45 protein-coding genes (2 of these 45 cut by a window edge) are annotated in these 57,671 nt (G+C 36.6%); 26 read left to right on the plus strand and 19 right to left on the minus strand.

Going from position 1 to position 57,671, the window contains the following annotated elements:
* Nucleotides 1–709: the 5' portion of a class I SAM-dependent methyltransferase gene (locus AC07N0_RS00390; protein WP_494587691.1), read on the minus strand. 473 nt of this gene lie to the left of the window's left edge; the window shows 709 of its 1,182 coding nt (coding positions 1–709); the start codon lies at nucleotides 707–709; the stop codon falls past the left edge of the window.
* 12 nt (nucleotides 710–721) lie between these two features.
* Entirely contained in the window at nucleotides 722–1,282 is a 561-nt protein-coding gene (locus AC07N0_RS00395; RefSeq protein WP_492800252.1) for a hypothetical protein, read from the minus strand.
* A gap of 112 nt (nucleotides 1,283–1,394) precedes the next feature.
* Here AC07N0_RS00395 and AC07N0_RS00400 point away from each other — a divergent pair, with 112 nt between their 5' ends.
* A complete protein-coding gene (locus AC07N0_RS00400; RefSeq protein WP_494587692.1) occupies nucleotides 1,395–2,093 on the plus strand; it encodes a fatty acid desaturase in 699 nt (232 codons plus the stop codon).
* Nucleotides 2,094–2,311: 218 nt separating this feature from the next.
* On the opposite strand, the gene AC07N0_RS00405 is transcribed toward AC07N0_RS00400, so the two are convergent.
* From AC07N0_RS00405 to AC07N0_RS00415, 3 genes are all read right to left on the minus strand, one after another.
* Nucleotides 2,312–2,773, minus strand: coding sequence for a DinB family protein (locus AC07N0_RS00405; RefSeq protein WP_494587693.1), 462 nt, complete (start codon nucleotides 2,771–2,773; stop codon nucleotides 2,312–2,314).
* Between the two features lies 1 nt (nucleotide 2,774).
* Entirely contained in the window at nucleotides 2,775–3,251 is a 477-nt protein-coding gene (locus tag AC07N0_RS00410; RefSeq protein ID WP_494587694.1) for a nuclear transport factor 2 family protein, read from the minus strand.
* A 151-nt stretch (nucleotides 3,252–3,402) separates the two neighbouring features.
* Nucleotides 3,403–4,491: a Gfo/Idh/MocA family protein gene (locus tag AC07N0_RS00415; protein WP_492800256.1), complete on the minus strand. Its 1,089-nt coding sequence runs from the start codon at nucleotides 4,489–4,491 to the stop codon at nucleotides 3,403–3,405.
* A gap of 137 nt (nucleotides 4,492–4,628) precedes the next feature.
* Here AC07N0_RS00415 and AC07N0_RS00420 point away from each other — a divergent pair, with 137 nt between their 5' ends.
* The 3 genes from AC07N0_RS00420 (at nucleotide 4,629) to AC07N0_RS00430 (ending at nucleotide 6,884) form a co-directional block, all read left to right on the plus strand.
* Nucleotides 4,629–5,507, plus strand: a complete 879-nt coding sequence (locus tag AC07N0_RS00420) for a ChaN family lipoprotein (protein ID WP_494587695.1) — start codon at nucleotides 4,629–4,631, stop codon at nucleotides 5,505–5,507.
* Nucleotides 5,508–5,731: 224 nt separating this feature from the next.
* Complete coding sequence (locus tag AC07N0_RS00425) at nucleotides 5,732–6,301, plus strand: hypothetical protein (RefSeq protein ID WP_492800258.1); 570 nt, start codon at nucleotides 5,732–5,734, stop codon at nucleotides 6,299–6,301.
* Nucleotides 6,302–6,320: 19 nt separating this feature from the next.
* A complete protein-coding gene (locus AC07N0_RS00430; RefSeq protein ID WP_492800259.1) occupies nucleotides 6,321–6,884 on the plus strand; it encodes a GNAT family N-acetyltransferase in 564 nt (187 codons plus the stop codon).
* Nucleotides 6,885–7,159: 275 nt separating this feature from the next.
* Here the strand turns inward: AC07N0_RS00430 and AC07N0_RS00435 are convergent, their stop codons facing one another.
* Entirely contained in the window at nucleotides 7,160–7,681 is a 522-nt protein-coding gene (locus tag AC07N0_RS00435; RefSeq protein ID WP_494587696.1) for a MepB family protein, read from the minus strand.
* Nucleotides 7,681–8,136, minus strand: coding sequence for a hypothetical protein (locus AC07N0_RS00440; protein ID WP_494587697.1), 456 nt, complete (start codon nucleotides 8,134–8,136; stop codon nucleotides 7,681–7,683). The genes AC07N0_RS00435 and AC07N0_RS00440 overlap by 1 nt, the downstream gene beginning before the upstream one ends.
* A gap of 582 nt (nucleotides 8,137–8,718) precedes the next feature.
* Here AC07N0_RS00440 and AC07N0_RS00445 point away from each other — a divergent pair.
* The 9 genes from AC07N0_RS00445 (at nucleotide 8,719) to AC07N0_RS00485 (ending at nucleotide 21,598) form a co-directional block, all read left to right on the plus strand.
* Nucleotides 8,719–11,166, plus strand: coding sequence for a TonB-dependent receptor (locus AC07N0_RS00445; RefSeq protein WP_494587698.1), 2,448 nt, complete (start codon nucleotides 8,719–8,721; stop codon nucleotides 11,164–11,166).
* 748 nt (nucleotides 11,167–11,914) lie between these two features.
* Nucleotides 11,915–13,249: a rhamnogalacturonan acetylesterase gene (locus AC07N0_RS00450; RefSeq protein ID WP_494587699.1), complete on the plus strand. Its 1,335-nt coding sequence runs from the start codon at nucleotides 11,915–11,917 to the stop codon at nucleotides 13,247–13,249.
* A gap of 21 nt (nucleotides 13,250–13,270) precedes the next feature.
* Nucleotides 13,271–15,103: a rhamnogalacturonan lyase gene (locus AC07N0_RS00455; protein ID WP_494587700.1), complete on the plus strand. Its 1,833-nt coding sequence runs from the start codon at nucleotides 13,271–13,273 to the stop codon at nucleotides 15,101–15,103.
* Nucleotides 15,104–15,313: 210 nt separating this feature from the next.
* Nucleotides 15,314–16,444: a glycoside hydrolase family 88/105 protein gene (locus AC07N0_RS00460; protein WP_492800265.1), complete on the plus strand. Its 1,131-nt coding sequence runs from the start codon at nucleotides 15,314–15,316 to the stop codon at nucleotides 16,442–16,444.
* 210 nt (nucleotides 16,445–16,654) lie between these two features.
* A complete protein-coding gene (locus tag AC07N0_RS00465; protein WP_492800266.1) occupies nucleotides 16,655–17,419 on the plus strand; it encodes a rhamnogalacturonan acetylesterase in 765 nt (254 codons plus the stop codon).
* Nucleotides 17,420–17,686: 267 nt separating this feature from the next.
* Nucleotides 17,687–18,379, plus strand: coding sequence for a carbohydrate-binding protein (locus AC07N0_RS00470; RefSeq protein ID WP_494587701.1), 693 nt, complete (start codon nucleotides 17,687–17,689; stop codon nucleotides 18,377–18,379).
* Nucleotides 18,380–18,534: 155 nt separating this feature from the next.
* Nucleotides 18,535–20,643, plus strand: a complete 2,109-nt coding sequence (locus tag AC07N0_RS00475) for a beta-galactosidase (RefSeq protein WP_494587702.1) — start codon at nucleotides 18,535–18,537, stop codon at nucleotides 20,641–20,643.
* A gap of 124 nt (nucleotides 20,644–20,767) precedes the next feature.
* A complete protein-coding gene (locus AC07N0_RS00480) occupies nucleotides 20,768–21,343 on the plus strand; it encodes a hypothetical protein (protein WP_492800269.1) in 576 nt (191 codons plus the stop codon).
* Between the two features lie 57 nt (nucleotides 21,344–21,400).
* Entirely contained in the window at nucleotides 21,401–21,598 is a 198-nt protein-coding gene (locus AC07N0_RS00485; RefSeq protein WP_494587703.1) for a YqaE/Pmp3 family membrane protein, read from the plus strand.
* Between the two features lie 151 nt (nucleotides 21,599–21,749).
* On the opposite strand, the gene AC07N0_RS00490 is transcribed toward AC07N0_RS00485, so the two are convergent.
* Together AC07N0_RS00490 and AC07N0_RS00495 are read right to left on the minus strand one after the other, a co-directional pair.
* The gene (locus AC07N0_RS00490; protein WP_494587704.1) at nucleotides 21,750–22,235 is read right to left on the minus strand and encodes a PH domain-containing protein; all 486 of its coding nucleotides are present in this window, start codon (nucleotides 22,233–22,235) and stop codon (nucleotides 21,750–21,752) included.
* A 47-nt stretch (nucleotides 22,236–22,282) separates the two neighbouring features.
* The gene (locus AC07N0_RS00495; RefSeq protein WP_494587705.1) at nucleotides 22,283–24,100 is read right to left on the minus strand and encodes a tetratricopeptide repeat-containing sensor histidine kinase; all 1,818 of its coding nucleotides are present in this window, start codon (nucleotides 24,098–24,100) and stop codon (nucleotides 22,283–22,285) included.
* Nucleotides 24,101–24,575: 475 nt separating this feature from the next.
* Here AC07N0_RS00495 and AC07N0_RS00500 point away from each other — a divergent pair, with 475 nt between their 5' ends.
* Together AC07N0_RS00500 and AC07N0_RS00505 are read left to right on the plus strand one after the other, a co-directional pair.
* Entirely contained in the window at nucleotides 24,576–25,628 is a 1,053-nt protein-coding gene (locus tag AC07N0_RS00500) for a PAS domain-containing sensor histidine kinase (RefSeq protein WP_494587706.1), read from the plus strand.
* A 7-nt stretch (nucleotides 25,629–25,635) separates the two neighbouring features.
* Complete coding sequence (locus AC07N0_RS00505) at nucleotides 25,636–26,007, plus strand: VOC family protein (RefSeq protein ID WP_494587708.1); 372 nt, start codon at nucleotides 25,636–25,638, stop codon at nucleotides 26,005–26,007.
* Between the two features lie 76 nt (nucleotides 26,008–26,083).
* Here AC07N0_RS00505 and AC07N0_RS00510 read toward each other — a convergent pair whose 3' ends face one another.
* The 3 genes from AC07N0_RS00510 to AC07N0_RS00520 all read right to left on the minus strand — a co-directional run bounded on the left by AC07N0_RS00510 (nucleotide 26,084) and on the right by AC07N0_RS00520 (nucleotide 27,846).
* On the minus strand, nucleotides 26,084–26,677 hold the full coding sequence (locus AC07N0_RS00510) for a YceI family protein (protein ID WP_494587709.1): 594 nt from the start codon (nucleotides 26,675–26,677) through the stop codon (nucleotides 26,084–26,086).
* Nucleotides 26,678–26,719: 42 nt separating this feature from the next.
* Complete coding sequence (locus tag AC07N0_RS00515) at nucleotides 26,720–27,118, minus strand: hypothetical protein (RefSeq protein WP_494587710.1); 399 nt, start codon at nucleotides 27,116–27,118, stop codon at nucleotides 26,720–26,722.
* A gap of 326 nt (nucleotides 27,119–27,444) precedes the next feature.
* Nucleotides 27,445–27,846 (minus strand): hypothetical protein, encoded by a 402-nt coding sequence (locus AC07N0_RS00520; RefSeq protein WP_494587711.1) that lies wholly within the window; start codon nucleotides 27,844–27,846, stop codon nucleotides 27,445–27,447.
* 142 nt (nucleotides 27,847–27,988) lie between these two features.
* Here AC07N0_RS00520 and AC07N0_RS00525 point away from each other — a divergent pair, with 142 nt between their 5' ends.
* The gene (locus tag AC07N0_RS00525; protein WP_494587712.1) at nucleotides 27,989–28,855 is read left to right on the plus strand and encodes a helix-turn-helix domain-containing protein; all 867 of its coding nucleotides are present in this window, start codon (nucleotides 27,989–27,991) and stop codon (nucleotides 28,853–28,855) included.
* Nucleotides 28,856–28,987: 132 nt separating this feature from the next.
* Here the strand turns inward: AC07N0_RS00525 and AC07N0_RS00530 are convergent, their stop codons facing one another.
* Nucleotides 28,988–31,876, minus strand: coding sequence for an exo-beta-1,4-galactosidase (locus AC07N0_RS00530; protein WP_494587713.1), 2,889 nt, complete (start codon nucleotides 31,874–31,876; stop codon nucleotides 28,988–28,990).
* A gap of 849 nt (nucleotides 31,877–32,725) precedes the next feature.
* On the opposite strand from AC07N0_RS00530, the gene AC07N0_RS00535 reads away from it, so the two are divergent.
* The 8 genes from AC07N0_RS00535 to AC07N0_RS00570 all read left to right on the plus strand — a co-directional run bounded on the left by AC07N0_RS00535 (nucleotide 32,726) and on the right by AC07N0_RS00570 (nucleotide 43,304).
* Nucleotides 32,726–35,566 (plus strand): glycosyl hydrolase, encoded by a 2,841-nt coding sequence (locus AC07N0_RS00535; RefSeq protein ID WP_494587714.1) that lies wholly within the window; start codon nucleotides 32,726–32,728, stop codon nucleotides 35,564–35,566.
* Between the two features lie 67 nt (nucleotides 35,567–35,633).
* Nucleotides 35,634–36,410, plus strand: coding sequence for an NIPSNAP family protein (locus AC07N0_RS00540; protein WP_494587715.1), 777 nt, complete (start codon nucleotides 35,634–35,636; stop codon nucleotides 36,408–36,410).
* A gap of 111 nt (nucleotides 36,411–36,521) precedes the next feature.
* Nucleotides 36,522–36,836 carry an L-rhamnose mutarotase gene (gene rhaM / locus AC07N0_RS00545; RefSeq protein WP_492800282.1) on the plus strand — a complete coding sequence of 105 codons (315 nt, stop codon included), beginning with the start codon at nucleotides 36,522–36,524 and terminating at the stop codon, nucleotides 36,834–36,836.
* Between the two features lie 282 nt (nucleotides 36,837–37,118).
* Nucleotides 37,119–39,257, plus strand: a complete 2,139-nt coding sequence (locus AC07N0_RS00550) for a hypothetical protein (protein ID WP_494587716.1) — start codon at nucleotides 37,119–37,121, stop codon at nucleotides 39,255–39,257.
* A gap of 219 nt (nucleotides 39,258–39,476) precedes the next feature.
* Nucleotides 39,477–41,927, plus strand: a complete 2,451-nt coding sequence (locus AC07N0_RS00555) for a glycoside hydrolase family 95 protein (RefSeq protein WP_494587717.1) — start codon at nucleotides 39,477–39,479, stop codon at nucleotides 41,925–41,927.
* Between the two features lie 150 nt (nucleotides 41,928–42,077).
* On the plus strand, nucleotides 42,078–42,305 hold the full coding sequence (locus AC07N0_RS00560) for a hypothetical protein (protein WP_494587718.1): 228 nt from the start codon (nucleotides 42,078–42,080) through the stop codon (nucleotides 42,303–42,305).
* On the plus strand, nucleotides 42,302–42,724 hold the full coding sequence (locus tag AC07N0_RS00565; protein ID WP_494587719.1) for a PIN domain-containing protein: 423 nt from the start codon (nucleotides 42,302–42,304) through the stop codon (nucleotides 42,722–42,724). Before AC07N0_RS00560 ends, AC07N0_RS00565 begins: the two co-directional genes overlap by 4 nt.
* A 94-nt stretch (nucleotides 42,725–42,818) precedes the next feature.
* Nucleotides 42,819–43,304, plus strand: coding sequence for a DinB family protein (locus AC07N0_RS00570; protein ID WP_494587720.1), 486 nt, complete (start codon nucleotides 42,819–42,821; stop codon nucleotides 43,302–43,304).
* Nucleotides 43,305–43,453: 149 nt separating this feature from the next.
* Here the strand turns inward: AC07N0_RS00570 and AC07N0_RS00575 are convergent, their stop codons facing one another.
* The 6 genes from AC07N0_RS00575 to carB form a co-directional block, all read right to left on the minus strand.
* On the minus strand, nucleotides 43,454–44,962 hold the full coding sequence (locus AC07N0_RS00575) for a hypothetical protein (RefSeq protein ID WP_494587721.1): 1,509 nt from the start codon (nucleotides 44,960–44,962) through the stop codon (nucleotides 43,454–43,456).
* Nucleotides 44,949–45,500: an RNA polymerase sigma factor gene (locus AC07N0_RS00580; RefSeq protein WP_492800288.1), complete on the minus strand. Its 552-nt coding sequence runs from the start codon at nucleotides 45,498–45,500 to the stop codon at nucleotides 44,949–44,951. The genes AC07N0_RS00575 and AC07N0_RS00580 overlap by 14 nt, the downstream gene beginning before the upstream one ends.
* A gap of 88 nt (nucleotides 45,501–45,588) precedes the next feature.
* Nucleotides 45,589–46,842, minus strand: coding sequence for a hypothetical protein (locus tag AC07N0_RS00585; RefSeq protein WP_494587723.1), 1,254 nt, complete (start codon nucleotides 46,840–46,842; stop codon nucleotides 45,589–45,591).
* Nucleotides 46,843–46,900: 58 nt separating this feature from the next.
* Nucleotides 46,901–48,088 (minus strand): PepSY-like domain-containing protein, encoded by a 1,188-nt coding sequence (locus AC07N0_RS00590; protein ID WP_494587724.1) that lies wholly within the window; start codon nucleotides 48,086–48,088, stop codon nucleotides 46,901–46,903.
* 183 nt (nucleotides 48,089–48,271) lie between these two features.
* Complete coding sequence (locus AC07N0_RS00595; RefSeq protein ID WP_494587725.1) at nucleotides 48,272–50,893, minus strand: CHAT domain-containing protein; 2,622 nt, start codon at nucleotides 50,891–50,893, stop codon at nucleotides 48,272–48,274.
* A 388-nt stretch (nucleotides 50,894–51,281) separates the two neighbouring features.
* On the minus strand, nucleotides 51,282–54,122 hold the full coding sequence (carB, locus tag AC07N0_RS00600) for a carbamoyl-phosphate synthase large subunit (protein ID WP_494587726.1): 2,841 nt from the start codon (nucleotides 54,120–54,122) through the stop codon (nucleotides 51,282–51,284).
* A 445-nt stretch (nucleotides 54,123–54,567) separates the two neighbouring features.
* On the opposite strand from carB, the gene AC07N0_RS00605 reads away from it, so the two are divergent.
* Both AC07N0_RS00605 and gcvP read left to right on the plus strand, forming a co-directional pair.
* The gene (locus tag AC07N0_RS00605) at nucleotides 54,568–55,644 is read left to right on the plus strand and encodes a DUF5694 domain-containing protein (RefSeq protein ID WP_494587727.1); all 1,077 of its coding nucleotides are present in this window, start codon (nucleotides 54,568–54,570) and stop codon (nucleotides 55,642–55,644) included.
* A gap of 276 nt (nucleotides 55,645–55,920) precedes the next feature.
* On the plus strand, nucleotides 55,921–57,671 hold the 5' portion of the coding sequence (gene gcvP / locus AC07N0_RS00610; RefSeq protein ID WP_494587728.1) for an aminomethyl-transferring glycine dehydrogenase. It continues 1,138 nt past the right edge of the window; the window shows 1,751 of its 2,889 coding nt (coding positions 1–1,751); its start codon is at nucleotides 55,921–55,923; the stop codon falls past the right edge of the window.

Consider the following 57,671-nt stretch of genomic DNA (forward strand, 5'->3'; position numbering starts at 1 on the left):
TCTCAAAACCCGTATTTTGGGCAATACGATTACATAATTGCACCATATCGGGTCTAAACTCTACGCCTGTTACCTCCGCTTCTAGTTTTAATACATTCGTCAGGTAGTCGTATAACGCAAAGGTTAAATATCCTTTTCCCGAACCCATATCTGCTACTTTCAAAAGGTTTTGTGTAGGAATATCTTTGATTAACGTGCTTAGTATTTCTACATAATGGTTTATCTGTCGATATTTATCTTGTGCATTTTTATAGACATTCCCCTCTTCATCCGTAATCTTCAATTCATGCAAATAAGGCTTTTCCTGTGGTTTTATTAAGCGATTTTTAGCCTTGTCGTGTTCTAAAGAAGTAGCATTTGGATTGGTAGAAGCATTTTTTCGAAGTACTGTTTTCTGATTGATTTTTTCTATCATCAAATCAAACTGTGTGCTAAAAAGCGTAGCAATATTAAAGCCTTCTTGTAAAGCTTTTTCTATTAAATCGATGCCTTCTGCTACACCAAAGTTTTTTACAATGTCTCGGGTTTTATAGCGATACGTAAAACTAAGTTTCTCTTCTTTTTTAATTAAAACCCTTTTGATATAAATATTCTTGAGTTGTTCTTCAGCACCTTTATAATTGCCTAATGATATTTTAACGAAAGAATTATCTAGCAGACTTTCATGGATAGTCTGGATAAATGTCGCTAAGTGTTCTGGTTGGTTCATGGTATGTGGATATTACTCAGCGATTTCAAATATTTTTGGCAAGCCCATTTCTCTAGCATAATGCGCTGTGCCGTGCTTGTGAACGAATCCTAACAAAGTGTTAGTATCAGCATGAAAGTCAAACTGAATATCTGGATGAAGCTTTACGAGTTTTTTCAATAAAAAATCTACTCGTTTTACGATATAAAGGGCTAATGTATCCGACTTTGAATTGTACTTTTCTATCCATTTGAGTTGTTTCTCAAAACAATCTTTCAGGAGCTTCAACGTCAATTCTACTTCACCATACTTATCTTTCGTCACTTTTACATGGCGAGTAATCTGAGCATTGGTAAAACGCATATCCATCATTAAATAACCCGATGAGAAAACAGGCGTATCATATAAGGTATCAATGATGATTTTGATATCTTCTCGTCTCGACTCAACCGTTAGCCCTTCTTCTACCAAAGTAAAGGTTAATTGTTGAATCAATACCTCATCTTTGCCAATAAGCCTTAATAATAATTTATCTTTATCTTTCTGAGGCATCGAAACAATTGCCTGTTGTAGTTCTTTTTCTAATTTTGCCATTCCTAATACAAAAAGTGAAGCAATGATTTGTTGTTATCTTCATAACAAAGTTACGGATAAATGAGTTTTTAACGTATTAAACTGAAATTACTTGCTCGGGTACATCTTTTCCATGAGACATAAAGGACTATTCTTTGCCATCAGCATTATTTCGCTTTGGGCATTGTCGCTATTATATTTACTGAATTACCCAATCGATTTTTCTAATCCTTTGGTGTATGTTTTTGTGTTAATACAAATGCAGTTGTACACGGGTATTTTTATTACTGCTCACGATGCGATTCATGGAGTAGTGACCCCTGACAACAAACGATTGAATAATGCCATTGGCTTTGTCTGTGCTACGCTTTTTGCCTTTAATAATTATTATAAATTATCAAAGAAGCATCATCTACACCATAAAAATGTAGTGACCGACGAAGACCCAGATTATTATGCAGGAGGATTTTTTAGATGGTATTTAAAGTTTGCCTTAGAGTATGTAACCTTCTGGCAAATTTTATTAATGGCTATTACTTATAATTTATTGAAGCTGGTCTATCCAATGGAAAATCTCATTGTTTTTTGGGAAATTCCTGCTATTCTGAGTACGCTACAGCTTTTTTATTTTGGCACATACCTCCCCCACCGTGGCGAACATGAAGCTCACGACCTCCACAAAGCTCGTAGCCAAAAACTAAACCATGTTGTGGCGTTTATTTCTTGCTATTTTTTTGGTTATCATCACGAACACCATGCTTACCCCTATTTACCTTGGTGGAAACTGGCGGAGGCTAAAGAACAAGAGGAATTGATAAATAATAAAGCATAAAAGGGAAATGTAAATCCCGAAGGGATGTCAGGATTATAGCAATGATTGCATTGTTGTTTACAGAACCCTGAAAGGGTGAAAGAAAGGTTGTAAAGAATTCCTGTATCACCCCTTCGGGGTTTTAGCTTATTTGCTATTTTCTTGTCTACAATCCTGATATCCCTTCGGGATTGGCTTTATTCAGCTTTCTAAATTCACTCCACATTCAAAACTCAAAACTAAGAAAGTCCTAATTGTTTCAAATGATGGTCAAGGTGTCGGACATAATCATTTGCCACAAATTCAAGGGTTACTAACTCTTGTCCCAACATTGGGGTCGTTGCATTTCCCCAATTTGTGATAGTGTCATAGTTCTCTTTGGGTAAATTAAGCAACACCCTACAAAAATGCTTGTTTAACAATACCCACAATTGAAGTAAATCTTTGCTATCATAATGCTGATAATCAGCGGCTTTTACCCATTCGTTTTGTCGATAAATGATGTGCGCATTTTCTTGGTACTGCCCCACTACCATTCTGCGAATATTACTTTGGGCAGAATCTACCAGATGTCCTAATACTTCTTTCTTAGACCACTTCTCTGGACTTTCTTTGGTTGCTAGTTCAGCTTCTGAGCATTGCGAAATATAGTTTTCTACTGCTGTAATTCTATCTTGAAGGGTGGCGACTACTGTTTCCATGCTATTGATATTCGGGATGTTTGGCGATAAATTTACGAAGATTTCCCATAGCTCGCTCTCTTACTTGTTTTTTCAAGAAGGGTGTCCAGCCTAAGAGCTTTCCTATCATTCCTAACGACTGTGACGACCAGCGATAAAAACTAAATTTATCACGATGCGTAAGAATCTTACCATCTTTAAAAATAAAACTAGCCTCTATGATATTATGTACTTTGTTGCCAGATTGCGAAAAAGTGTACCATGCCTCCCAGTGTGCCTGACCTGTATTGTCGTCTGCTTTTACATCAGAATATTCTATGATGGTGCTTGCTCCTACTCCGCAAAGCATTCGCCACATAGCAGGAATTTCCTTGCCTTTCAAGTCAAAGGCTTCGTCTTTAAATGTAGCTTCTGGATGATAACAATCGCCCATTGTCTTGAAGTCTTTTACCTTAAAAGCTTCATAGAATGTCTGTATTAGTGTTTCGTTGGGAGTCATATTTTTTTATTTTCGGTACTCAGCTATCGGTCGTCGGCTTTCGGATATCAGTTGTCAGTCTTCCACTTTTAGTTTTCAGCAATCTAAAACTGTAAGCAGACAATTGAAAGCCTAAGACCGATATCCGACGACCGATACCCGAAAGCTAAAATTATACTTTCACTTCCTTCCCCGTCTTAGCCGCTTTAAAAATAGCTTCAATCAGTTTCATATCTCTTAAACCTTCTTCTCCAGGGGTGATATTAGGTTTGTTATTGATAATACAGTCGCAAATACCATCCAGTTCAAGTACTTGATGATAAACGATTGGCAATTTCATTTCTCCTTTTGATGTTTTCCCTTTCAATGGTCCATAATCATAGGCAGGCGACATCTCTAAATTCCCATTTTCATAACCTACATACAAGCGTTGCAAACCGCTGTTATAAGTAGTAGTATGGTTTGAAACTGCCCCGCTCGGAAATTTCATTTGCCAGAAAAGCGTTTCTTCTACGCCTGGTAAGTATATATCTGGTCGTGTTTTCACGGTTTGTGCTGTCACTGAAATTGGTTCTTCGCCAGTGGCATACCTAGCCGCATTTAAGGCATAAATACCTACATCCATCATTGGCCCTCCGCCCGACAGTTTCGGGTTCAATCGCCACGCTTTTAAGTCACGTAACGGAAATCCAAAACTTGCTTCTACAAAAGTAACCTTGCCAAAATCTTTGTCTTTTGCCAAACGCATTACTTCGTTGGTAAATGGTTCGTAATGCAAACGATAACCAATAGCCAACTGAACATTGGCAGCTTTGCAGGCAGCAATCATTTCTTCGGCTTCTTTTACCGAAACGGACATCGGTTTTTCGCAAATCACGTGCTTGCCAGCTTTGGCAGCACGAAGCGTAAACTCGTGGTGCATTGAATTGGGCAATACCACATACACCACATCAATGTCTGGATTGTTGGCAATTTGGTCAAAATTTTGATAATTGTAGATATTTTTGTCTGGAATATTATACTTTTTCTTCCAAGTTTCTGCCTTTTCAGGCGTACCTGTCACGATACCAACTAGTCGGCAATTAGTCGTTTTTTCGAGTGCTGGGGCTAATTGATAGGTAGCATAATAACCCAAACCGACCAAGGCAACGCCTAATTTTTTCTCAGGAAAAGCGGCTTCGGCTTGTAAAGCTGAAAGCATAGGAACAGTAAGCGACGTAGCCGCAAAGGTTTTTAGGAAATCTCTCCGTGTGTTTTTCATAGTTAATGAGGAATATAAAATGGGGTTTATCGTTATTCAGTCTTGTATAGTTAACAGTATTTCAATTGATTTTCTTAATTTTAACGAATACATTTTTAAACTATTCGTCATCGACATTCACTCAATAAAATACCTTTATGAAAACTTATTTATATGCCATTGCCTTCCTCTTATTTACTTGTTCACTATCAGCAGACAAACCTGCCTATATACTTTATAACAAGCAATTGAAAGAAACTTCTTACCAAAAGATGATGAAAGAATTGGCAACAGCTGATATTGTTTTCTTTGGTGAATTACATGATAATTCTTTAAATCATTGGCTTGAATTACAGGTTACTAAGGATTTATTTGCGCTCAAAAAAGAAAAACTGGTACTCGGTGCCGAAATGTTTGAGGCAGACAACCAAACTGTATTGACAGAATACCTCAAAGGTTTTATTACTGCCAAACAATTGGAAACCGAAGCAAAAGTATGGCAAAATTATCAAACTGATTATAAGCCTTTGTTAGATTTTGCCTTGAAAAATAAATTAAACTTTGTAGCCTCTAATATTCCTCGTAGATATGCCAGTATGGTATCAAAAGGTGGATTAGAAGCCCTCAATCAACTATCAGACGATGCCAAAAAGAATATTGCTCCCCTACCCATCCAAGTAGATTTAACCTTGCCTGCCTATGCCGAAATGATGAAGATGGGCGGTATGCACGGCAGTGGTGGCACAAGTATTTCAGCAGAAAATATTACCAAAGCACAAATTATTAAGGATGCAACGATGGCAAACTTTATTTTAAAGAATTGGCAACAAGAACAGTGTTTTTTACATTATAATGGAAGTTATCATTCAAATAACTTTGAAGGGATAGTTTGGCATTTAAAAAGAAAGAATCCAGCGTTGAAAATCGTAACGATTAGCACGATTGAAGAAAGTGACATCGAACATCCATCAGACAAGGCAAAAAACTCAGCAGACTTTATCATCGCTATCCCTGATGATATGACGAAAAGCTACTGAGGGGGATTTTATTGAGGACTTTAGGGCTAAAGGACTTTAGACGCTAGATATTAGACTTTAGGATGTTGGGAATTAGAGAAAAAGAAGGAAATATTAAATCACTAATTAAAAAACAATCACCAACTCATAATTCACTAACTCACTAATTAAAAACAATCACTAACTCACAATTCACTCAATCACTAACTCACAACTCACTCAATCACTAACTCACAATTAAAAAAATGCAAGACATAGAACCATTTTATAATTGGGAAAACCTTTATGTAGCTTCCAAAGATCCACGCTCACCTTTTTATGAGCGGCTTTATAACACGTCCTATTATGAACACGATATTTATGGCTACTTTATTCATCCTTTTTGGGATGAATTTGAGTCGGAAACACTATATTGTAAGATATTATTTTGTGATTACGACCTCCGTTTTGTCATCATCGAAATGTTTGGTGAATGGAATGATACCCTTCACAATGATATTATGTGGTTTAAACGAAATGTGATAGACCACCTCATTAATCAAGGTATCAATCAATTTATCTTGGTAGGCGAAAACGTACTGAATTTCCACGGTAGCCACGAGGACGATTATTATGCTGAATGGTTTGAAGAAGTAGAGGACGGCTGGATAGCGGCCTGTAATTTCAGAGAGTTCATTCAACAGGAATGGACAAAATTTCGACTAGACTATTACTTAAACTTTGGCGGAACACTAGATGTAGTAAATTGGCGAGTATTAGCTCCCCGACAATTTTATGAAGTAATCAAAGCATTAATGACACGACGATTAAACTAATATTTTCCTTACAAAAACAATGAGCGTAATTTTCACCACTATTACTAAAGACGAAGAAATCTGGCAGTTATTGGATTTACAACAGAAAAACTTAACCCGAAATATTTCAGAGAATGTAGCCAATGACCAAGGCTTTGTAACGGTTGTTCATAATTTCAAATTGCTTGCTCGCATGAATGATGCCTATCCGCAAATCATTGCCAAAGATGGCGACCAAGTGGTGGGCTATGCATTGGTAATGCCCGAAAGTTTTAGAAATGATATCCCCGTGCTTACTGCCATGTTTACGATGCTCGATGAACTGGAATATAAAGGCAAATTGGTGAAAGATTACCGCTATTATGCGATGGGGCAAATTTGTGTGGCGGAGGGCTATCGTGGGCAAGGACTTTTTGATGGACTATACGCCAAACATAAAACTGAATTGTCAGATAAATTTGAGCTATGCGTTACCGAAATTGCCAAACGTAATACTCGTTCTTTGGCAGCCCACAAAAGAGTAGGCTTTGAAATTATTCACGAATATTTTGATACAACATATCCTGAGCTTTGGGAAGTGGTAGTGTGGGATTTGAGGGAATAGTAGTTCATAATTAATAACTTCCTCTTAGCGAGCGACTTAAGTCGCTCGCTAAGAGGAAGTTATTAATCCGTATTCTGTATGCCTAACCCGTGTTCTGTGGCACACAGAACACAACATTTGACTATTTTGGCTTATAAAAACATTGATATGAAAATTTAGCTTTGTGCTCTGTGTGCCACAGACCACGGGTATAATTTTTAGACACAAGCCTATAAGTATTTCAAAATCAATAACTTATCACTAGCGAGGGACTTAAGTCCCTCGCTAGTGATAAGTTAGAAATTACCAAACAATCGTTTTGCCAAAACTAAATCTACCAATCCATCCTCTGGAATTTCTAAGAAATACGCTAATTGCCATTGTTGGGTCTTCAAAGCTTGTTTGCTATTGGCAATATCCCAAGGAGGATATACTCTAAGGGCTCTTTTCCCTTCTTTATGATTACCTGACAATATCCCTTTTTGGAGTAAAACAGCTTTAGGAAAAACAAACTGCCCAAAATGTTTTTCACTTCTGGTGCTTATCACTACTAAATCTATCTCATCATCAATGTCGTAAGGTTCAATAATTCCTTCGTTATTTCTTTTCCATAAGGTAACAAATTGCCCCGTTTTAGTAGGTGTAATTTTAGCGATGCGATACTTGATATTTAGGGCATCTATCTTAAAATCACAAGCACCATATTCTGCACTTTCAGCTTCTGGAGTAGGTGTAGTACAATTGACACTACATTGATTATATACTAATGCTTTGGCAAGGAGAAAATCATTCGTATATAATTCGTTTTTTGATTTCATTACTTATTTTTTACTCTTATATATTTCTCCACAATTACGCGGTCTACGCCTAGTTTTTCTAGCTTCTCTATGCCTTTTTGAATTAAAGTATCGTTCTGGATTTTCACGACAAAAGTGAATTTATTATTCTCCCAATTTTTGTCGATAAAATACTCTAAGTTTTCAGTGTAAACACTATCTACCAACGTATATTCACCTCCACCTGCTGTAAAGGCAATGGCTGAATCTTGTTTAGCAATTGGGTGGCTTAAAAAAGCAAAATGACTTGGGTTGATAATTTTAATCATTTTTACTTTAGTGTTAAAGGTTGAAAAGGAAGTGTCTTTTTCAATGGTTTCTGCCGAAACCAATTCCCACGTGCCGATGATAGGAAGGCTCTCTTTTTCTTTAACTTTACAAGCAAACATGGTAGAACATAGCAGTCCCCCTAAAATAATTCTAGTTGTTAGTTTCATAGTTTTTAGTTTTTCACAAAAATCAAATTATTCCCTTGAATTTATAGCTTGTACTGTACAGATAGATAAAACAAAGACACGCCTTTGATGAAGCGTGTCATGGTATTATTATCACGCGTGTTCTAACCTGTGGTCTGTGGCATACAGAACACAAAACTAAATTTTCATATTCATGGCTTTACCAACCAAAATAGTCAACTATTGTGTTCTGTGTGCCACAGACCACGGTTGAAGAATATTTTTGGGTTTCAATCTTTATTTTTAGCGAAGGACTTAAGTCCTACTGATTACCCACATCTTTTAAAAAGTTGAAATGGAAATGTTATTATTGATTAAATTAGCTTAAATGTACATAAATAGTCTTTAAAACCAAGCTTTGAAACCCTCATCTCTAGCGAGGGACTTAAGTCCCTCGCTAAAAATAAATTATCATGAACCTACCTTCCCCTCTTTAAACTTTTTAGCCCCTGAAAAATCTAAGACCAGTACAAGGATTATTATCAACTTCAGATTCCTTACAGAATCCTTCCTTAACTTTGTTTCATCAAAATCAATAATACATCAGCATTTATATAAAATCGTATGAATAAATTACTAATTGTAGTGTTACTTGTCATGAGTAACTTTTTTGTCTTTGCTCAAACTAAACCAAGTAACAGTCTATCTGGTAAATTGATTGATGGTACTACTAAAGAGCCTCTCCCTTTTGCTTCTGTTATTGTATTAAGATCGCTTGAAACTGGAAAAGATTCTTTGCTCAAAGGCGTTAATACTAACGAAGCTGGAATGTTTCAACTCACTAATTTGCCTGCTGAAAAACTTAAAGTCAGGGTATCTTTTATAGGCTATCAAAATTATGAACAAGTTGTAACCTTAACCAATCAGGAGACTGTCTTGGATGACATCGCATTGTTGCCAGAACCTAAAATGTTGAAGGAAGTAACGGTAACGGCCACCAAAAGTACTACCTCAATGGGGATGGACAAGAGGGTTTTTAATGTAGAACGAAACCTCACTACAGTAGGTGGTACGGCTGAGAATCTACTGCGTAATTTGCCTTCGTTAACTATTAATGCAGATGGCTCTGCTAATTTAAGGAATATGGGGGCTACGATTTATATCAACGGTAAACCCACACAATTGAGTTTAGCACAAATTCCAGCAGGACAGATTGAATCGGTTGAAGTAATTTCAAATCCTTCCGCTAAGTATGAAGCAGCGGCTTCGGGGGGAATTGTCAACTTGATTTTGAAGAAAAATCGTGAGGCTGGTTATAATGGTACTGCAAGCATAGGTATTGGCAATAATTCACGGTATGATGGCATGGTAAACCTGAACGTAAACCAAGGAAAATGGAATTTTTCAACCATCTATAACTTTAATGCGACCAAAAACCCGCTGAATGGTTATGCTTATCGTACTAATTTTACTAATACGGGGGCTGTTGCGAGCTATTATAATCAAAATACGGATGTTTCCTTGAACAACCTTTTTCATAATATACGTTTGGCAACAGATTATAACCTAGATAAAGCTAATACGCTTTCGTTGGCGGGTAGTTATGTGACGGGTGAATATAATTCAGAAACCAACCAACAGTACCAGAATTTAGATGCTAGTAAGACATTAGTAAGTTATGGTGGCAGAACTACGAAACCGCACAACACTTTTAATAACGTGGGTCTTGAATTCGACTGGAAGCATAATTTTGCTCAGAAAGGCAGAACTTTGAGTTTTGTGAGTTCTTTTACCCGTAATAATTTATCGAATGCGGCTAATTGGTTTACTACGGCTTTGAATGCCGATGGGAACAGCCAAGCAGGGTTTCCTGAAACGGATATTATTGCAGGAAATACCGTGGGAAGCCAGATACTTGCTCAATTGGATTATGTAAAGCCTATCAACGATTCTACTAAGTTTGAGATGGGTGTAAGAAGCTATACCTATATACGTGACCAACAATATCTTTTTTCAAAACTAGATGAAGCAAGTAATACCTTGATTCTTCAGAAGGATTTTTCACAGGATGCTAACATTACTGAAACCATCAATGCTGTTTATGTGATGTATGCTACCAAATGGAAAAGGAATATTAGTTTTGAAGCTGGCTTACGCTTTGAACAGTCGAGCCTGACGGGCATTTCAAATCTTGATGCTAAATCTAGTTTCGGGTACAAATTTCCCTCAAGCGACGGCTCAAACTTAATAAAAGCGTTGTTCCCTTCGCTATCTATCAGTAAAAAGCTCAATGCCGACTCGGAGGTTGGTATTAATTTTAGCAGAAAAGTTGGTCGTCCTAATTTCAGACAATTGTTTGTCGGAATTCAGGCTAATGATAAACAGAATATTACGATTGGTAACCCACAAATTCAACCTGAGTTTGTCAATACTGCTGAGTTGAACTATAATACTTCATTAGGCAAAGTGAACTGGCTGTCGAGCTTCTATTACGTGTATGAAGACAACACTATTAAGCAAATTGTACAAGCGTCGCCAACAGACCCATCTGTTTATGTAACTACTTTCATCAATGCACAGGCTGATATTCAAACGGGTTTTGACAATACGTTGACTTTTGCGATAGGTAAACGCTTTAATTTCTTAGCCAATTTGAATGTATTCAACATGGTATTGAAATCGGCAGATTATGAAAAAACGTTGTGGCGTTTTAATAGCAAGTTGAATATTACTTATAAGGTAAGCAATAGCATTTCGGCTCAATTGAATTCAAATTATGACAGCAAATCGGCACAACTACAAGGCTATCGTCAAGGGATAAAAGCAATGGATTTTGCCCTTAGAAAAAGCTTTATGAATAACAAGGCTAGCGTATTGTTTACGATTAATGATATTTTTAATTCAAGAAAACCTATTACGATTTACGACCAGCCAACGTCATACCAAGAGTCGATGAACCGAAGGGAAGTAAGGTTTTATAAAATCACCTTGCAATTGCCAATAGGTAACAGCACTGCTGCCAAGAAGAAGGAGCAAAAAATTACGCGTCCTGATGTTGATTTTAATAATTAGATTGATTACTGATGGCATGACTTGAAGTCATGCCATCAATGAAACCCTTCTTATTTTTTAAAATTACCCATCAACGTATATTATGAGCGTTATAAAATATAAGCAACTATTTCCATTCCTTGAATGACTAATACTACATAGTCTTGTAGTGAAATGCCTATCTTTTGCTTTGGTAAAAAATACCACAGCACTGCAGAAGCAAAGCAGAAGCAAATACCATAGCACTGTAGAAGCAAAGCAGGAGCAACTACCACAGCACTGCAGAAGCAAAGCTAGTATAATAAAACTATTAAAACTTAAGAAAACTATATAAACCATTAAAAACAATAACAACAACAATGATAAAAAAAGTATTGTTGTTAAGATGAATAACAATGCTTTATTTTTTTGCCTTTGATTGCTATGACAAAATCAAGGGCAAAAATCATGTAGAAAGGTTTTGTTTTTAAAAGAAAAATCGCTATATTTATATAAAGTTTTACAGCCTGTTATCTTCCGTGTTTTTGTTAAAATCAAAAAATCTTGCGCAGTTTTTTTTATGGATGGGAATATTTATTGTTTCCTGATTAAGCTATTTTTTATCTCCAAAACCCTACTATACCTACCCCGTGAGACCACAGGAGAGTTTTAGAGCGTTGTAACCCTTAATTTGTATTATCATTTAAAAAAGATAAGATAGTCTTATTTTAATACAACGATTTCTTTTTTTATAGGACTTTATACATAATTCAACGCTATCACATTCAAGATGAATAAATTTAAGGGATTATTATTGGGTATTATTTCCACATTTTCTTCTTTGTACACTTTTGCTCAATCGCCAACTAGCTTCAAATTTGACTTTGGTGCTGGAAAAGTTGCTAAAGGATATACACAGGTCTTGCCTGAATCCGTTTACACCAAAGAAAAGGGATTTGGCTTTTTGCCAAATGCACCCATCGTTTCAGAAACCAGAAAAGGTAAAGATGCGTTGACCTCAGATTTCTGTACCAGTAAACAGTCTTTCTATTTTACGGTAGATATTCCAGAAGGGAATTATAATGTAAAGTTATACCTAGGAGATACAAAAGGCACTTCAACCACCACCGTGAAAGTGGAAAACCGCAGGTTGATGTTAGAGAAAGTAATTACACCAACAGGCAAAGTTGAAACCAAAGAATTTACGGTAAATGTAAGAACTCCTCGTATCAATGATACTGAAAGTGTAAAACTTAAACCGAGGGAATTTGAATACTTGCATTGGGATAATCAGTTGACATTTGAATTCGCTGATGTGAATCCTAAAATTTGTGGCTTAGAAATCACCAAAGCAGATGATTCAGTTATAACTGCTTTTTTAGCGGGCAATTCAACCGTGGTAGACCAAATCCAAGAACCTTATGCGGCTTGGGGACAAATGATTCCTAGGTTCTTTAAAGCCAAGGAGGTAGTTTTTGCCAATTATGCTGAATCAGGAGAGACTATCAAAAGTTTTGCAGGTGCCAAACGTTTGGATAAAGTAATGAGCCTAATGAAAGCTGGCGATTATTTCTTTATAGAATTTGCCCATAACGACCAAAAGGCGGGCTCTGGCGTTGAAGCAAATACGACGTACAAGGAATTTCTAAGATCATACATTCAGAAAACAAAAGAAAAAGGTGGCATTCCCGTGTTGGTAACTTCTATGCTTAGAAGAAATTTTGATGATAATGGTAAAATCATCAACACACTAGGCGACTTTCCCGATGCGATGCGTCAGGTAGCGAAAGACGAAAATGTAGCTTTGATAGATTTGAATGCCATGAGCAAAGTGCTTTTTGAAACGATGGGGCCCGACAAATCAATGAAAGCCTTTGTGCATTACGAAGCCAATACTTTTCCTGAGCAAACAAAGGCTATCCACGACAACACGCACTTTAGCAATTATGGTGCTTATGAAATAGCCAAATGTATCATTGAGGGCATTAAGCAAGCAAAATTAGGCATTGCTACTTCATTAATCAGTGATTTACCAAGTTTCGACCCTGCTCATCCAGACGACGAAGCTAGCTTTAATTTTCCCCACAGTCCACTAGTACATGTTGTTAAACCTGATGGTAATTAAGACGCTCTAATTCAACTAACAATGAAATTAACTATTTTAAAAAGTATCATTATCCTTTGTGCAGTATCGTTCCAAACGTCGGCACAACGTTTAATGGAAAACCTTAACAGGGGTATCATCGCCATCAACCAAGGCGGTGGGAAAGTATTTGTAAGCTGGCGTTTATTGGGTACGGAAGCACCTGATACAAAATTCAACCTTTACAAAACAACAGGCAATGCCAAAGCTGTTAAGCTCAATAAAGAGCCTTTGACAAAAGGCACCAACTTCGTAGATGAAAAGGTAGATTCTGCTAAAGTAAATACCTATTTCGTGAAAACCATTACGGGTAAAACAGAAGGAAATGCGAGTGAGTCTTTTGTACTAGCAGCTAATTCCCCTGCACAAAACTATCTTTCTATTCCTTTACAAACACCTGATAGATATACACCGAACGATGCGTCGGTAGGTGATTTAGATGGCGATGGTGTGTATGAAATCATCCTTCATCAAGCGGGTATCGCTAAAGATAATTCTCAGAAAGGGGTTACTGATGAGCCTATTTTTGAAGCATATAAGCTAGATGGCACATTACTGTGGAGAATTAATTTAGGTAAAAACATTCGTGATGGGGCACATTACACGCAGTTTATGGTGTATGACCTTGACGGTGACGGAAAGGCTGAATTTGCTTGTAAAACGGCTGATGCGACAATCGATGGCAAAGGCAAAGTAATAGGCGATGCTAAGGCTGATTATAGAAATGCAGATGGAAAGATTTTAGATGGCCCAGAGTTCTTTACCATTTTTGATGGATTAACGGGTGCGGCTTTAGCGACTACCGATTATATCCCTGCCAGAGGTGACCTTGGCGGATGGGGTGGCAAAGGTGGAAACGGTGGCAATGACAAATCGGGTAACCGTAGCGACCGTTTCTTGGCTTGCGTGGCTTATTTAGATGGTAAATTACCGAGTGTGATTATGTGTAGAGGATATTACGGAAGAACCGTTTTAGCTGCTTGGGACTGGCGTGGTGGTAAGCTAACCTCTCGTTGGGTGTTTGATTCTAAAGATGGCAGTAACCCTTTTTCAGGACAGGGTTATCATAACTTAACGGTAGCGGATGTGGATGCTGACGGCAAAGATGAGATTGTCTATGGCTCAATGGTCGTTGATGATAACGGGCAGGGGTTGTTTACGACTGGCTTGCGTCATGGTGATGCACTGCACGTTACAGATTTAGACCCTTCTCGCCCTGGCTTAGAAGTATTTGGTGTACATGAAATTGAAGAAAAAACCGAAGGTCCAGGTGCTGCTTTGTATGATGCTAAAACGGGTGAAATCATCTGGCGTAAAAATGAAGGACAAGATGCAGGCAGAGGCGTAGCCGAAGACATTGACCCTAGTAACGAAGGTGCTGAAATGTGGTGGTCGGGCTCAGGCGGACTGTTTAATGCAAAAGGTGATGAAATTGGTGATAATCCGAGTTCAACCAACTTTGTAATTTGGTGGGATGGTGATTTATCGCGCGAATTATTGGACGGCAACCACATCGACAAATACAAAGTGGGCAGGTTGTTTACTGCTGAAAACTGTTCTTCAAACAATGGTACAAAATCAACTCCAGCATTGAGTGCCGATTTATTTGGCGACTGGCGTGAGGAGGTGATTTTTAAAACGAATGATAAAAAGGAATTGCGTATTTTTTCAACAACTATTCCTACCGAACACCGTTTACCGACGTTGATGCACGACCCGCAATACCGACTAAGCATCGCTTGGCAAAATGTAGGCTATAACCAACCGCCACATACAAGCTACTTTTTAGGAACAGGCATGAAAACTCCACCGAAGGCGAATATAAAAGTGAAGTAAGGGTAGAGAGTTGTGAGTTAGTGAATTGTGAGTTAGTGATTGAGTGAGTTGTGATTGTTTTAGTGGAGAATGAATTATAGATGTGCTATAACATTCATAATTCACTAACTCACAATTCACTCAATCACTAATTCACTAACTCACAATTCACTAACTCACAATTCACTAACTCACTAACTCACTAACTAACAACTAACTCAAACAAAAGATATGAAAAAAAACATCACAACGCTCTGTCTTCTTGCACTGATAAGTATCTGTCAGCTACAGGCACAGAAACTTCCTAAAAAACAGGAAATGTTAAAGGCTTTAACAGTAGCCAACGATTACTTTATGACAAAATGGGCTGATGTTTCTGCCCCGATTGTGCGTCCTGATAAAACTCGTCCAAGTAATATTTGGACACGGGGGGTATATTATGAAGGGTTGATGGCCTTGTATAGTGTCGACAAACAAAAACGTTATTACGACTATGCCGTGGCATGGGGAGAAGCCCATAAATGGGGTTTGCGTAATGGTATCAAAACCCGTAATGGTGATGACCAATGTTGTGGACAAACCTATTTGGATTTGTATTTGATTGACCAAAAACCTGAAAGAATCCGTGATATCAAAGCGTCTATCGATAGCATGGTGAACAGTACTAAAAAAGACGATTGGTCGTGGGTAGATGCTTTGCAAATGGCAATGCCTGTGTTTGCTCGTTTAGGACAGATTTACAAAGATGACCGTTATTACGAAAAGATGTATGAGATGTACATGCATACCAAGACGATTCATGGAGACAAAGGATTATACAACCCTGCCGAGGGACTTTGGTGGAGAGATAAAGATTTTGACCCTCCTTATAAAACGCCTGCTGGAAAAAACTGTTACTGGTCACGTGGAGATGGCTGGGTCGTGGCTGCGTTAGTAAGAGTTTTAGAAATTATGCCTAAAAACGCCCCCCATCGTGAAGAATACCAAAAGACTTATTTAGAAATGATGAAAGCCTTGCCTCCACTTCAACGTGCTGATGGCTTCTGGAATGTAAGCTTAACTGATGAAACTGACTTTGGTGGTAAAGAATTAACAGGTACGGCTTTGTTTACTTATGGGATGGCGTGGGGTATCAACCATGGGCTATTGAGCAAAAAACAATATTTGCCTATCATTGCCAAAGCAAGCAATGCGATGTTGAAAGACTGTGTGCAACCTAATGGATTTTTGGGTTATGTACAAGGCACAGGAAAAGAACCGAAAGACGGACAGCCTTTGAGCGTTGACAAACAACCAGATTTTGAAGATTTCGGACTAGGCTGTTTTTTATTGGCAGGTTCAGAGGTTTTGAAAATGAAATAGGCTGTTAAGCGTTAATCCTTCCTATTAGTGGGTGACTTAAGTACTACCGATTACTCACAAGTTAATCAATATTTGACAATCAAGACATAACAACCTCACCCCCAGCCCCTCTCCTTCAGAGAGGGGAGATTTAAATCCCAAGGTCTGCTCCCCTTCTCTGAAGGAGAAGGGGCTGGGGGATGAGGTTAAAATTTTCATAAAAACAACAACATGAAACGCATTTTAATTCTATCAAGTATTATTTTTCTTTCTTTTACCTTCTTTAAAAAAGAAAAACCTACGCTGTATATCATAGGAGATTCTACCGTGAGAAATGGCTCAGGTAAAGGTTCTGACGGACAATGGGGTTGGGGAAGTGTAATTCAAGATTATTTTGACACGACTAAAATCCATATCGAAAACCATGCAATTGGTGGCAGAAGTAGCCGTACATTCTTGACAGAAGGACGTTGGGATAAAATCATGGCTAATCTTAAAAAAGGAGATTATGTGATGATACAGTTTGGTCATAACGACGGCGGAGCATTGAATGATAGTACACGTGCCAGAGGAAGCATCAAAGGAATCGGCGAAGAGACCGAAGAGATTGATAATATGATGACTAAAAAACATGAAACCGTACACACTTACGGCTGGTACATGCGTAAATACATCAATGAAACCAAAGAAAAAGGTGCGCAAGCCATCGTTTTCTCGCCTGTGCCACGCAATGTGTGGAAAGGTGGAAAAATTCCTAGAGATACTTATGGAAAATGGGCAGCTGAAACAGCTAAAACTACGGGGGCTTTCTTTGTAGATTTAAACGAACTGGTTGCCGTAAAATACGAGCAGTCGGATGAGGCTACTTTAAAGAAAAACTACTTCCCTATCGACCATACACATACTAATTACGAAGGAGCAAAAGTGAATGCTCAGACAGTAGTAGAAGGCTTGAAAGGAGTGAAAAAATGTAAATTGAATAAATATCTAAAGTAATCATACTGATTGCCAATCTCAAAAAATACTGATGGTATAACTTAGAGTCATACCATCAATGCTCTTATCACTAGAGAGGAACTTAAGTCCCTCTCTAGTGATTAACTATTTAATTAGCAACAACTTAATAATCTATAAAACTTAAGTCTCTCTCTAGGGATAAGGGTTCTCTACTCTCCACAGAACCATACAAACCAACTTGTACATTTCGACTTATACACTTAACTTGGAAGACTATGAAAAGTTAACGCGTAAATAATTCCTCCAATGTCCAAACATACCTTGTTGCTGTTATGCTGTGTAATAATTTGTTCTTTAAAGTCAGTCAGTGCTCAAAAACAGGCTTCCCTTTATAAAGGCACTCCCTATCAAGATGCTTTGTATAAAAAGGGCGCACAGAAAATCCCAGGAAAACTGCAATGTGAATACTATGATTTGGGAGGTGAAGGTATTGCTTATCATGATGCTGATAGCATTAACTCAGGAAGCGGTCGCCTCAATAAAGTGGATGGCAGTTATTTACATTCTTTCCGTATCAACGAATCCGTTGATATTTCATACACCAAATTTCAAGACCCAGCCATCGACAATTCAAGCTATAATTTGGCACCCACCAAACCAAATCAATTATATGTGGGCTGGACGATGCCAGGGGAATGGATAAAATACACGATTGATGTTCAACAAGCAGGTACTTATCAATTAGGCATCATGTTTACTGCCAATAAAGATGGAGTAATTTCCTTTTCGGTAAATGATGTCCCTAAAACTGGTCGGATTACCATCCCTTCAACCTTTGCAGCCGCAGATACCATCGCTTGGCGTCAGTGGCATCACTGGAATTATCTTGATAATATAGCAACAATTAAACTTCAAAAAGGCATTCAAACTTTTACGATTCATACTGTTGATGTAGGTAATATGAATTATGATTATATTAATTTTAGGAAGATAGATTAAGTGTTTTTAAGTTTTGTAATCGCTTACAACATAAGTACAAAAAAGAATTTCTCTTATTGTATCATTTTGATACATTTTTGTATTATTTTTGAAATGAAAGGTTAATTTTCAATCAAAAACAATCAATAGTATCATATTTGTATTCCTCCTCGATTATGAAAAATCCCAGATTATTCACCAAAATCATGGCTCAGTGTCTGTTGATGACTTGGCTGCTATTAGGTAATGCTTTGTATTCCTCCGCACAAAGTCCCAACAATAAATTACTTTTCGGGGTAGCTTATTACGACGAATACATGCCTTACGAACGTTTGGATAAAGATGTTGCCATGATGAAAGAGGCAGGTATTAACGTGGTTAGGATTGCAGAATCAACATGGAGTACCGTTGAACCACAAGATAATGTCTATGATTTTTCGCATATCGACCGTGTTCTGAATGCCATGCACAAAGGAGGAATCCATGTGATTATCGGGACGCCTACTTATGCCGTACCGACTTGGTTGGTCAAAAAATATCCTTCGGTATTGGCTACTACTGCTCAGGGACAAAACCGATATGGCGTTCGTCAGAACATGGATATTACAAATGAACATTTTAGGTTTCATGCCGAAAGGGTGATTCGTAAAATAATGGAACACGTAAAAGACCACCCTGCCATCATTGGTTATCAGGTAGATAACGAAACTAAACACTACAACACCGCAGGCGATAATGTTCAAAAAGCATTTGTAGCCTATATGAAAGCAAAATACAAAACCTTAGAGGCTATCAACAAAGCTTTTGGGTTAGACTATTGGAGTAATAGAATTAACAATTGGGATGATTTTCCATCGACAGTGGGTTCTATCAACGCCAGTTTAAGTGCCGAGTTTTCTAAATTTCAAAGACAATTAGTGACTGACTACTTGGCGTGGCAAGTGGCCTTAGTAAAAGAATATAGCAAGCCGAACCAGTTTGTCACCCAAAACTTTGATTTCGACTGGCGAGGGATTTCTTATGGTATTCAAACCGATGTAAACCATTTTGATGCTGCCAAAGCAATGGATTATGCGGGTGTTGATATTTATCACCCAACACAGGATTTTTTGACAGGTATCGAAATTTCTTTTGGTGGTGATTTAGGTCGTTCGATGAAGAATGGTAAAAACTATTTGGTGATTGAAACAGAGGCACAGGGTTTTCCGCAGTGGGTTCCCTACCCTAACCAATTGCGTTTACAAGCCTTTAGTCATATCGCCTCTGGGGCAAATATGCTAGAATACTGGCATTGGCATTCCATCCATAACTCGGCAGAAACCTATTGGAAAGGCTTATTAAGCCATGATTTTGAACCAAATCCTACTTATAACGAAGCAAAAACGATTGGTAAAGACTTTGAAAAGTTAAGTTCTAAGTTAATCAATCTTAAAAAGCAAAATGATGTAGCCATCCTATTTAGCAATGAAGCCCAAACGGCCTTCAATGCTTTTAGTTTTGGTTGGGGCGCTAGAGAGCGTTATAATGATATTCTTCGTCCGCTTTACGACGCCCTTTATCGGATGAACGTCGGCACCGACTTTATCGACCCAAGTACTCCTAATTTTGAAAAGTATAAACTGATTGTAGTACCTGCTCTTTATGCGGCATCTGACGAACTATTGAACCGACTAAATACTTTTACCAAGAACGGTGGTCATGTAATATATACTTTTAAAAGTGGGTTCTCGGACGAAAACGTAAAAGTAAGAGCTACTATTCAACCAGGTATTGTCAGCGAGGCGTGCGGTATTTCATACAGCCAGTTTACTATTCCCAATAATGTTTCGTTGAAAGGTGACCCTTATCAGGTAGGAACAGCCAACAACAAAGTAAACACGTGGATGGAGCTTATCACGCCAACGACTGCCAAAGTATTGGCTTATTATGAACACCCAGCTTGGGGCAAATACGCAGCCATTACTCAAAACGAATATGGCAAAGGCGTAGCAACCTATATCGGCTGTATGACGACTGAGAAAATCACAGAAGGTGTATTGAAAGAAGCACTAAAGAAAGCTAATCTTTGGGGAACGAATCAAAACTTATACTTCCCTCTCATCACCAAAGAAGGCACGAATATGGCAGGCAAAAAAATCCATTATTATTTTAACTATTCTGCCGAAAGTAAAAGCTTAAAATATCCTTTTAAATCAGGAAAGGAACTGATTTCAAACACTGGTATTCAGCTAAATCAAAATATTGATTTAGAACCTTGGGGATTTAAGATTGTTGAGGAGGAATAGGGTTATTTGCTTCCCTTCTCCGTGGTCTGTGGCACACAGACCACAGTGGAGTAAGTGTTCTGTGTGCCACAGACCACGGAGAAGGGAAGCAGATAATGACGACAATATTTTTACAACAACTATAATGACAGATATAGACCAAAAACTTGAAACACTCTACGATTTGTTAATTGATAATTCTGAGCTACTTGAAGCTGAGTTAAAAGACTTAATTGCTAATCCAAACAAAATTAAAGATACTAACAAATTTGCATCATTATTAAGTGAACTACACAATTCAGCTTTTATCAATCCGCTATTGTCAACAATTAGTCTATCTGATAAAGATGATATTTGGTTAAGCGATTTTTTATATGCTGTAGTAAATTTATTGGAAGAGAGTTCAGAAAATGATGCCTTTGATGTGCCAGAAAACCTTGTTGACAATTTAAGCATTTGGATTCTTGAAAACAAAGGTGAACTATCTTGGAAAGCAGTCATCTTATTAAAATTCTACCAGTCTGAGGTGGCAGAGGAGATATTTTTGAAAAAATTAGAAGAACGGGATGATTTCTTTTTAACTTATATAGAATGTGTTTCAGGTCTTTTAAAGTATGATAAAGACAAATATTTCCCATTATTGGTACAAATTGCCAATGATGAAACAAGAGATATTCATCTAAGAGAATTTTGTACTGAAAATATACTAAAATACAGTTAATCTGTTTTTGCATCTGTATAAAAAACATCAACCTAATATCTTAATTTTGTATACTCTATGACATTAATTGCAATATTCTTCCCTTTTCTTTCATTCCTTCTGCGTGGAAGAATACTCACTGGGATTATCTGTTTGCTTTTACAGATAACATTAATTGGTTGGATACCTGCGGCAATATGGGCTGTTATATCATTACAAAATGCTAGAGCAGAACGACGTAATGACAAATTGATTAAAGCTATTAAACATAGATAAATGGCTAATGATTTTTATATTTATTCCCTATTCCCGTGGTCTGTGGCACACAGAACACCATGAGGAAAGTGTTCTGTGTGCCACAGACCACGGTGAGAGATTTTTGATATTCTTACTATCTTCACAAACAACAGTCGATAATCAAACCTTATCATCCATAATAATCAGCCACAAAAGCTAGCGGGTCATCAGGTGTTAGGATGATTTTTTCGTCTTCGGTTGTTCTTACCAAAACGGTATTGTCTTTTCTGGTGGCATACCATGTCATACTTCCCATTTTGGTATTGGCAAATTTCCCGAAATATCCATAGTATCCTCCTACGCCAAAGGTCCTGAGTGAATAAGCTAAGTTTTCAGGATTTAATACCTCCACACTTACAATTTTATACCGCTCTATCTCTAAATCTTTGATGGGTCTGTGGATAATAAGGCTACTATCGTTGATGGTATAACTCATAGGTCGATAAGCATAAGCTAGTCCGAAGACTAATAGCAAGAATATTCCTGTTATCAATTTAAACTCTAACCCAACTTCTTTCATTACTGTAAAGAAACTGATGATTGAAACGGCGAATAAGATATTAATCGCAACCGTCGTTACTTTTACGAATTTATCTAAGGAAGCTGTATGTGTCATAATCTGTTAGCTAAAAGGGTTCATAGAAATCAATGGCAAAGTAATCACTAAACCGATAACTTAAATTCAACGACAAACGTTGTTCCTTCATTTACTTGACTAACAACTGATATAGTAGCATTGTTCAGCTCAACAAATCTCTTAACCAACATTAAGCCAATACCAATGCCTTTTTCTTTTTTAGTGCCATAGGTAGAGATACTTTTCCCCGACTCATGAAATATTTGTTTTAGCTTTTCTTCCGACATCCCCAATCCGTTGTCTTTTACTAAAACTTTAATGCTATCAGCAGTCTGCTCATAGCTTATCATAATTTTACCAGTGGGTTTGGTAAACTTAATAGCATTGGCAATGAGGTTCTGAAAAATGATGCGAACCTGATCAGCATCTGCTTGTATGATGGTTAATGCTTGTTTTTCATGAATAATTTCTATCTTTTTTTCATTGGCCACAGCCACAAAAACACCTAATATTTCATCAATTACCCCTGTTAATGACAAATCTATCATTTCAGTTTTCAGACCATCTCGCTGACTATTTGCCCATGTCAACAGGTGTTCAAGCATGGCTGATGTTACCGTCATTTGCTCAAATACTTTGTCGAGCATCATCTGTTTTTCATCCTCCTCTAACTCTTCCGATTTAAATAGTTCTAATGTACCCAACATCGCTGCGAAGGGACTTCTCAGGTCGTGCCCTATGATAGAAAACAGCCTATCTTTCGTTTGGTTAGAATTATTTAGTTCATCATTTTTCTGTTCAATCAATTGATTTTGGGTATTGATGTAATCAGATTTCTTCTGTAAATCGTCGTATAATTTCTTCGTTCTAGAGGCAGTCCTAAAAGCCATTACCGCAATCACCATCAAGAATAAAGCGACGAGGATAATAAACACAATAAGCATCCTATCGGCAAGCTGTTTTTCTTGTGCTATTTGATTCTCTTTGGTCAATACTTCATTTTCAGCCTGTTTTTGTTTCAGATAGAGGGCGTTTATTTCTTTATCCTTCGATTCATTAAATAGGCTATCGCTATATTGTTTATCCATCAAAAGGTACTGATAAGCCTTGCCTGAATCTCCGACGGCACTATAAGATTGATGCAATATCTTTAAGGCTTGCTCTATATCCCACTTAGTATTTGTCTTTTGAGCTAACACAAGTCCTTTCCGACTACAGAATACAGCTGCCTTATATTTGCCCAGTTTGTAATAACATTTCGCCAGACCTGTATAGGCAAAACTATTCTCCCAATCGTTCTGATAACTAGTATTTTTAATGACAGATGAATAGTAGAAAATGGCTTTATTTAATTGTTCTTTCTGTAGATAATAATCTCCAAGCCTGTTGTCGGCCATCGCCAGCAAATGCTCTTCATTGATTTGTTTGCTTACTGATTTAGACAGCAAAAGGTAATAAATAGTGCTATCAGATTTATTCTCCAGATAACACAAACCTATATTGAAGTAGTTGGCCGAAAGTCTATTTAATTTATTGAGGCTTTTATTGATGGCTGCTGCTTTTAAAAATTCTTTTAACGCTAAATTAATTTTGTTCTGAGCCAAATAAATAAGTCCGACGATATTTGAAGCATTAGCCACCCCCAATTTATCATTATTTTGATTACTAATCGTTAAAGCTATCAGGCTATTGTTTAATGAAAGGTCATAATTTCCTTTCATATAATGCATCTTGCCAAGCATGGCATAAGCCCTTGCACGACCTTTATTATAATTTATTTGCTCTGCTAATGCTAATGCTTTGTTAGAGTAAATAAAGGCACTATCAGATACCGTTTCCATATATTCAGAGGAAATGGCATTTAATAAATTAATCGTTGCAGTATCAGGTTTTGTCTGATTCACTACCGTAAGTTTATTCCATTTAGAGAGTAATTGCTCTAGCTTTTTTTGTTGAGAAAAAACGATGAAAGGAAATAAAAGAAGAAAGATTATTAACCTAAAAACTTTAAAAAACATAATCTTAAAAGGATAATATGGTAAAAATACTGCTTGGGCATTCATTCAGTAAGTTATCACAACTTAGCTTACTATAAATATAGTATAAAGAAATTTGATTCTTGAATACATATCAGATAATTTTAAATGGAAAGTTTTGTTTACCCCTTTGCTTATTTATGAAATATAAACAAGCGAGCAATATATTTAAAGCTTATCCTTTTGTTAGCACAAATCATATCTTATGATAATTACTAAAAATTAATATCGCTTATTTCTATAGATTAATTAACTAAAAATGATACCTTAAATTAGAAATATCGGAAACAAAAGAATCAGACTTTAATTCAGACTCCTCTTTAATACTAAAACACTTAAAATTATGAAACCTTCAAATGAAATTCAATCTCTTCGTTCTGCTTTTTTTGATAATGCTGAGCTACATTTTTTACTATTTGATAGTGACTTACACGTATTGGATGTTAATGAATCTTTGCTTAAACATTACCATTTAGACAGAGAAGTATTAATTGGGAAACATATATTCGAGATTTCTCCGAATGCTAAAGAGAGAGGCTTGCATGAAAAATATATGGAAGTAATACGTACTGGTAAGCCTATCATTATAGAAGAAAGCGTTACTCATCCCATCCATGGCAATCAAAGCAATCGATTAAAAGCCTTTAAGGTGGGTAATGGCGTTGGGGTAACTGCCTCCAATATTACTGAATATAAAAATGCCATCGAATCATTAGAAGTGTTTACCTATAGGCTCTCCCACGATATTAAAAGCCCTATCTCAAGTATTTTAGCACTAACAGCGCTTACTCTTGATGAAGAAGAACCGATTGATTATACTACCTTAAAGACTTATTGTGGATTAATCCATGAAAGTGCAAGTAGATTATTAGAAACCGTAAAACAAGTAAATCAATCTTTGAAAATTCAAAAACAGGCTCCCTACTTTGAATTGATAGATTTTTATACTGTAGTAGATGAAGTAAAAAAATCCTTGGCTAGTATGGAAGGTTACAATCATATTGACTTTGTAGAAAACATAGCATATCCTTTTGATTTTTATTGTGACAAAACCATCATAGTCTCATTATTTCAAAATATTATTGATAATGCCATTAAGTATAGAAATATTAATAAAGAAGATTCTTTTCTAAAAATAGAAATTTCAGGGGATAATAGTTTAATAAAGATTGTTTTCTATGACAACGGTATTGGTATTAAAAAAGAACTCCAGAAAAACATCTTCAAGTTATTTTACCGTGCTACGAAACAATCTGAAGGTACAGGGCTTGGACTTTATACCTTAAGATATCTAATAGAAAAGCTAGGAGGTTTGATAGCGTTTGAAAGTACAGAAGGAATTGGCACTATTTTCAGAATTACTTTACCTAATAAAACTAATAGTATTGCATTATAACAAACATATGAAATTTAATAATCTTAGACCCATACTGTGGACGAATCAATTAATTGAAACAATTGATTTTTATACCAAAATATTAGGTTTTGCTGTAGCTGAACAAAATGAAACATGGGGATGGGCTTCTCTGTACAAAGATGGAGTAGAAATTATGCTGGCTAAACCCAACGAGCATATCCCTTTTGATAAGCCTGTTTTTACGGGTAGTTTTTACATCAATACGGACAAAGTGGATGAACTTTGGGATGAATTAAAAGATAAAGTTGAGATATGCTATGACATTGAAGAGTTTGAGTGGCAAATGCGGGAGTTTGCTATTTATGATAATAATGGGTATTTAATTCAGTTTGGGCAAGATATAAGTGAGAAGAGGTAGATTGATTATTAAAAGATTTTTCTTATTACATTTAGCCGGCGACTTAAGTCGCCGGCTAAATGTAAAGAGTACAATCCTATATTTTTCTAAATACCAAATCTAACTTAATAGGTATCTCATCAGCGATTAAATCGTCTTTAATTGTTGAAATAAAATTGGGTGTTTTATAAGTAATTCCCCATCTGGAACGATAGATACTCAAATCCCCTTTGGCAACAACATTATCTTTACTAACATTAATAAACGCAGTAAAGACAATTTGGTTGGAGATGCTCTTCATAATAAAATTCCCCGTTACCGAATATTTATTAGGTTGAGCCGTTGGTTGGACTTTAGTGATGATAAAATTCGCTTGTGGATACTTGCTGACTGCAAAAAAATCCTCTGCTTTTAAATGTTCCTCTAAATTCCGTTGTCCTTTTAAATCTTTTTGGTCGGTATTTTTGATGCTGTTCATATCAATGACAAAAGTACCTCCTTGTATCTTTCCATCATTTGAAACAATAATATTTCCAGACGAAAATTTTAAAGTACCTTCATGTCCACCATAACCAAATGCAGGCGTACCTTTCCAAAAAATCTGACTTTCGGTAACTGACAAATTGAATTTTTGTTGAGCATAACCTGATAAATAACCAAACAACAAGAATAAGGTGATAAGTTTTTTCATAGTAAACAGGATTTAGATAAGGATTAGCTATGGGTCAATTGCTTATTCAACCGAAATTTCATTATGGGGTAAGGCATACTGATCAGAACTGGTTAATAAAACTATCGTATCGCCTTTTTTGCATTTTGTCAACACGTTTTGAATATCAATATTGGGAAACACTTCTTTAAAAGAAAGCTTTATCGTTCCTGTTTTTTGGTCTTTGATAGCGATACTAAAAGGTATATTATTAATAGCCTTTGCCTTATCCTGTGATAGTTCAACAGTACTGACTGCCAAAGAACCTTTGGCATTTAATGAAACCTTACATTTTGATAAATTATCATATTTCTCAACAATCATTTTGCTGTTTAAAAAGGCAGCGGTACAGTCAGTAAATGTACTTTGTGCTAGCAAAGAATGAGAAAAAATAAGTAACGAAAAGATGAGTAATTTTTTCATGATGATTACATAAGTTTTAGAATATATTTATCGATTATTATTAGGGTGCGGCTTAAGTCCTACTGATTACCCACATCTTTTAAAAAGTAAATAAAGATGGATTATTGATAAAATTGATTGAAATGGGCTTAAATCGTCCTTCAAACCGAGCGTTAGTCGCCTCTTGTCATAGCCATTTCTTATCCCTAGCGAGGGACTTAAGTCCCTCGCTAGGGATAAGAGTCTTGATTATCAGTCATTTATATACTTGTGGTAATCATTAGGGCTTAAGTCGCACCCTAATAGTAAGATTTGAATAATCGTTTTTACACTTCAAACCTTTTTCCTTATTCACTTACTTTATTAGCATCAACTTGTTTGTCAGTACTAGCTAAAGCTAATAAAACTGATGCGTCCTTCTTTTTGCAGGTAACAGGAACATTGTTAATATTAATTTTCGGGAAGACTTCATTAAAAGAAAGCATCTTTTGTACTAAATTTTGGTCTTTGATAGCAACACGGTAAGGGAAAGTAGAAGTAATTGCTTTCGTTTCTTTTTTTGATGATTCAATAATAACCGTTTTTACAACTGCTTTGGCTTTTGATGATGGCTTACAACATTTCTTTGCATTAAACTTTTTAACCATTGTTTTACTATTAAACAATACGTCCGAATAATTTTTAGCAGGTGTTTCTGCTACTAAAGCATAAGAAAATAGCATAAGCGAAAGGGTGAGCATTTTTTTCATGTCGATATTTGTTTATGTTTGAATTAACTGACACAAACCTATCTAATGGAAGGTGGTAGGTAGTAAATCAAATGTAAAAAAGTGTAAAAGCCATGTAAATACAATTGAAACAAGCTTTTTATCCTTTAAATTGCCCCTGATTATGAAAACAAAATTTTATATACTATCTGCCGTGCTAGTGATTGGGTCGTTATTTTTTATGGCTACTACTACCACTAAAAATGACGACTATGCAGAAAAACACCTGATAGTGGTGCTACGCGACATTGGGCATCAGTTACTACTACATGCTAAAGACTCAACGTCTCGGGTGTTGCCCATCAAGAAAATCAAAGACAATACCTTCCAGATTACTTTTCAGAGCAATTTTACCTTTGTGTCTGATACGCTTGTGAGCTTAGTAGATAAGAAACTAAAAACGACTAATTTACCCACAGAATACATCGTAAATGTGATAGATTGCGGTAATAAGGAATTGATTTTTGCCTACGAAGTAAGTATTAAAACGGACAATATTTTGCCTTGCTTGGGTAGAAAACAACCCGTAGGATGCTATATGATTCAAATTGAGTTTTTGAAAGTAAAATCACTCAGTCTTTACAATTATTTACTGCTTCTGATTCCGTTGGGTATAGTCGGGTATTTTATGCGGGGCAACTATTTTAACCGTAAAAAAAGTATTGCCCCTACTCCACTGCCTGTTTTAGATTATACTAGTATCGGTAAATATGCTTTTTATCCTGATAAAAGCATCCTGAAGTGGGATGATGAAACCATAGAACTGTCTGAACGAGAGGCAAAACTATTAGCAATATTTGCCATGAATCAGAACCAATTGATTGAAAGGGAACGACTTTTGAAGGAGGTTTGGGAAAATGAGGGCATATTTGTGATAAGTAGAAACCTAGATGTATTAGTATCGAAACTTCGTAAAAAATTGCAGAAAGATGATCTAGTAAAAATTACTAATCAGCATGGTAAAGGGTATAAATTGGAGGTGGGAACATAAAGATTCAATCCATAATCAGTAGCAAAAAATCCTTATCACTAGCGAGGGACTTAAGTCCCTCGCTAGTGATAAGGATTGAAAAAATACTCATGGCATGACTTGAAGTCATGCCATGAGTGACAGCATTTTTGTTTAATTAGCCGTAGGCTTCTTAACCTTCAGTTCATCTGGTGCATCCTTCGTATAAGTTTTGAAAGTTGACTTATAGTTTTTATCAAACAACGCTTTTATTTCTTTGATATCCACCGAAGAAGATGGATTGAATTGCTCGGAATTCATATATGTTTTCAAGCTGTATAATAATTGACTAGCGACAAAACGTTTGTCGGGGTCTGAGCTTAAATCGGCACTTGAGATAATCAATTTACCTTTTCCTACTTTAGCTTCTAAGATTAATCCCAATTTACGGTTCAAAAACCACGTATCTATCGGCTGAACAATAGGGCGAAAGCCTGCTGGAAAACTATCCAATAACATCACCTGCGAACGATTGACGATTTCCCACCATTGCAAATTACTATGAAACTCGGTAGGGAAGTTTTGGAATGCAGGATGGGTTGGGTCGACTAAAAATCCTAAAGTATGTGGCGGACGCATCTTAAACCAAGACGTATTCCAGAACACAGGTTGGAAATAGTTGACTACTTCTTTGCCTTTTTCTACTTTCCCTGTGGCTTCTAAAAATACTTTCCCACCATTTTGTAAAACCTCCTCAGCCTTGGCATCCAATTCTTTACAGAAATAAATTTGGTCGGTATTGATGGTAGGTAGCTTTTCTGGATATACCCAAAACTCCCAATTATTTTTAAAGTTGGTATCATTGATTTGCACTTCAAATACTAATTTCTGAGCCTTCTCAATGCTACTCAATGGAAAAGTCACATTACCGATATGGAAATTGTTTCCAATCGGAATATTCGTTTTATCAAATTTCCCTTTGGCAATTACTTGCTTATTTCCATCCAGAATTTGCCATGAAATTGTTGCATTTGCTAGGGCTTCTTTCCCAAAATGATACATTTCAATATTGGCTTCAAAGCTTTCTGAGTTCTTATATACAAACTTTGGAATACGTGCCAAAGGAACGGTGGTATTACAAAACTGTGCAAATTCAGGTTGTGTAATATACCCTTTCTCTTCCCAGAATGAATCTAAGATACCAACCAGTGCTGTTCCCTGACCAGAGTAGTCGTTTAGTCCCAACATCTGAATCCCTGCTGAAATAGGCGTCCTTAAAGCCATTTCTATTTCAGTTTTATAACTCAATGCTTGTAGTTTTCCCGAAGCCATGAAAAATTTCTCGCCAAGGTCTCCCATGTCTTTATCTTTTAGGTCTTCTTCAAAAAGCTCGTAGTTTTTAGCTTTATAAACCCCAGTATATTTTTTAATTTCCTTAAAATTCGGGAATACACACCACTGCCCTAATTCATGAGTCAGATAAGGTACTTTAAAATCTTTTACTTTATCCGCAAAGTCTTCATTACTACTTGGTAGCTTGTTCCAAGGTAAGCCTCTTGGCCCTGATTTAATCATGTATTCATTGGAAGGGACTAAAGGCCAGCTCATGGCTACTGATGCTCCAGTGTACTTACGACGAGGGTCTTTAGTCTTCCAATAGTTTATGAATTTGGTTAGGTAATCTACTTGTTTGCCTCCTCTTGGCTCATTTCCATAAGCCAACATACAATAAGAAGCATAATTTCCATAGGCTTTTGCCATGCGGTTGGTTTCGTCCATGATAAATTGGTCGATAGGATGCCCATCGCCTAAAGACGAACCATGATTGGCCCAACTTGGGCCTTCAGGTTGTAAATAAATACCCACGATGTCGGCTGCTATAAAAGCCGCTTCTGGTGGACAGAATGAATGAAAACGAAAATGGTTTAATCCATAAGCCTTGGCTGTTCTAAACACTTTTTCCCAAGATTTTACATCCATTGGGGCATAGCCCGTTAATGGAAACTGACAGTTTTCTACGGTTCCTCTGAGGAATATAGGGCGACCGTTAATTTCAAAACGGGTGCCTTTTATGGCAAAATCACGCATCCCAAACTGTACTTTTCGGGCAGACTGTACCTGTTTTTGTACAATGACTTCAGCAGATAGATGATACAAGGCTGGGGTGAATTCATCCCAAGTTTGAAAATCATCACCCATCGGATAATCGATAGTAATGGTTTTTTCTTGGTCATCTATCTGGAAATCGGTTACGAGTAAATTGGGTGTGTGTGATTTAATGCTGTTAAAACTTTGGGCTTTTATTTTTATTTGCCCATTAATAGGCTTTTTGTATGCATTTTTCAAAACGATTTTTAACTGAGCGGAATGTTTTTTCAAATCAGGGTAAATCTGAATATCGTCAAACCAAATTTTACCTTCGGCTTCTAATTCTATTTTGCCTACTATCCCATTCCAGTTACCTTGGGTATGGTCGGTCAAGCTGTGTGAATCTTTCCCTACATTAATAGCTTTGATACGGTTATCTACCCTGATAGAGATAGTATGTTTTCCAGTAGAAAGCTTATCGGTCAAATCAAAGGTTTGGGCAACACACATCGAGTTTTCTAAGCCTATTTCTTCATTATCAATCCACACGCGGGTCTCAGTATGTGGTCTTTCTAAGGTCAGCACAATGCGTTTGTTCGACCAATTTTTAGGCACATTTACTTCTTTTTGATACCATGCTGCCCCAACATAATATTTAGCAGGTGTCAACCAAAAAGGAAACTTTAGGTTATCGGGTGTACGGTATTTAGCTAAATGTGGATTAAAATACCATGAGCTATCGTATATACTACCCGTCCACTGTGTATTAATCGTTACGCGGTTTCCCTTTCCATTTTCAAGCATCGAGCCTGGCAATTTAATGGTCTCGGGAAGTTTAGTATTAAACCATTTATCTTTTACGCCAATATCTGTTGAATCAGTTTTAAAACGCCAATCACCAGCCAATGAGATTTTCTGGGCAGAGACCATATTGCTCACCAGCAAGCATACAATAAAGCAATAATGTTTAAACATAAGTTTGAAAGATAATTTTAATGATTTGTCGATTTAGGTTCTCTTTTTATATGATACAAAGCCTCGATAATAACTCCCTTTAGGTATAAGAAACCCTGCCGAACATACTCTCAGCAGGGCTTAGTCTTTACACCAAAAAATCTATTTTATAATGCTTTTGTTATTTTCAATCAAAAACAAGGTAGTCGAACTATCAAGGATATTGCTAAATGTTTCCGTTATGGTGGAAACATATACTGTCAATTTTGTAAATATTCTTATAAAGAAAAAATATTTTATAAAGAATCTCGTTGCTGAAATACAAATTTAAAATGTATAAATTTGATAACAAATATTGATTATCAAAGAAAAAACACTATCCTGTGCCTTCCTGCTATAGTGTCTTCACTAAACAAAGCAGGAAAGTTAAACACAATAACAATTTGTACTTTTACAATATTTACCGCTAAGGTTGATATAGTGGAGATTATTTAATAGTATCTCATTTTTATAAGAAAAATACAACGATTTTAGCATGTCATCGTTATCGGGAACGTTGCCATAAAATCGCAAATGGTGTATTTCCATGAAATTGATATGCCAAAAAAATTGTATTTATTCAAAGTGGGTTTTGGCATTAATGTATTTTACCATTATTCAAACTGGAGGACAAATGAGAGAGGCTTAAAAAAATATTTTTCATTTATTTTTTTAGCATGTCCCAGTACTCGAAAATCATGGTTGATTTTTATCAGAATGTCTCTTCTAAAAAATTATATATTTTCAGAAAATATTACTAAACGCATGACATCACAGGATGCTTCAGGTAAGTCGTTGATTTTTCTTTGCAAGAAATAAAAACCATATTTGATGAAACAGCATAGATCAACAAAAGCCTTTCAAACTTTTTTTCTCTTATCAATTACTTGCTCTTTAAGTTTCGGACAAGCAAAGTGGAAACCAATCACGCAACAAACCAAACCTTGGTCACGCTGGTGGTGGGAAGGTAACGCAGTTAATCCCAAAGATTTAACGTATAATATGGAAACCTACCAGAAAGCAGGTCTGGGCGGTTTAGAGATTACACCTATCTATGGTGTAAAAGGGGAAGAATCGAAATTTATTGATTTTCTTTCACCAAAATGGGTAGAAATGTTCAAGCATACCTTGAATGAAGGTACTCGCTTGGGTTTAGGTATCGACGTTGCCAATGCTTCGGGCTGGCCTTTTGGGGGCAGATGGGTAACCCCAGAAGATGCTTGTAAGAGTGTCAATTTCAAAACCTATCAACTAAAGGAAGGCGAAAAGCTTTCGGAGGTGATTACCTTTCAGCAAGCTCCATTGCTACGCTATGTTTTGCCAAATAAAACAGAACTTTCTGCTTTAAAATACCCTGTTTCTAAGAATGAGAATCTCCAAGAATTAGCGATAGACCAAGTAAGATATGAAAGACCATTGCCATTACAAACTCTGATGGCGTATTCGGATAAAGGCGAGGTGCTCAATTTGACGGCTGAGGTTAGTGCTATGGGACAATTAAATTGGCAAGCCCCTAAAGGAAGCTGGAAGCTATATGCTATCTTCCAAGGTTGGCATGGCAAATTGGTAGAACGTGCTGGACCAGGTGGCGAAGGCGATGTAATCGACCACTTTTCAGAAAAAGCTATTCAGAATTATTTAAAGGAGTTTGACAAGGCTTTCGCTAATACGGATATTTCGAGCATGCGGGCTTTTTTCAATGACTCTTACGAAGTAGATGATGCACGTGGACAGTCGGACTGGACAGAAAATTTATTCCAAGAATTTCAGCAAAGAAGAGGCTACGATTTAAGAAACTATCTCCCTAACCTTTTCAGTAAAGAAAATACAGATTTAAACCATAGAGTATTGTTCGACTACAGGACGACAATCGGAGATTTGATTCTGGAAAAATATACTGGAGAATGGGCGAAATGGGCACATGGACGTGGTAAGATTGTCAGAAATCAGGCACATGGCTCACCTGCTAATACCCTTGATTTATACGGATTGGTAGATATTCCAGAAATTGAAGGGACTGATTTATTGAGAATCAAATTTGCTTCATCAGCTTCCAACGTATTAGGCAAGAAACTAACTTCATCAGAATCGGCCACTTGGGAAAACGAGCATTTCTTGTCGTCATTAAGCGATGTTAAAAAAGCATTAGACCTATTCTTGGTCGGTGGTGTAAACCATATCTTCTATCATGGGATTAACTATTCTCCTAAAGACGAAGCCTTTCCGGGTTGGTTATTTTATGCAGCCGTACACTTTACGCCACACAACCCTTTTTGGAAGAATTTCTCTACTTTGAATGGCTACGTAGCCCGTACACAGGCGTTCTTGCAAGATAGCAAACCTAATAACGACGTATTGTTGTACTTCCCTATTACCGACCGCCTTACCGAACCTTCACATAAAGGTTTATTAGAACACTTTGATGGCGTAACACCAGAATTTAACGGAACAGACTTTAAAGAGGTAGCCCAAAAGATGATTGACCGTGGTTATGGCTTCGATTTTATCTCGGATAAACAAATTGCTAATCTGCAATCTCAAAATCAGCAAATTATTACTGGTGGCGTTGCCTATAAAACAGTACTATTGGCAGAGAGCGAGCAAGTACCTTTGGAAACATTGGAAAAATTGGTGCAGTTAGCCAAACAAGGGGCGACTATCATTGTTCATCATAAATTACCTACTGATGTACCGGGCTTAGGAAACTTAAACGAACGCAGAGCGAAATTCAAGGCATTGTTAGCAGTATTGAATTTTGCCAAAGTAAACGACAAAGTAAGTCAAGCTAAGATTGGCGAAGGGTCATTTTTATTGAGCGATGATTTAGAAGCCATGATGACTTACGCTAAAGTGTATCGTGAAACGATGACCGATAGTGGCTTGCAGTTTGTTAGAAAAACAAGTGCTAAAGGCAACTATTACTTTATCAATAACAAGTCTGGGAAACCTTTTGAAGGCTGGGTAAAATTGGAAGTTGAAGCAAAATCTGCGGCTTTGTACAATCCTATGACTGAAGTATTGGGCATGGCAAAGTTCAAAAATGGTAACGAAGTTTATTTGCAATTGGCTATAGGAGAATCGTGCATTCTTGAAACATTAAAAGCAGTAGAAAAAGGTGCGGAATATCCTTATTGGAAAGCAAGTGCTGATGCTGTAGAGTTGAAAGGTACATGGAAAATATCATTCTTGAATGGTGGACCAACTTTACCAAAAACGCTTGAAACGACTAAGTTAGGCTCGTGGACAAAAGCAGGTAAGGAATATCAGGATTTTTCAGGAACTGCTTCATACCAATTGAATTTTGCGAAGCCTAAAACTGTTGCCAAAGGTTATTTGTTAGACTTAGGTAAAGTAGCGGAAAGTGCTTCGGTAACTTTAAACGGGAAATCATTAGGTACTTTATTAGGTCCAACTTACAAAGTTTTTGTGCCTACTACTTTATTAAAAGCACAAAATGTGTTAGAGGTAAAAGTATCTAATTCAATGGCAAACAGGGTAACGGCCTTGGAAGCACAAGGCGTAGTTTGGCAGAAGTTTTATAACATCAACGTATCGGCAAGACTAAAACAAAATCTAGGAGACAAAGGCTATTTTACTACTAAAAACTGGGAACCAAAGGAATCTGGATTATTAGAAAAAGTAACATTAACGCCTGTGGAATCATTGAAATAAAGGTTTGAGACTGAGATACGTTGAATACAGATTTGTATTTTCAACCATTTTAAACAATATATCAATCATGTTAAAACGTATCTCAATTTTTACTATTTACCTGTTTATTGCCACTTTTACTAGCTTAACTTTTGCTAAATCTCAATCGGAGTATTACGAAACTAGGGTATACAGTTTCAAAAGCGTAGAGCAGAAAAAGGTAGTAGAAGATTATTTCAAAGATGCTGCCATTCCTGCGTTCAATCGTTTAGGAATTAGTCCCGTAGGTGTTTTTAATGAAGCTGACCAGAAAGATGGCATTAAGCTATATGTATTGATTCCTTATAAATCGTTGGATCAGTTTAGCAAAATAGCGAGTAAATTATCGGCTGATGCGGTATATCAAAAAGCGGCAAAAGCCTATTTAGATGCCAATTTTGCCACACCAGCTTACGAACGTTATGAAAGTTCGCTGTCGGTAGCTTTTAAAGACTGGACAAAATTGAAAGCACCTACTACTACTGCACCAAAGGCTGAAAGAGTATACGAATATCGTTTGTACGAAAGCCACAGTGAAGTAAAAGGATTAAGCAAAATTCATATGTTCAATCAAGGTGGCGAAATCAATATTTTTGTAAGATTAGGATTTAATCCTGTGTTTTATGCACAGACTATCATTGGTGGCAAACAGCCTAATTTGGTGTATATGACCACTTTTGATAACAAAGCATCGAGAGATGAACACTGGAAGGCTTTCGGGGCAGACTCTGAATGGAATCGTATTAAAGGACTCCCTGAATACGACCATGCGATGACCAAAGCCGAAATCCATTTCTTAACACCCACAGATTTTTCACAAATCTAGATAGCGTTTATGAGTTTAAAGTTTATGAGTTTAAGGTTCTGATTCATAAACTTTGAACTCATAAACATTAAACTTTAAACTCATAAACCCTAAACTCATAAACTCAAAAAAATGCAGGAAATCGCTTTTACGATGAAGCTCAAAAAAGGATTTGAGCAAGAATACAAAAAACGTCACGATGAAATTTGGCCAGAATTGTCTGAGTTACTAGTAAAGTCTGGTATTACAGAATATGCTATTTATTTAGATGAAGCGTCTGGAATTTTGTTTGCTGTTCAGAAAAGAGTAGATAATCATACCCTCGATGAATTACCAGAAACTGAAATCATGAAAAAATGGTGGGCATTTATGGGTGATATTATGGATACCAATCCAGATAATTCTCCTGTAGTTACCAATTTATCTTGTGTATATAGAATGTCTTAATGACAGATTTCCGAGTGCAGTTGTATCATAAAAAAGCACAGCTTTAATGTTTATCAATGTGAAGATTGATGACTTAATCTGTGCTTTTTTGATGCTGCGGGTTTATTTTTTCCCGCTGATTTACGTGGAGAAATTAAAAAATCTCCAAAATCTGCGGTTGCTTATCTCCGTGAATCTGCGGGTAAAAAAATAATCCCGCTGACATACGCTGATTATTATCGCTGATTTTCGCAGACAAATAAAAATCATTTTTTAATTCACTAATTCTCAACTATCTAGTCTATGAAAAACCTAAAACTATTTTTCATTTGCATTTACGCTTTACTTGTTCAACATACTTTTGCACAAGGTAAAATCGACAGAAAGGCTTTGGTACAACGCCACACAGTTGTACTATCCAAGATTGACACCTTAGCATCATTGTCTGTGGGTAATGGAGATTTTGCTTTTACTACCGACATTACGGGTTTACAAACTTTCCCTGATTTTTATGCCAAAGGCATTTCATTAGGCACTCAATCCGTTTGGGGCTGGCATCGTTACCCCAATACAGAAAACTATAAAATAGAAGAGACCTTCAAAGAGATTAATTCGCACGGTCGAAAAATACCTTATGCCGTACAGGCCTCTAACAGCGAGAGAGCAAAAGCTGCTAATAATTTCCTCCGCCAAAATCCACATCGTTTACAATTAGGCAATCTCGGTTTTGAACTCTTCAAAAAAGACGGTTCTAGCGTAAAACCAAAAGATTTAACCAATATTCACCAAACATTGAATGTTTATACGGGTGAAATTACTAGTCAGTTTGCTGTCGAGGGCGTTCCTGTAAAAGTGATTACAGTTGCTCATCAACAAAAAGATTTGATTTCGGTAAAAGTGCAGTCTGAATTATTAAAAACTGGTCAGCTAAAATATCGTTTACGCCTGCCCTACCCAACCAACCAGTTTACAGATGAAGGAAATAATTGGAAGAATGCAGATAAGCACCAGTCTTCGTTGATGTTATCAACAGATAAATCTTTCGTTTTCAACCATCAATTAGATGATACTGAATACTTTATCAAAATAGAAAGTAGCCAGCCGTCGAAGGTACTACAAAGTGAAGCCCATTATTTTGTGGTGAGTCCAGATACAAAAGAAAGTACGCTTGAATTCAGTGTAATGTTCTCTGAAAAGCTTCCAAAAGAAACAATTCCAAATTTTACCAACACTTTATTGAGTACAAAATCAACTTGGAGAACTTTTTGGAATACTGGGGGAGTCGTAGACTTTGCAGGAAGTACCGACCCAAGGGCAAAAGAGTTAGAGCGAAGAATCATTCTTTCGCAATATCTTACCAAAATACAGTGTGCTAACAATGAGCCTCCACAAGAAACTGGCTTGACTTATAATTCTTGGTTTGGCAAACCGCATTTAGAAATGCATTGGTGGCATGGTGTTCATTTTGCCTTATGGAACAGAACCGATTTGCTTGAAAAAAGCATGGCTTGGTATAAAAAAGTAGAACCAGAAGCTAGAATCATTGCAGAGAGACAAGGTTTTGAAGGTGTTCGTTGGCAAAAAATGACCGACCCAGATGGGAAAGAAGCACCATCGTCGGTAGGAGCTTATTTACTTTGGCAACAACCTCATTTTATTACATTTGCTGAATTGGCTTATCGGAAACACTTAGATAAAGCTACTTTAGAAAAGTATAAAGACTTAGTATTTAAAACAGCCGATTTCATGGCATCGTATGCTTATTTCGATACTGAAAAAGGCAGGTATATTTTGGGCAAAGGAGTAATTCCTGCTCAGGAGCGTTTTAAACCCGAAGAGACTTTTAATCCGACATACGAGTTGGCTTATTGGCAATGGGCATTGACGACAGCACAAGTTTGGCGTGAACGTTTAGGATTGAAAAGAAATGCTAAATATGATGATGTGCTGAAAAAACTATCTCCCCTACCCGTACAAGATGGGGTGTATTTAGCCACAGAAAGCGCTAAGGATTCTTATACCAATCCAGTGTTTTTAACCGACCACCCGAGTGTGCTTTGTACCTTAGGGATGTTGCCAGCAAGTACGATGTTGAACATGACAACCATGCAAAGCACTTTTGATAAAGTATGGAAAATATGGCATTGGGATGATACTTGGGGTTGGGATTTTCCGATGGTAGCCATGACTGCTACTCGATTGGGACAGCCAGAAAAGGCAGTGGATGCATTGATGATGGACATCAGAACGAATACCTATTTACCCAACGGACATAATTACCAAGATGCTCGCTTACGTTTGTATTTACCGGGGAATGGTGGCTTACTATCAGCAGTAGTCATGATGTGTGCAGGATATGACGGTTGTAAAACAGCTAACCCCGGTATTCCCAAAAATGGCAAATGGAAAGTACGTTGGGAAGGGCTGAAGAAAATGTATTAAGCAATTGTTATTTAGTGAGTTAGCGATTGAGTGAAGTTTTAGTTGTGAATGAGTGAATTGTGAGTTAGTGAATTATTACAATACGTTTGAATCTTCTCTTCTAATGTACAATCGCGAACTCACTTAATCAAATTTAAAATTTCACTCAATCATTAACTCACAATTCACTCATTCACAACTAACTCACAATAAAACAAATATCTCTCAAAATAATAAATTATGAAAAAAACGTATTTTGTTTTTGCACTTTTGCTATCATCAGTAAGCTCTTTTGCCCAAAAGAACCTTACACTTTGGTACAAACAGCCTGCTCGGAATTGGAATGAAGCCTTGCCTATTGGCAATGGACGCATCGGAGCAATGATTTTTGGAAGACCCTCCAACGAATTGATTCAACTCAATGAACAAACACTTTGGTCGGGGAAGCCTATCAATCCGAACCCCAATCCAGAAGCCCCAAAGTATCTTCAACAAGTAAGAGAAGCGCTGTTTAATGAAGATTATAAAAAGGCAGAACAACTTACACACAAATTACAAGGACTTTATTCAGAGGCTTATCAACCATTGGGAGATTTGCTTTTGCAACAAGATTTTAAAGGAGAAGTAAGCAATTATTACAGAGATTTAAACATTGCTGAAGCTACTGCCAGTACACGTTTTAAAGTAGGTGATACAGAATTTACGCGTGAGTTTTTTGTCTCAGCACCTGCCCAAGTGATGGTTATTCGCTTGAAAGCTAGTACAAAAGGAGCATTAAATTTCACTGCTTCTACTACTTCGCCACACCCTATTCAAAAATCTGTTTTAGGGACAAATGAATTAGTTGTTAGAGGTAAAACTCCTGCACATGCCGACCCGAGTTATGTAAAATATAACGCTGTTCCTGTTAGTTACACAGACTCTACAGGTTGCGGAGGCGTTCGTTTTGACTGGAGAATTAAAGTAAAATCTACCGACGGAAAAGTAACAACCAATGCAGAGAGCATCACTATTTCAGATGCCAGCGAAGCTGTATTGATTATTTCAGTAGGAAGCAGTTTTAATGGTTTTGATAAATGTCCTGATTCCGATGGAAAAGATGAAAAAGCCATTGCAGATAAATTCCTCAAAGCATCATTGTCACTCAGTGTAGATGCCCTGAAAAAAGCGCACATTGCTGATTATCAAAAGTATTTCAAACGTGTAAGCTTCTCTTTGAATGGAAATCCTGCTGTAGATTTACCAACCGACGAACGATTGATACAGTATGCTAACGGTGGTAAAGATTCTGCCTTAGAAAGTCTTTATTTTCAATTTGGTCGTTATTTATTGATTTCCTGTTCTCGTCCTGATGGCATACCAGCCAACCTACAAGGTATTTGGAACAATTCCGTTCGTCCGCCTTGGAGTAGCAATTTCACCACCAATATCAACACACAAATGAATTATTGGATGGTTGAGATGTGTAATTTATCTGAATTGCACACGCCATTATTGAAATGGATTGGCTACATGGCTAAAACAGGAAAAGAAACAACCAAGAATTTTTATAATGCCCGTGGCTGGACGGTTCACCATAATTCAGACATTTGGGCTTTGTCTAACCCTGTGGGAGATAAAGGCAAAGGGTCGCCTTCATGGGCAAACTGGGCAATGGGTGGTGCATGGCTAAGTCAACACTTGTGGGAACATTATGCTTTTACAGGGGATAAAAAGTATCTGCAAAATACAGCGTATCCATTAATGAAAGATGCGGCGATTTTCTGTGAAGATTGGCTTATTGAAGATAAAAATGGTTATTTAGTGACAGCACCATCTACTTCGCCAGAGAATGTTTTTATTACTGAAAAAGGTGAAAAAGGCTCTGTTTCTATCGCTTCTACCATGGATATGGGTATTATCTGGGATTTGTTTACTAATACGATTGAAGCCTCAGAGAAATTAGGTATTGATGCTGATTTCAGAAAGGAATTAATTGCTAAGAAAGCAAAAATGTTCCCTTTGCACATCGGCAAAAAAGGGAATTTGCAAGAATGGTACAAAGATTGGGAAGATGTTGAACCACAACATCGCCATGTTTCGCATTTGTTTGCGTTGCACCCTAGTCGCCAAATTTCCCCTCTTCGTACCCCTGAATTTGCCAATGCTGCTAGAAAAACGTTGGAAATTAGAGGTGATGACGGCACAGGGTGGAGTAAATCGTGGAAGATAAATTTCTGGGCTAGGCTACACGACGGTAACCATGCCTACAAACTAGTGCGTGAACTATTGAAATTGACAGGTATGGAAGGTACTAATTACACAAATGGTGGTGGTACTTATCCAAATCTATTCTGTGCACATCCTCCATTTCAAATAGATGGTAACTTTGGTGGTACTTCTGGTATTTCAGAAATGATTATCCAAAGTCAAGACGGGCTAATTAACATTTTACCTGCTATTCCAGACGATTGGCAAGATGGTGAAATCAAAGGAATGAAAGCACGTGGCGGTTTTGAAGTAGATATTACTTGGAAAAACAAGCAAGTAACGCAATTGGTTATCCGTTCATCAATAGGTGGAATTTGTAGTATTAAAACGCCTAATCAATTGAAATTAGCAGGAAAATCAACATTGAAAAAAGCTAAAGCATTTGATGCTTATGATTTTCAAACGACTAAAGGAGGCGTTTATGTTTTAAAGGGGTTGTAAGATATATAACTTATTAACATTCACAGATAGCATGACTTGAAGTCGTGCCATCTGTGTTTTATAATTAAACTAGTTCTGTAAATCAATTCATTACTTTCTCAGAAACAACAAAATAATCAGTAAATTTGTTTGTACTTAAATACTTACACAATGGTAGAGTTCAAAATACAATTAGAAGATACTTTTGTTCAAACGTTTGGTTACAAAGAAATTGACAAACGTTTGCAGGAATTTGTGCAAAAATATGTCATTAAACTTGCTGCACAAGACATTTTAAACGACTTAGAGTCTATCGACCTTCAAAATGACCAAGAGTGGCAAGTATCAAGAAATTTAGCTTGGCAACAGGAGGAACATAAATATCTTGCACATAAATGAATGAGTTTGTAATTGATGCAAATATTCTGATGAGTATACTAATAAGTGGAAAGGCAAGTTACCGACCTCTTTTAAGTTATTATAATTTTATACTTCCTGATTTTGTTTTAATAGAACTTGAAAAGTATAAAAATACATTGAAGCATAGAACGAAAATGCAAGAAGAGGAATTCGTTCAATGGACTTACTTTGTATTCTCTAAAATTACAATTTTACCTCAATATGTTCTAAAGCAAGAGAGCTTAGACAAAGCAATGCAACTTCTTCAAAAAATTGATTTGAAAGATACTACTTACGTAGCATTATCAATGCAATTAGATTTACCCCTCTTGACAAGAGATAATCCATTATATGAAGGTTTACGGAAACAAGGTTTTAGGAAAGTAATATTATTTGAAGATTTTCTACGGACACTTTGAATATATTAACAGATGGCATGACTTAAAGTCATGCCATCTGTTTTTAAAGGTTTTTCTTCTAAATTTGAGGCAATTTCAATCAAACGCAATCAACATGCAATTAATACCCTTCTTACAAAAAGGCTTTGCGCTGTCAAATAACAGAATCACTAAGCTGACTAGTTTAATTAATCAAGAAGAAGCCTTTTTTCGTCCTTATGATAAAGTAAATCATTTTACATGGGAACTTGGGCATGTAACTTTTATTAGGAATACCATTATCAAACTATTGAATCCGACTGAAAAGCTATCAGCTTTTGATAACGAACGCATAACCTTTGCACCAGGCACAGCACTGTTGGAGAATGAAATGTATCCAACCTTGGATAATCTAGTAGCTACTTTTCAACAAAGAGGAGAAAGAATTATAGCATTGCTTGCTGAAATAAATCAAGAAAGATGGGATACTGAAAGTCCTTATAAATTGCCAGCAGGGAATACAGTCGGCGACCAAGTTTCATTTTTTCTCCTTCATGAAAATACGCATTATGGAGAGATGAGTTATTTGAAGAATATTATTGTCAGATTAAGAACCGAATAATTTAAAGCTGAGAAGTGAGCCTTTCAAAAACACACTCCTCAGCTAATATTACAATTTACTAACTTCACTACTAAACAGAGCCACTACCATAGCTACAACTATGATTACTACACAAGCTAACCCTTTGCAGAAAAATTTCAAACAGTCTCTCATCTTAATTTGAAGTTTATCCCAATATTGAATCCAATTTTATTGGGCTTTATTAATAATAACGAATTTGAATCACTCTGCTGATTCAACGAATAACTAAAGGTCGGCTCAACAAACAAATAGGCATTATCCCCTATCTGTCTGGTAATACCATAGGCTATATTTGCAAACCCATTTAATTGGCTAGTACCATTAATTTTGTAAGCTCCCTCCACTCCCACATTCACATAATGTGAAAGTGATTCGCCTCTCAGAAAAGTATATTGTAATTCTACCTTAGTACCTAAATAGTAAGCAGACTGTGAATACACTTTTTTAATCTCTGCAAAACTTACATCTACTCCTGAATTGTCAGGCGACTGTACTACCAATGAATCTGTACGTACCTGATAACTAAAACTATGATTGGTTTTGGTAAAAGTCAGCCCCGTTCTAAGCTTAAATCTGTCTGATAAAGTAAATACTAAACCTGCCTGTGTGTAAAAGCCCAGTCTGTCGGCATCATCATTCACCGCAATTTTATGCACATAATTAGCATCGTTTCCATTAGCGGTGATGGTATAGTAATTAATAAGTGGCATCGCACTTACATACCATTCTAATGGTTTAGATTCTTTAAAATATACAGTAGGCTTTGGCCCACGATATTTTATTTTAGGTGTTCTAAAATGATTGGTAAACGGATGATAATCTTTTGAATCAAGTACTGAAAGCATCTTAAAACGATTTTCTGTTACTTCATTTAATTGATTATTACTATTTACTACATTATCATTAACTGTGTTGTCGGTTCTATCTGAGAATACACCAGAACGCCCCTTTGTATTGCTTTTGTTAAAGGAATATTTCTGAGTATTACTATATGTTATATTCCCTTGTTGTTCACCAGCACTTGATAATTCACTTTGATGATTGTCTGTTGGGGTAATAGGTGGTACTTCGCCAATATAAGTCTTATTACCCTTCTTAGCTTTTGAACCTATCTGCTTTTTATAAGACACTATTTCCTCTTTTTTATGGATACTTGCCCATTTGGATACATTTATCTTTGAAGATATACTTGCCAATTCTTCCGTTAATTTATTGTTATTAGTAGCCTCAGTAGGGTTTTTAGCTATATTTTTTGATGACAAAGTACTTATCTCTTCAGTAGGTAAATCTTTCGCTATATTGTCTGATTTATTTGTTTCAACCTTACGGTTTTCATTTTTCTCAATACTTTTCTCTGCCTCTTTCGGGCTAACTACAAGCTTTTGGGCAGGCTGTTCTATCTTGGCTTCAATTTCATTACTTGTTTCAGAAGGCCATAGGTATACTCCTATGCCCGTCAGCAATAATAAGACAGCCACTGCGGCAAATTGCCAATAAGGTATTTTCCTTGCTGGATTAGCAGGAAGTTGAGGCTCTATCGCTTTCCAGAGTTTGTCGTTTGGTTCTGACTCAAAATCAAACAAGTTATCTCGGAAAAGGTCCTCAAAAGGATCTTTATCTTTATCAAGTGCGCTCATAGCTGATAATTCCCAGTTGTTTTAGTTGCTTTCTAAGCAGTTCTTTTGCTCTTGAAAGCTGTGATTTTGAAGTATTCTCGCTCACACCCAACAGCTCCCCTATCTCTGCATGATTATAACCATCTATTACATAGAGGTTGAAAACCATGCGGTATCCATCAGGCAATTGGTTAATCAGCGCAAGAAGTTCTTCACTTGTAAGGGTTGATAATAGGTTGGGGTAATCATCATTGCTTAGTACAATATTTTCATAGTCTGTATTTTGTTGAAATTTTAAATTAGCATGATAATAATTGATGGCAGTATGTATCACGGCCTTTCTAACCCAAGCACCTACGGCCTTGGGGTTTTCTAGGGAATGAATATTATTAAATATTTTCACAAATGCTTCTTGGTAAATGTCTTCGGCTTCCTCGGGCGTGCGAGTATAACGACGACAAACACCCATCAACTTACTTTTATACAGGTTATAAAAAGCAGTTTGGGCTTTGCGGTCGTTTTTTTGGCAGGCTTTGACTAATTCCTGTTCGTTGAGCATTTAGTGAGTTTTATTAAATGATGAATTGTTTAAAGAGAATACACCATTTATACAAAGTTTATGGGCTGCCTCTTTAAAAATTTATCATTTATTTTTTTATTCTTATGGTAAAATTGGCTTTCAGTATCTCTCCATTGGTAGTAGTAATAACATACTTAAATTGATCCGTATACTCTTTGCCATCTTGTTGTTTAAGCTTATACAAAAGCTTTTTGTCTTCAATGCGTATCATTCCATAAATGGGTTGGGTTTCAATAGTTATACTTTTTACACCTACACAACTAGCCAGATATAATCTGTAAGGAAGTTCAACCTCTGAGCTTTGTACTTGACTAGCCGACAATTCCATTTCTCCATTTTTTATATAAGCCTTACAAGCAGGAATTGTGCGAATCAATATTTCGACAAACATTTTTTGTGGATTATTCCCGTTTTTGTCATAAATCGTGTATTCTAACAAATCGTTAGCTTCTTGCTTGATTGTCTGGCTGTATTCAATTTCAGAATTGGCATTTACAGTTGCCTTGCCAAACTGTGGATTTATCGACACCTTTAAACTTTTTATATCATAATCATCACAAATTTTATCGTTTTCCAACACCTTTATTTTCTGTACAGAAGTATCGTATTTATCCACTACAATTACATCTGGAATCAAAATATTTTTACACCACGTACCTTCTACATCAACCCTCACGCCGACAATCCTACAAACTGGATTACTTCCACCCGTACATATTTGATAAAAGAAAATATCATCTTGATTGCCACTACTCGGTGTATAAACAATCTTATTTTTGATGATTTCTACCGTTCCAAAAGCAGGTTTGTCTAAAATGGCTAATGAACTAGAATCCACGATGGCATTACAAAAACGGTCGTTTTTCAATACATCCAACACCGTTGGCGTATTTACTTTTACCGTAAAGAAATCTGGAATGGCTCCAGCATTACACGGAATCTTATTGTTATCAGAAGTAATATTTACTTTTATAGTATCGCGTTTAATCGCGTTACCATTTGTCATCTTATAAATCAGTAATTCTGATACTTCGTTTTTCGTTGAATCTGACTTATAAACTAGATACCCTGTTTTTGAAAAAGAATATTTGCCATATTGAGGCGCACTTTCAATTTTAATGGAGGTATATCCTGATGATTTCAATAGTACTTTAAGATCAATAGCAATAAAATTATTAGGGGGTGTGTAATAATTTTTTGTATCAATCAACGAAATAGTAGTTGTGGTTGGTTTTATAGCGGGTTCGACTTCAATAATTTCGTCGCACGCACAAACCAAACATAACACCATCATAAAAAATATTCCTACAAAAATTCTCATATTGTTTTCAAAACAGAACAGTTGTGGTTAGTCATTCCTACAACTGTTCTGCCTTTTACTATTTATCTTTTTTAGCAGCTATAAAAGCTCCGTCCTTATCGAAATAAACATAGTATTTGTCTGTACCAAAGGTAATAACCACTAAATAAGCCTGTGCTACATCGTTATTTAATGTAATGCTTCCTTTACTGAATACCCAGCCAACATATACTTTATTCAAATAATCTTTAATTACCTGCGGAAGGTCATTGGCAGATGCAATGCTCTTTTCTTCAATTTTAGGAACTGTTGGCAATTTCGGTTCTAAAACACTGATAAATTTACCACTTCCGTCAAAATTGAGGGTAGCAATTTTACCGTCTTTTGAAATAGCCACCGTATAAGAATCTGGCAAGGTATCTTTTAAAATAACAATCCCTTTCTCATACTTCCATCCCGAATAATTAGTACTAAGATAATCTTTAATTGCTTTTGGTAGCTCTGAATCCTTCAAAGTTTTAACTTCAAGCTTCGGCAATTTCAATTTTATTGCGTTCTTACTTTTCAACGTACCTGCACCATCAAAGGTTAATTCATACAACACATCGCCAATTTTAGCTGAAACAAAATAACTCTTCGTTCCATCAGCATTAGTTTTTACAAACGCCCTTTCAAATTCATAGCCGCTCAACTGACTTTGAATATTGGCTGGCAAATCTGTTAAACTCACTGAATACGTTTTAGGAGCATTTTTCGGATCAGGCTTTTGACTTTTCGGTTCTGTGAAAGAAGCCACAAAAGTACCCGTAGCATCGAAGAGTAACGTAATTCTTTGGTCGTTGAAAACTATCAAAATTTTGTACGCATCCTTACCGTTGGCATCTTTTCCTACTGCTACTTTTTCAAGCTTATAACCTTTGTAATTCGTTTCAAGATATACCTTGATGGCATCTATCAAAGCAGCTTTAGTAGTATCTGCCTTGACGGTATAGGTGCTCAAAATTTTGCCATTAGCCGAAACTGTAGCTTCGTGGGCAACACCATTTACTGAAAAATCGCAACCATATACTTTATTTGAATCTATCGTTGTTACTAAAAGTTCTGTGGCCGTTGGGTAACCTTGTTTAATTACTGCCGAAACCTTGGCCACTGCTGCCGCATTGGTTGTTGTTTGGCTTTGGCTCTGTTGATCAAGATTTATGTTTTCTTTACAGCTCGTTAAAATGCCCGTCAATGCGAATGCAAAGACAAAAAGGATTTTTTTCATAATTTCACACAAATTTGGATTACACTTTGATTGAAAAGTTAAAACTGTTTCCCCTGATTTTTTGATCAGGAAAGTCAAGGGAAGATTTGAGATGCATTTCAAACAGATAGACAACCCAACCCAATAAAAGGGTTGCATGAACCAAAAATAATTTGCAAAAGAAGGGAAAGAAAAAGCTGTTTGTCAAATACTTAGTTTGCTCTTAATAGTAGGACGTTTAAATTTCTTCCAGCCTATAAAAGCCAGTATCAATAATACTACAACTCCCAACACATACCACATAGTATGAGATGAATTTAAAGCGGAGGCATCGCCCACCAATACGGCTCCTGCCCAAAAAGTAGGTAATTGGTTTTCGCCTGTTTGACTTTGCAAGAAGGCTATCTTAGCTTTTTGAAGGGCTACGTCTTTGGTAAGACCTTCAGACAAGTATTGATAAAATAATTCATTTAAGGAATAGGTGGCTCTGTTTTCCACACTCCAAAGCGTTGTTAAAGTAGCAGGAATGCCTAATGTGGCAAAACCTCTGGATAAGCTCAGAATGCCTTCGCCCGTGGCATTTCTCCCTACTGCCGTTTTACACGCCGATAATACCAATAATTGCGTTTTAAATCTGTTCAAAACCCCCAATTCTGATAGTTTTAGGACAGAATCGGCAAAGTAAATCATCGGTTCTTGGTCGCTATCATCTGCTTGGGCATGGGTGTATAAATGCACAATCTGATAGTTATGGGCATTATTAAAGAATGTTTTTTTATCAGCGCTTTGATTGATAAAGGTTTTCCCGAAATAGAAAAAGTCGGCTACTTTTGATAATGACTTATCCGAATCAGTCAGTTCTGTCTGATTCAAGTTTTTCTGATAAGCTACAGGCGCCATTCCAAAGAATTTCTTTGTCAGGGAGAAGCTTTCGTTGCTGATATTTTTCAATAAAAATTGTACCGAATAGGTATAGCTAATCGCATAGTCTTTCAGTAAATATTCAGATTTCCTTGAAGACTTACTCATGGCTTCAAAAGGTAAAAAATATCCATCTTGTGCGATGATTACCCTACCTTTGGGGACATCTAGTTTCGCAAAAAGTTGTTGATACAATTGATTTCCTACTTTCAAAAAGCCAGAGAAATCAGCATTGGCTTGTTGATTATCGGCACAGTATTTCAAAAATGCTTTTGAATTTTCTTCATAATTTACCAACGAAATTTTCTGTAAATAAGCTTGGTCTGGCAATACTTTCATGGCATAAATAGCCTCGTTGCCTACAAAATATTCTACTAAGCAAATGTCTTCCTTCGTAAACTGTGCAGGTTTTTTAAGGTATTTTTGCACATCCGCTAAGCAAGCCGTCGTGGTATCGTATTTATACTGATAGTAAGTTGGGTTTTTAAGCTCAAGGCTTTTAATAAAAGCTGCTTGCTCTTCCTGAGCTTCTAATAACTGGTTTTGTAAGGTTGTATTTTTAGCATTGTTGCTATTTTGTCCTACCAATTTAGTGTTATACTCCGTGATTTTTTGTTGTAGCGATTTCTCTTTTTGTAAATCTTCGGGCGAAAGTTGTTGCTTAGCACTTAGTTCATTCAGTCGGTCATTTAGCAAGACGGCTTTACTTTTCTCGAAAAAATAAAATGCTTTTTCGTAGTTCTTTAATAGGTAACAGGTTTCAATAGCCTGTTCATAAAGGTGATGGGTTTTGTTTCGCCAATAAAGCTTCGATTCCGTTCCCGAGTGTTCAAAACGCATTAAGTCTACCAACTGATCGGCTACGATGTAGGTTTTCAAGGCATTTCTTAAATAATCTTTTCGCTGGGTGGCTTTGTGATATTCCAGCCAAGTATCTGCTTTATCTTGCAGGGTAGTTAATAAATAAGATTTAAAGTCGGCCGCTTGTAATGATTTGATAGAAGGAATATCTGCTAGTTGTCTCGATTTAAAGCCGATTGGTGCTATTTCAAAGGCTTTTTGATAATATTCAAACGCTTTTGGATAATCTTTTTTCTTCCAATACACCGCCGCAATATCATCGTAGATGATTACTTTCATGTAGGCGTTATCCATCGTTTGCAAGGCCATCAAATAGTTTTGTAGGGCTTGGTCGTAGTCTTGCAAATACTGATAATAGGTAAACCCAATGTCTAAAAAATTCAAAGAGTAACTATAGGTATTGTTACTAAGCTTGTAAAGTTGTTGGCTTTTCCGATAAGATGAGATGGCTTCCTTGTAATGTTGTTGAGCCGTATATAATTGCCCTGCCCAATAATAGGCATAGGGTAAATAACCAAGGGGGTCTTTTTCTTCTAATAATTGTATTACTTCTTTCAGGTTATCACTCGCCTTATCGATTTGTGACATCATCGTGAGTGTCTTTACTTTTTCAATCAAACTAAAGGCTAATCCTTCATGATTTTTGGTTTGTTTGCCAAAGCTAATGCCTAAATCTACGCTACTGATGGCCTTTTCAAAATCGCCCATTTTACTGAAAATATTAGCTTTTTGGGCATAGGCTTTTGAGAGATAGTTGGTTTTTTCGAGATTAGTTTTGGCAATAGCAATACACTTATCTAGCTCATCTAACGATACCTGATAATGCCCTAGCTGGTTTTCATAGCGAGCTAAATAGAAATAATTAACTTCTAAGCTAAAATGGTTAACATTGCCTCTGCCAGATTGATTGATTTGAATGGCTTTTTTGGTATAGATGATGGCATTATCATAATCTTTATCGTTCGCATAACAATCAGCAATATTTTTAAGAATTGACGTATAAACCGAATCTTGGCCAAAACATTTTGCGCTCTTTTTTAACAACAATAAATAGCTTTTTTTTTGTTGAGCAGGCGCTAGTTTTGAGATTTTTTGAAGGGCATTAATGGTTTCATTGCGTGAAGGACAATCCGCCTTCGACAAGTAGGATAAGAATAAAATTATAAGGGATAAAATAGCTTTTCTGAACACCAAAGTAATATTTTTAGGTTTTAAAGAGATAATAGGGGATTAAATTAATACTTAAAACCAAGAAAATAATCATTTCAAAAAACTAATTTTCACTTAAAAAAATAAACCCTAGTCCAATTTTCAAGACTAGGGTTTACTATTTATCAACAAGCCTGATAAGCGAAAAATAATCAACTTTAATGAAGTATTATTAAAACAATACTCCTTACAAAGTCATTGCTACAGACCTACTTCTTATCATTTATTTTGACAAGTATAAATTACGTTCTCCGTAAACTTTGCGGAAGAAGTCATCTTTTAATGAATCGATGAAGTAAATTGCTTCACCCGTCGATTTCATTTCTGGTCCTAATTCCATGTTTACATTCGGGAATTTATTGAACGAGAACACTGGAATTTTGATTGCATATCCTTTCTTCACTGGATTGAAAGTAAAGTCTTTTACCTTCGCCCCTAGCATTACTTTAGTAGCATAATTTACATAAGGTTCTTGGTAAGCCTTGCAAATAAATGGTACCGTACGTGATGCACGAGGGTTAGCTTCGATGATATACACTACTTCGTCTTTAATCGCAAACTGGATGTTCAATAAGCCTACTGTACGAAGTGCCACCGCGATTTTCTTGGTATGTTCTTCTATCTGGCGAATCACGTTTGGCGATAAATCGAATGGAGGTAATACTGAGTGTGAGTCACCTGAGTGAATACCCGCAGGCTCGATATGTTCCATGATTCCGATGATGTAAACATCTTCGCCGTCACAAATAGCATCTGCTTCTGCTTCGATAGCATTTTCTAAGAAGTGGTCAAGCAAGATTTTATTGCCCGGAATATCTCTTAGAATATCTACTACGTGTTGTTCTAGTTCCTGTTCGTTGATTACAATCTTCATCGACTGTCCACCCAATACATAAGAAGGGCGAACCAATAAAGGATAACCCAAAGAACGACCCAATTCTACGGCATTGTCTGCGTCTTCGCATACTCCGAATTTAGGGAAAGGAATATCGTTTTCTTGTAATAACGTAGAGAACGCTCCTCTATCTTCGGCTAAATCTAGGGCTTCAAACGAAGTACCGATGATTTTGATGCCGTGCTTAGTAAGTTTCTCTGCTAATTTCAAGGCAGTTTGTCCACCCAATTGTACGATTACGCCCTCAGGTTTTTCATGCTGAATGATTTCGTAAACGTGTTCCCAGAAAACTGGCTCGAAATATAGTTTATCAGCAATATCAAAGTCTGTCGAAACTGTCTCAGGGTTCGAATTAATCATGATGGCTTCATAACCTGCTTCTTTAGCGGCCAAGATTCCGTGTACACATGAATAATCAAATTCGATACCTTGACCGATACGGTTTGGACCAGAACCTAATACTACTACTTTTTTCTTATCTGTTTTTACTGACTCGTTATCTAAAGTCTCTGAACCTTGCGAGAAAGTTGAGTAGAAATAAGGTGTTTTGGCTTCAAATTCTGCCGCACAAGTATCTACACATTTATATACACGCTTGATACCTAAGCTATTTCTTTTCTCAAAAACTTCTGATTCTAAACAACGTAGAGAGTAAGCAATCTGACGGTCGGCAAACCCTTTGTGCTTCGCTTCTTCCAATAATTCTTTTGGAACTGAGCTTAACGTATATTTCTCTAACGTGTTTTCAACTCTTACTAAATCTTCAATTTGGTATAAGAACCACTTGTCGATTTTAGTTGTCTGCTGAATCGTTTTGAAAGAAATACCCATTTTGAAGGCATCATAGATATGGAATAGACGATTCCAAGATGGATTTGCCAAAGAGTGCATAATGGCATCTTGGTCAACCAATCCCTTACCATCTGCTCCTAAACCATTACGTTTGATTTCAAGTGATTGACAAGCCTTTTGAAGTGCCTCTTGGAAGTTACGTCCGATACCCATTGTTTCACCAACAGATTTCATTTGTAAGCCCAATGTTTTGTCTGCTCCCTTGAATTTGTCAAAGTTCCAACGTGGTACTTTTACTACTACATAGTCAAGTGCTGGCTCAAAGAAAGCCGACGTTGTACCTGTGATAGCATTTGTCAATTCATCCAAGTTGTAACCAATCGCCATTTTAGCAGCAATTTTCGCAATCGGATAACCCGTAGCTTTAGAAGCCAAGGCAGACGAACGAGATACACGTGGATTGATTTCGATAGCGATGATGTCGTCGTTTTCTGGATTTAAAGAAAACTGAACGTTACATCCACCCGCAAACTGACCGATAGCATTCATCATTTTGATAGCCATGTCACGCATTTTCTGATAGATTGTATCAGGTAATGTCATGGCTGGTGCTACCGTGATTGAGTCTCCCGTGTGAATACCCATTGGGTCGAAGTTCTCAATCGAACAAATGATGATTACGTTTCCTAAATTATCACGTAATAATTCTAACTCATATTCTTTCCAACCCATGATAGACTGTTCTACTAGTACTTCGTGTGTTGGCGATGCATGCAAGCCTTTGTTTAAGGCAGCATCAAAATCTTTTGGATTGTTTACGAAACCTCCACCTGTTCCGCCCAAAGTGAATGAAGGACGAATTACTAATGGAAAACCTGTTTCTTGTGCAATCTCTTTACCTTCCAAAAACGAACGAGCAGTGCGTCCTTTACAAACGCCTATACCAATTTCAATCATTTTCAGACGAAACTTCTCACGGTCTTCCGTTGTCTCGATTGCCTTGATATCAACACCAATAATGCGTACACCATATTTTTCCCAAACACCCGAAGCATCACAGTCGATGGCTAAGTTCAAAGCCGTCTGCCCTCCCATTGTTGGTAAAACAGCATCTATTAGCATGCCTTCAGCTTGGTGTTTTTCTAAGATTTCGATGATTGAATTCTTATCAAGGGGTTTTAGATAGACATAATCCGCATTAAGTGGATCAGTCATGATTGTAGCGGGATTGGAATTAATTAAAGCAACTTTGATACCTTCTTCTCGGAGTGAACGAGCTGCCTGCGAACCTGAGTAGTCGAACTCGCAAGCCTGACCGATGATAATTGGACCTGAACCGATAATCAAAACGGACTTGATGGATGAATCTTTTGGCACTTTTTGTATTAGTTTTTGAGTTGGATAGTTTTAATTTAAAGACATTCTTTAAGGTATTTACTTCCCAATGTTCTATGATAAGAACAATATCCAAGAATTAAAAAAATTAAAACCACTGATTTTGGAAAGCGATTTGGGTAATTTTTGAAGAGATACTTAACTCGGAGACTAGCATAATGGATAACTATTAACGAATAACCGATAACGTATCCCCAAAAATTGTACAAAGGTAATAGAAACCAACGAAAGTAAAAGGCTAAGATTTCAATTTAAGGATTAATTAAATTTATTCTTTCCTTAATTACATTTTCACAAATCGCTATTATTGGATTTATCCAAGACGCTCTACTTTAAAAATTTATATTATATACTTAAAATATGATATTAATCTAATAAACTTTATCTTTGCCTCATGAAGTGCATTTTAATAAACATATTTTTTCAAATGAAAATCACATTCTTACTTTTCATAAATTTTTTATTGGTTTTAAATTTTGACGGCCTTTCCCAAAAAAAGGTAGAAATATTATTAATTGGGACTTCGCATAACTACGAACTTAACGTAACCAATGATTTTGATTATGTAAAAGAGGCGGTTAGAAACTTCAAACCTGATATTTTTTGTACAGAATACCTGTCAAAAGACAATGAATCTCAATCTGTGATTGAGACATATTATGGCGAGCGCATGACTCAGAGAAGAGATTTACTACTCGCCAAAAAACCCATAGAAGAAAAAGATATTCCAGAAATCATTAAAAAAAGTTATAAAACCTTAAAGGCAAATCCCGATTCTAAACAAGCTAGAGTAGATTTAGCCCATGCTTTGTACCTCAATGAAGATTTAGGCAATGCCCATTATCAGATTTATCAATTGATGAAAGCTGATTTAAACAAAGAAGAAAGTGACTATTTGAGCAATACATTCGATGTGAAAGATTCTCTTATCAAATATACCTGTCGTAAAAATAACGAATATACTAACCTTGTTTTTCCTTTGGCTGATGAATTGAACATCCAAAAACTATATGGTTTCGATTGCCAGCGCTTTGACCCTCTTTGGAATGTAGCTTGGGAAAAATCAGATAGCCTTTATACAGCGTTTGAAGATAAATTAAAAGCAGATACCAACGATTTAAACAGCAAGAAGTCGTTGAAAACAATAGATGCTTTTATGAAAGAATATTATGCAAGTCAAAAAAGACTAAGAGCAGCCTATCAAGAAGGAACGCAAATTCATTTTTTCAATACCAAAGAGTTTGATGACCTAGCGGAATGGGGAGATTTTTTAAGAGAAGATATTTATCAATTAGAAGGTTTTCCGTTGGAGGCTTACCAAGAAAAAAGAAAATACTGGCAACAACGGAATGAGCAAATGGTACAAAATACCCTAAAGGCCATCAAGCAAAGTAAAGCTAAGAAGGTAGTGGTTTTTGTAGGAGCTTCGCACAGAAGGCTACTTGCACAAATGTTTGAACGCAATCCTAACGTAAGCGTTAAGACAATCGACCAAGTTAATTAGTCATCTTTCATATTAAATTTTTCAAATAAGGCTTCTGTAGAACACAGAGGCCTTATTTTGTATTATTCCATGATTAACTATATTATATTTAATTTCATTTAAACTTTGAAACATTTTTTGTTAACCTCCTGTTTTTCAAATAATTCAATTCCAGTTATCTGAGCGAATTGAACAGGTTAATTTAAAGGAAGCCGATATTTTATCTTTCGTGTTTCCAATAAATTATCATTAAATTTGCAGCATATTCAAAGTATTAAGACTATTTTTCCTTCTAAAATGAAAATAAACTTTCAGTATCAAGAAAAATTTGAGAATCGCCACAACAATTCAAATGTTGCAGACCGTGAGGAAATGCTCGGCATTATTGGGGTTGATTCTATTGAAACACTCATCAATCAAACTGTTCCTGCTGCCATTCATTTATCTCGTCCCTTGAATCTTCCAAAGGCAAAGTCTGAAGCCAAATTTTTGAAAGATTTCAAGAAACTATCACAATTGAACGACACTTACAAGTCTCATATTGGGATGGGTTATTACGATACCAATACACCAGCCGTTATTTTAAGAAACATTCTTGAAAATCCGGGTTGGTATACAGCTTACACGCCCTACCAAGCAGAAATTGCCCAAGGTCGTTTAGAAATGTTGTTAAATTACCAAACCATGATTATTGATTTAACTGGAATGGAAATTGCCAATGCTTCTTTATTAGACGAAGGTACGGCTGCTGCGGAAGCGATGACGATGCTTCACGGACAAAGAAAAGCTGGAAAGAAAAATGCTGAAACCATCTTCGTTTCTGAACATTGTCATCCACAAACAATCGATGTACTGAAGACAAGGGCATTGCCATTGGGTATTAAATTATTAATTGGCGACCACCGCACTGTTGACTTAACCCAAGAAGACATCTATGCGATGGTATTGCAATACCCTGCCTCAGACGGACAAATATTTGATTATACAGATATTATTGCCTCGGCTCATGAACTAGGTATCAATGTAGTAGTGGCTTCTGATTTGCTAGCCCTTACTTTATTGAAATCACCAGGTGAGATGGGTGCTGATGTAGTAATTGGTACTTCACAAAGATTTGGTGTGCCTATGGGCTTTGGTGGTCCACATGCTGCCTTCTTTGCGACAAAAGAAGAATTCAAACGTCAGATTCCGGGTCGTATCATTGGTGTTTCTGTAGATGCTGAAGGAAATCGTGCATTGCGTATGGCTTTACAGACGCGTGAGCAACATATTCGTCGTGAGAAAGCTACTTCAAACATCTGTACCGCACAGGTATTATTATCAGTAATGGCTTCGGCTTATGCTATTTATCATGGTCCAGAAGGCTTGAAGGCTATTGCCGAAAGAGTACACGGTTTGACAAAATTAACAGCACTAGCGTTAGAAAGCCTAGGCTATGATATCGAAACAGATTCATATTTCGATACCATTAAAGTAAGAGTAGGCGAAAATGAAAAACGCTTGAAAATGGAAGCTGTAGCCAATGGCGTAAACTTCCGTTATTACGAAGACTATAATTATATCGGAATCTCTCTGGATGAAACTTGTACGGTAGAAGACGTAGAGACAATTGTTTATATTTTTGAAAAAATCGGCAGAAGAGAAGTAGAAGTTGCTACGCTGTTTGATAAAGTAGACTACGCATTCGATGAGTCGCTAAAACGTACTTCAACGTATTTAACACATCCAGTATTCAATAGTTATCATTCAGAACATGAAATGCTTCGTTATTTAAAAGCATTAGAAAACAAAGATTTATCAATGGTACATTCCATGATTGCTTTGGGTTCTTGTACGATGAAATTGAATGCTACTACCGAAATGATTCCTGTTACTTGGGCTGAATTTGGTAACGTGCATCCGTTTGCTCCGAAAAATCAAGTTGGTGGTTATACTCAAATGATTAATGAGTTGAACGATTGGCTTTGTGAAATCACAGGTTTCTCAGCGATGTCGTTCCAACCAAACTCTGGCGCACAAGGTGAATATGCTGGTTTGATGGTAATTCG

The organism is Arcicella sp. GW821-FHT09D11, assembly GCF_059416265.1.

What these genes read in the sequence shown, in the direction of transcription:
- AC07N0_RS00605 (WP_494587727.1), top strand. Translation starts at nt 54,568, where the DNA reads ATGAAAATCACATTCTTACTTTTCATAAATTTTTTATTGGTTTTAAAT.
- AC07N0_RS00535 (WP_494587714.1), top strand. Translation starts at nt 32,726, where the DNA reads ATGAAACAGCATAGATCAACAAAAGCCTTTCAAACTTTTTTTCTCTTA.
- AC07N0_RS00555 (WP_494587717.1), top strand. Translation starts at nt 39,477, where the DNA reads ATGAAAAAAACGTATTTTGTTTTTGCACTTTTGCTATCATCAGTAAGC.
- AC07N0_RS00445 (WP_494587698.1), top strand. Translation starts at nt 8,719, where the DNA reads ATGAATAAATTACTAATTGTAGTGTTACTTGTCATGAGTAACTTTTTT.
- AC07N0_RS00565 (WP_494587719.1), top strand. Translation starts at nt 42,302, where the DNA reads ATGAATGAGTTTGTAATTGATGCAAATATTCTGATGAGTATACTAATA.
- AC07N0_RS00525 (WP_494587712.1), top strand. Translation starts at nt 27,989, where the DNA reads ATGAAAACAAAATTTTATATACTATCTGCCGTGCTAGTGATTGGGTCG.
- rhaM (WP_492800282.1), top strand. Translation starts at nt 36,522, where the DNA reads ATGCAGGAAATCGCTTTTACGATGAAGCTCAAAAAAGGATTTGAGCAA.
- AC07N0_RS00520 (WP_494587711.1), bottom strand. Translation starts at nt 27,846, where the DNA reads ATGAAAAAAATGCTCACCCTTTCGCTTATGCTATTTTCTTATGCTTTA.
- AC07N0_RS00530 (WP_494587713.1), bottom strand. Translation starts at nt 31,876, where the DNA reads ATGTTTAAACATTATTGCTTTATTGTATGCTTGCTGGTGAGCAATATG.
- AC07N0_RS00485 (WP_494587703.1), top strand. Translation starts at nt 21,401, where the DNA reads ATGACATTAATTGCAATATTCTTCCCTTTTCTTTCATTCCTTCTGCGT.
- AC07N0_RS00435 (WP_494587696.1), bottom strand. Translation starts at nt 7,681, where the DNA reads ATGAAATCAAAAAACGAATTATATACGAATGATTTTCTCCTTGCCAAA.
- AC07N0_RS00570 (WP_494587720.1), top strand. Translation starts at nt 42,819, where the DNA reads ATGCAATTAATACCCTTCTTACAAAAAGGCTTTGCGCTGTCAAATAAC.
- AC07N0_RS00560 (WP_494587718.1), top strand. Translation starts at nt 42,078, where the DNA reads ATGGTAGAGTTCAAAATACAATTAGAAGATACTTTTGTTCAAACGTTT.
- AC07N0_RS00475 (WP_494587702.1), top strand. Translation starts at nt 18,535, where the DNA reads ATGAAAAATCCCAGATTATTCACCAAAATCATGGCTCAGTGTCTGTTG.
- AC07N0_RS00550 (WP_494587716.1), top strand. Translation starts at nt 37,119, where the DNA reads ATGAAAAACCTAAAACTATTTTTCATTTGCATTTACGCTTTACTTGTT.
- AC07N0_RS00400 (WP_494587692.1), top strand. Translation starts at nt 1,395, where the DNA reads ATGAGACATAAAGGACTATTCTTTGCCATCAGCATTATTTCGCTTTGG.
- AC07N0_RS00510 (WP_494587709.1), bottom strand. Translation starts at nt 26,677, where the DNA reads ATGAAAAAACTTATCACCTTATTCTTGTTGTTTGGTTATTTATCAGGT.
- AC07N0_RS00450 (WP_494587699.1), top strand. Translation starts at nt 11,915, where the DNA reads ATGAATAAATTTAAGGGATTATTATTGGGTATTATTTCCACATTTTCT.
- AC07N0_RS00540 (WP_494587715.1), top strand. Translation starts at nt 35,634, where the DNA reads ATGTTAAAACGTATCTCAATTTTTACTATTTACCTGTTTATTGCCACT.
- AC07N0_RS00420 (WP_494587695.1), top strand. Translation starts at nt 4,629, where the DNA reads ATGAAAACTTATTTATATGCCATTGCCTTCCTCTTATTTACTTGTTCA.
- AC07N0_RS00585 (WP_494587723.1), bottom strand. Translation starts at nt 46,842, where the DNA reads ATGAGAATTTTTGTAGGAATATTTTTTATGATGGTGTTATGTTTGGTT.
- AC07N0_RS00580 (WP_492800288.1), bottom strand. Translation starts at nt 45,500, where the DNA reads ATGCTCAACGAACAGGAATTAGTCAAAGCCTGCCAAAAAAACGACCGC.
- AC07N0_RS00490 (WP_494587704.1), bottom strand. Translation starts at nt 22,235, where the DNA reads ATGACACATACAGCTTCCTTAGATAAATTCGTAAAAGTAACGACGGTT.
- AC07N0_RS00460 (WP_492800265.1), top strand. Translation starts at nt 15,314, where the DNA reads ATGAAAAAAAACATCACAACGCTCTGTCTTCTTGCACTGATAAGTATC.
- AC07N0_RS00415 (WP_492800256.1), bottom strand. Translation starts at nt 4,491, where the DNA reads ATGAAAAACACACGGAGAGATTTCCTAAAAACCTTTGCGGCTACGTCG.
- AC07N0_RS00455 (WP_494587700.1), top strand. Translation starts at nt 13,271, where the DNA reads ATGAAATTAACTATTTTAAAAAGTATCATTATCCTTTGTGCAGTATCG.
- AC07N0_RS00425 (WP_492800258.1), top strand. Translation starts at nt 5,732, where the DNA reads ATGCAAGACATAGAACCATTTTATAATTGGGAAAACCTTTATGTAGCT.
- AC07N0_RS00440 (WP_494587697.1), bottom strand. Translation starts at nt 8,136, where the DNA reads ATGAAACTAACAACTAGAATTATTTTAGGGGGACTGCTATGTTCTACC.
- AC07N0_RS00395 (WP_492800252.1), bottom strand. Translation starts at nt 1,282, where the DNA reads ATGGCAAAATTAGAAAAAGAACTACAACAGGCAATTGTTTCGATGCCT.
- AC07N0_RS00500 (WP_494587706.1), top strand. Translation starts at nt 24,576, where the DNA reads ATGAAACCTTCAAATGAAATTCAATCTCTTCGTTCTGCTTTTTTTGAT.
- AC07N0_RS00465 (WP_492800266.1), top strand. Translation starts at nt 16,655, where the DNA reads ATGAAACGCATTTTAATTCTATCAAGTATTATTTTTCTTTCTTTTACC.
- AC07N0_RS00505 (WP_494587708.1), top strand. Translation starts at nt 25,636, where the DNA reads ATGAAATTTAATAATCTTAGACCCATACTGTGGACGAATCAATTAATT.
- AC07N0_RS00430 (WP_492800259.1), top strand. Translation starts at nt 6,321, where the DNA reads ATGAGCGTAATTTTCACCACTATTACTAAAGACGAAGAAATCTGGCAG.
- AC07N0_RS00515 (WP_494587710.1), bottom strand. Translation starts at nt 27,118, where the DNA reads ATGAAAAAATTACTCATCTTTTCGTTACTTATTTTTTCTCATTCTTTG.
- AC07N0_RS00405 (WP_494587693.1), bottom strand. Translation starts at nt 2,773, where the DNA reads ATGGAAACAGTAGTCGCCACCCTTCAAGATAGAATTACAGCAGTAGAA.
- AC07N0_RS00575 (WP_494587721.1), bottom strand. Translation starts at nt 44,962, where the DNA reads ATGAGCGCACTTGATAAAGATAAAGATCCTTTTGAGGACCTTTTCCGA.
- AC07N0_RS00410 (WP_494587694.1), bottom strand. Translation starts at nt 3,251, where the DNA reads ATGACTCCCAACGAAACACTAATACAGACATTCTATGAAGCTTTTAAG.
- AC07N0_RS00590 (WP_494587724.1), bottom strand. Translation starts at nt 48,088, where the DNA reads ATGAAAAAAATCCTTTTTGTCTTTGCATTCGCATTGACGGGCATTTTA.
- AC07N0_RS00470 (WP_494587701.1), top strand. Translation starts at nt 17,687, where the DNA reads ATGTCCAAACATACCTTGTTGCTGTTATGCTGTGTAATAATTTGTTCT.
- AC07N0_RS00480 (WP_492800269.1), top strand. Translation starts at nt 20,768, where the DNA reads ATGACAGATATAGACCAAAAACTTGAAACACTCTACGATTTGTTAATT.